This is a genomic window from Intrasporangium flavum (assembly GCF_001956915.1).
Lineage (GTDB): Bacteria > Actinomycetota > Actinomycetes > Actinomycetales > Dermatophilaceae > Monashia > Monashia flava.
On record NZ_MLJO01000004.1, the window covers coordinates 57,672 to 115,342 of the forward strand.

Below are 57,671 nucleotides of genomic sequence, written 5' to 3' on the forward strand. Positions count from 1 at the left end.
GGCGAGTGGCTCGACGAGCGCGAGGCCTCCGGCCGCTGGCGCCCCAACGTCATCAAGTTCAGCAAGAACCTGCTCAAGGACGTCCGCCCGCGCGCCATGACGCGCGACATCGACTGGGGCATCCCGGTGCCGCTGCCCGGGTGGGAGGACAACCCGAACAAGCGCCTCTATGTCTGGTTCGACGCCGTCATCGGCTACCTGTCGGCCTCGATCGAGTGGGCCCGCCGCCTCGGGCCCGGCCACGAGGAGCGCTGGCGCGACTGGTGGAACGACCCCGAGGCCCTGTCGTACTACTTCCAGGGCAAGGACAACATCACCTTCCACAGCCAGATCTGGCCGGCCGAGCTGCTCGGCTACGCCGGCAAGGGCGACAAGGGCGGCACCCCCGGGCCGTACGGCGTGCTCGACCTGCCCACCGAGGTCGTGGCGAGCGAGTACCTCACCCTCGAGGGCAGGCAGTTCTCGACGAGCCGCAAGCACGTCATCTACGTCCAGGACATCGTCGCCCGCTACGGCCCCGACCCGATCCGCTACTTCATCTGCGCGGCCGGCCCCGAGAACCAGGACGCCGACTTCAGCTGGGCCGAGTTCGTCCAGCGAAACAACAGCGAGCTCGTCGCCGGCTGGGGCAACCTCGTCAACCGCACCGCGGCGATGATCGCCAAGAGCTTCGGGCAGGTCCCCGAGCCGGGTCCGCTCGAGCCGGTCGACGAGGAGCTGCTCGCGGCCGTCCGCGGCGGGTTCGCCACGGTCGGGGCCTCGCTCGAGCGGCACCGGCAGAAGGCGGCGCTCGGCGAGGTGATGCGCCTGGTCGGTGAGGCCAACGCGTACGTCTCGCGCACCGAGCCGTTCAAGCTCAAGGGCGAGGACGAGCGCGAGCGGCTCGCCACGGTGCTGCACACGCTCGTGCAGGCGGTCAGCGACCTCAACACGCTGATCTCGCCGTTCCTGCCGCACGCGGCCAACCGCGTCCACGCCGTGCTCGGCGGCGCCGGCGACTTCATGCCGATGCCGCGGCTCGAGGTCGTCGAGGACCTCGACGACGACAGCCGCTCCTACCCGGTCATCACGGGGGAGTACTCGGCGACGCCGCGCTGGGAGTCGCGCCCGGTCGTCGTCGGCACGCCCATCGCCAAGCCGACCGGTGTCTTCGTCAAGCTCGACCCGGAGGCCGTCATCGAGGCCGAGCGCGGACGCCTCGGCGGCGGGACCCCCGACACCGACGCGCCCGATGAGCCCGACGAGAAGCAGGACCCCGACGCCGACGCCGGCGCATGAGCCCGCACTCCTCGGGGCACCGCGGCCTGCCCGAGCAGCCCGACCCGCTGCCGATCGACGTCGTCGACAACCACGTCCACCTCGACATCACGCGCGAGGGTGACGAGCCGTTCGACGTCGCGGAGGCGGTGGCGCGGGCGCGGCAGGTCGGCGTGACGCGGATGGTGCAGGTCGGCTGCGACCTTGAGGGCATCGCCTTCACCATCGAGGCCATCGACCGCTTCACGGAGCTTCTCGGCGGAATCGCCTTGCACCCCAACGAGGTTCCGCGCCTCGCGGCCGCCGGTCGGCTCCAGGAGGCGTACGCGGAGGTCGAGCGCCTGGCCACGCACGAGCGCGTCCGTGTCATCGGCGAGACCGGTCTCGACTACTTCCGCACCGGGCCCGAGGGGGTCGCCGTGCAGCAGGACGGCTTCCGCTGGCACATCGACCTCGCCAAGCGCACCGGCCGAGCCCTGCAGATCCACGACCGCGACGCCCACGACGACGTCCTGCGCATCCTCGAGGAGGAGGGCGCGCCCGAGCGCACGGTGCTGCACTGCTTCTCCGGCGACGCCACGATGGCCCAGCGGTGCGTCGAGCGCGGCTACTTCCTGTCCTTCGCCGGCACCGTGACCTTCAAGAACGCCCGCGGGCTGCGCGACGCCCTCGCCGCGACGCCCCTCGACCGGCTCCTCGTCGAGACCGACGCGCCCTACCTCGCGCCGAGCCCGCACCGGGGTGCGACGAACGCGTCCTACCTCGTGCCGGTGACCCTCCGCGCCATGGCCGGCGTGCTCAACGTCGACGTGCCGACGCTGTGCCGGGCGGTGTCCGGCAACAGCGAGCAGGTGTACGGGTCGTGGGCCCCGGCCGGGGTCGGCGGCGCCGCGACGGAAGCGGGACAAACCGTCTAGCGCACGACGAATCGAACCGCGCGTCGACATGCGGCGTCGTTACCGAAACTTGACCTGACGGTGGGTCGTCGGTCACTGTTGACGACTGTTGGCCGGCTGCAGCCCCGCATCGACCTCGTCCCGACGACGTGAAGAGGGCCGTTCGAGAGCGCGTTGCACCCGGGTCGTTCGACGTTCGGAGTGTTTTGGTTTCGCGCAATCTCAAGGTTCTCGCCGTTGCCGGCGCCGCCGTCGTCCTCACCGGTGGTGCGGTCGGAGCGGCCCAGCTCGACAAGGCCGTGACCCTCTCGGTCGACGGCAAGACCTCTTCAGCCCACGTGTTCGGCAGCACCGTCGGTGACCTCCTCTCCTCGGAGGGCATCACCACCAAGCCCGGCGACGTCGTCGTCCCCGCTGCGGACACCCCCCTGACCGACGGCGAGTCGGTCACCGTCCGCTATAGCCGCCTGCTGACCCTCACCATCGACGGCAAGCAGCGCCAGATCCGCACCACCGAGACCACGGTCGACGGTGCGCTGCTCGCCCTCGGCGTCCGCAGCGAGGGTGCCCGCATCTCGGTGTCGCGCTCGCAGGCCATCGGCCGCCAGGGGCTGTCCCTGACGATCGTCACTCCGAAGGCCGTCACGGTCACCGCCGACGGCCGCACGACGACGAAGACCGTCGCCGCCGCCACGGTCGGCGAGGCCCTCAAGCAGCTCGGCGTCAACGTCGGCAAGGCCGACCGCGTCACGCCGTCGGCCACGTCGCTGCTGACCCCCGGGGCCAAGGTCCGGGTCCAGCGCGTGCAGCAGAAGTCGGCCACCGTCACCGAGGCCATCGCCCACGGCACGACGAAGAAGAAGTCCTCGGACCTCTACACCGACCAGACCAAGGTCGCGCGCGCCGGCAGCGACGGCACCCGTGTCGTCACCGTGCAGCGCACCGTCATCGACGGCAAGGTCGTCGCGACCAAGCGCCTGTCCTCGAAGGTCACCAAGGCCCCCGTCGACCGCGTCCTGCTCGTCGGCACCAAGGCCCGTCCGGCCGTGTCGAGCGGCTCGACCGGCGGCTCCACCGGTGGCGGCGCCGGGATCAACCTGGCCCGCGCCGCGATGTGGGACTCGATCGCCCAGTGCGAGTCGAGCGGCAACTGGCACATCAACACGGGCAACGGCTACTACGGCGGTCTGCAGTTCCTGACCTCCACGTGGCTGGCCTACGGCGGCGGCGACTTCGCCTCGCGCGCCGACCTCGCCTCGCGCGAGCAGCAGATCACGGTCGCCAACCGCGTCTACGCCGACAACGGCACGTCGCAGTGGAGCTGCGGCTGAGCCGCCTCCCGACCGCGTGACCGGACGCCCACCCGCCTGCCCAGGCGGGTGGGCGTCCGCGTCCCCGGGGTCGGTGGCCCTAGGGTGAGGGCCATGGCGAAGAAGGACGCGACGGGGAGCGCGCACGCCGAGCCCACCCAGCCCGCCCGGCCCAGCGAGCCCACCGGGCGCGTCGAGCCCGTTGCGGACGCGGCGCTGCTCGGCCCGGCCCAGGTGCGCGAGCTCGCCGAGCGGCTCGAGGTGCGGCCCACCAAGCAGTGGGGGCAGAACTTCGTCGTCGACCCGAACACGGTGCGCAAGATCGTGCGCGTGGCCGGCGTCGGTCCCGACGACGTCGTCGTCGAGGTCGGGCCCGGGCTCGGCTCCCTGACGCTCGCGCTGCTGCCGGTCGTGCGGCACGTGACGGCGGTCGAGGTCGACCCGCGGCTCGCCGGCGCCCTCGAGGAGACCGTGGCGCGCCTGCAGCCGCAGAACGCCGACCGCCTGCGCCTCGTCGCGGCCGACGCGCTGACGGTGACGACGCTGCCCAAGCCGCAGCCGACGGCCCTCGTCGCCAACCTGCCGTACAACATCTCCGTCCCGGTCGTGCTCTCCTTCCTCCAGCACTTCCCGACGCTCGAGCGGGTCCTCGTCATGGTCCAGCTCGAGGTGGCCGAGCGCCTCGCCGCCAGGCCCGGCGGCAAGATCTACGGCGTGCCCAGCCTCAAGGCCGCCTGGTACGCCGACGTCGAGCTCGCCGGACGCGTCGGGCGCAACGTCTTCTGGCCCGCCCCCAACGTCGACTCCGGGCTCGTGTCGCTGCGCCGCCGCACCCCGCCCGAGACCACGGCGACGCGCGAGGAGGTCTTCCGGTGCATCGACGCCGCGTTCCTCCAGCGCCGCAAGGCCCTCCGTGGCGCGCTCGCGTCGTGGGCCGGCTCGCCGGCCCTCGCCGAGGAGGCGCTGCGCGCCGCCGGCATCGACCCGAGGACGCGCGGCGAGCAGCTCGACATCGCGGCCTTCGCCCGGATCGCGGCCGCCAGGCCGAAGGTTGCGCAGCCGGCGACGACCGGGCCCGCGTGACCCCTAGGGTGGGCGCATGACTGTCGCTCCGACCCTGCCGGGTGCGGTGACCGTGCGGGTCCCGGCCAAGGTCAACCTCGAGCTGCGCGTCGGGCCCCGCCGGCCCGACGGCTACCACTCGCTCGCGACCGTCTACCAGGCCGTGTCACTCCACGACGAGGTCTCGGTGGCCCGGTGGGACGACTGGCAGGTCGTGCCCACGGGCACGTACAAGAGCCTCATCCCGACCGACGGCGACAACCTCGCGGTGCGGGCGGCCCGGCTCGTGGCCGAGCGCTGGTCGGTCGACGAGGCGCTGTCGATCCGCATCGACAAGGACATCCCGGTCGCCGGCGGCATGGCGGGCGGCTCGGCCGACGCCGCGGCCACCCTCGTCGCGTGCGACCAGCTGTGGGGCCTGGGCCTGGACCGCGACGACCTCGCCGAGCTCGCGGGCATGCTCGGCAGCGACGTCCCGTTCCCCCTGGCCGGCGGCAACGCCATGGGCTCCGGCCGCGGCGAGCAGCTGGCCCCGGTCCTGGCCCGCGGCACCTTCCACTGGGTCTTCGCGATCAGCGACACCGGCCTGTCGACGCCCGAGGTGTACGCCGAGTGCGACCGCCTCCGCGAGCGCGACGGCGTCGAGGTGCCCGAGCCGCACGTCAGCCCCGAGCTCATGGCCGCGCTGCGGTCGGGCGACCCGGCCGCCCTCGGCGCGGCGCTGCACAACGACCTGGAGCCGGCGGCCTTCTCGCTGCGACCCCGGCTGCGCGAGCTGCGCGACGCCGGCGTCGAGTTCGGCGCCCTCGGCGGCATCGTCTCGGGGTCGGGCCCCACGGTCGCCTTCCTCACCGAGAGCCACGAGGCCGCCCTCGACCTCTCGGTCTCGCTCGCCGCGTCCGACCTGTGCCGCGACCTGCGCCGGGCCAAGGGCCCGGTCCACGGCGCCCACGTCGTGGCCACCCCCCGCGACTGACGGGATTCGGCCGGGGTGCTCCGGGCGGCATAGGGTCTGCTCCGATGGCCAACCTCGTCTCGCTCGAACGCGTCTCCCTCGTCTTCGGCACCGCCCACGTCCTCGACGACGTCAGCATCGGCGTCCTCACCGGCGACCGCATCGGCATCGTCGGCGTCAACGGCGGCGGCAAGTCGACCCTGCTGCGCGTCATGGCGGGGCTGCAGGAGCCCGACTCGGGCCGCATCAGCAAGCAGGGCGGCGACGACGGCATCCGCATCGGGATGCTGAGCCAGGACGACGCGCTCGACCCGGAGTGGACCGTCCGCGAGGCCGTCCTCGGTGACCGCCCCGAGCACATCTGGGCCGGCGACCCCCGCATCCGCGACGTCCTCACCGGCCTGCTCGGCGGTATCGGCGCCGAGGCGATGGGCGGGCTCGACAGCCGCGTCGGACCCAAGTCCGGTGGCGAGCGCCGCCGCCTCGCCCTCGCGCGCCTCCTCGTCGAGGACCCCGAGCTGCTCCTGCTCGACGAGCCGACCAACCACCTCGACGTCGAGGGCGTGGCCTGGCTCGCCGACCACCTGACCCACCGCCGCCCCCGCCCGGGCAACGCCACGGTCGCCATCACCCACGACCGCTGGTTCCTCGACGCGTACGCGACGATGACGTGGGAGGTCGAGTCCGGGGGCGTCAGCTCCTTCGAGGGCGGCTACGCGGCCTACGTCCTGGCCAAGGCCGAGCGCGACCGGCTGGCCGGCGTGGTCGCCGAGCGCCGCTCCAACCTCATGCGCAAGGAGCTGGCGTGGCTGCGCCGCGGCGCCCCGGCCCGCACGAGCAAGCCGAAGTTCCGCATCGAGGCGGCCAACGCCCTCATCGCCGACGAGCCGGACCCCCGCAACAGCGTCGAGCTCGTCTCGTTCGCGACGCGTCGCCTCGGCAAGGACGTGCTCGACCTCGAGGACGCGACGCTGACAGTCGGTGAGCCGCCGCACGAGCGCACCCTGCTCGACCACGTCACGTGGCGCCTCGCGCCCGGCGAGCGCGTCGGCATCGTCGGCGTCAACGGCGCCGGCAAGTCGACGCTGCTGCGCGCCCTCACCGGCGAGGTGCCGCTCAGCGCCGGGCGGCGCAAGGTCGGCAAGACCGTCGCGATCGCCCACCTGACCCAAGAGGTCCGCGAGCTCGAGCGGTTCGAGCAGTGGCGGGTCATCGAGGCGGTCGAGGACGTGCGCCAGTACACGACGCTCGGCGGCAAGGAGGTCAGTGCGAGCCAGCTCGCGACGCGCCTCGGCTTCCCGGGCGGTCGCCAGCAGACCCGCGTCGGCGACCTCTCCGGCGGTGAGCGGCGTCGGCTCCAGCTGACGCGCCTGCTGCTGACCGAGCCGAACGTCCTCGTCCTCGACGAGCCGACCAACGACCTCGACATCGAGACCCTCACCTCCCTCGAGGACGTCCTCGACGGCTGGGCCGGCACGCTCGTCGTCGTCTCGCACGACCGGTACCTGCTCGAGCGCGTCTGCGACCACCAGCTCGCCCTGCTCGGCGACGGCCGGGTCCGCGACCTGCCCGGGGGCGTCGACCAGTACCTCGAGCTGCGCGCCGCCGCCGCGGCCCGCGCCGCCACTGCACCCGCGCCGTCGGCGTCGGGCGGGGGAGCGGGCGCCCCGGCCGCGTCGGACGGCAGCGCCACTGCGACGGCGAGCCCGGCCGAGGTGCGCGAGGCGCGCAAGACGATGGCGCGCGTCGAGAAGCAGCTCTCGCGCCTGGCGGACCGCGAGGAGCGGATCCACGGTGAGATGGCGCAGAAGGCGACCGACCCGGGCGCCCTGGCCGACCTCAACGCCCGGCTCACCGAGCTCGTCGCCGAGCGCGAGGAGCTCGAGCTGGAGTGGCTCGAGGCGGCCGACGTCGTCGGCTAGGTGGCGGGAACCCTTGAAAGTATCTTGATATCAAGATACTTTCGGGGCCATGGAGATGTCCCTGCACCACGTCCAGGTGTCCGGTCCCGCCGGGTGCGAGGACGCCATGCGCGCCTTCTACGCCGGCGTCCTCGGCCTGACCGAGGTCCCCAAGCCCGAACGGCTGCGCGCCCGCGGCGGCGTGTGGTTCCGCGCCGGCAGCGAGCCCGGCGGCGCCGAGGTGCACGTCGGCGTCGAGGAGCCGTTCGCGCCGGCCCGCAAGGCCCACCCCGGCATCGCGGTCGCCGACGTCGACGCGCTCGCCGCGACCGTCGAGGCGGCCGGGGCGCCCGTCACGTGGGACGACAACATCCCCGGCCTGCGTCGCTTCCACACGAGCGACCCGGTCGGCAACCGGATCGAGTTCCAGCAGCGCGCCGACGCGTGAGCCGGCGGCCGGGATCAGCCCGCTGCGTCGCCCGGGCGCGCCTCGAGCGGTGCGAGCATCCGGCGCAGCAGCGTCGCGAGCTCGCGACGCTCGGTGGCCCCGAGCTCGGACAGCAGCGACTTCTCCTGCTCGATGAGGTCGGCCATGGCCGAGTCGACGACGTCGCGGCCCGCCGGCGTCAGCCGCACGAGCACCCCGCGGCGGTCGCCCGGGTCGGGTCGCCGCTCGACGAACCCGCTGCGCTCGAGCCGGTCGACGCGGTTGGTCATGGTGCCCGAGGTCACGAGCGTCTGCTGCACGAGGGCGCCGGGCGACAGCTCGTACGGCTCGCCCGCGCGGCGCAGCGCCGACAGCACGTCGAAGGCCCAGCCCTCGAGCAGGTGCTCGGAGAAGGCGCGGCCCCGGGCGAGGTCGAGCCGCCGCGCCAGGCGCGACACCCGCGAGAGCACCTCGAGGGGCGAGACGTCGAGGTCGGGTCGCTCACGGCGCCAGGCCGCGACGATGTCGTCGACGTCGTCGCCCTCGGGACGACCCGCACGGCGGTCCGGGCTCATGGGGCCAGCCTAGTCACCATCAAGACTCTTGACATCGAAAGAAAGTGAGGTCGACGTGTCCGCCACGACACCCCCCACCGGGGAGCGCACCACCGACGCCGCCTGGGACCCGGGCCAGTACGCCCTCTTCGCCGACCACCGCGGTCGGCCCTTCGCCGACCTGCTCGCCCGCGTCGAGGCCCGCGACCCGCGGCTCGTCGTCGACCTCGGCTGCGGCCCGGGCGAGCTGACGCTCGGCCTGGCCGAGCGCTGGCCCGGTGCCCGCGTCGTCGGCGTCGACTCCTCGCCGGAGATGCTCGAGAAGGCCCGCGCCCTCGACACCGCCGGGCGCGTCGAGTGGGTCGAGGCCACCGCCGAGGACTGGGACCCCACCGGCCTCGGCGCGACCGTCGACGTCCTCGTCACGAACGCGACGCTCCAGTGGGTGCCGACCCACCTGCGGCTCATCCCCGGCTGGCTCGACGCCCTGACGCCCGGCGGGACCTTCGCCATGCAGGTGCCGGCCAACTTCGACGCGCCCTCGCACCGGCTCATGCGGGAGGTGGCGCAGCGCCACCCGCGGGCCGAGGACCTGCGCCCCGGCCTCGACCGGGCCGCGGCGGTCGCGCTGCCCGGCACCTATGCCGCGCTCCTGCTCGACCGCACGCCCGAGGTCGACGTGTGGCAGACGACGTACGAGCAGGTGCTCGCCGCCCCCGAGGGTGCCCCGCACCCGGTGCTCGAGTGGGTCCGCGGCACCGGCCTGCGTCCGGTCCTCGGCATCCTCGAGGACGCCGCCGAGCGCGAGGCTTTCGAGCAGGAGTACGAGCGCGAGCTCGAGACCGCCTACCCGCGACGGTCCTTCGGCGTGCTCTTCCCGTTCACGCGCACCTTCGCGGTCGCCCGGACCCGCCGCGCCTGACGCACCTGACGCGTCGCGTGCGGTGGGTCAGGGCGGGTCGTCGCCGCGGGCGCGCTCCTGCGCGACGACCTCGGCGAGGTCGGCGAGCCGGTGGCGCTGCTGCAGCGGCCGGGCCATCCGGTGGTTGCCCTCGAGGCGCGCGGCGTTGCGGTCGACGTAGGCCCAGTAGCCCGCGGTGAACGGGCACGCGTCCTCGCCCGTGCGCTTCTTCGGGTCGTAGCGGCAGCCGCCGCAGTAGTCGCTCATCCGGTCGATGTAGGCGCCGCCCGACACGTACGGCTTGGTCGCCATGGCCCCGCCGTCGGCGTGCTGGCTCATCCCGACGACGTTGGCCGGCATGACCCAGTCGTAGCCGTCGACGAAGCGCGTCTGGAACCACTCGGTCAGCGCGTCGGGGTCATAGCCCCGCTGCGCCGCCCACCCGCCGAGCACCATGAGGCGCGGGATGTGGTGCACCCAGCCGCGGTCGCGCACCCCGCCGAGCGCGTCGGACAGGCACGCGGCGTCGACCGCGTCAGCGTCGAGCTCGTCGAACCAGCGGGGGAGCGGGCCGCGCGCGACGCCGAGGGCGTTGCGGCGCCGGTAGGTGCGCCCGAGGTGCCAGTAGACGTGCCAGACGTACTCGCGCCAGCCGACGACCTGGCGCACGAAACCCTCGACCGACTCCAGCGGCGCGTCGCCGTCGTGGAAGGCGCGGACCGCGCGCTCGGCCACCTCGACCGGGTCGAGCAGGCCGAGGTTGAGCGGCACCGACAGGAGGCTGTGCGCCATGGCCCAGTCGCCGCGCAGCATCGCGTCCTCGTGCGGGCCGAAGGCGCCGAGCCGACGCGTCACGAACCGGTCGAGCGCGGCCAGCGCCTCGCGCCGGGTCACGGCGAACAGGCGCGGCCCGTCCTGCCCGACCGGGTCGAGCACGCCGTCGCGGGTCCAGCGGTCGAGGTCCTCGCGGACCTGCGCGTCGATCTCGTCCTCGCGCGGGCGGTAGGGCGGCGGCACGTCGAGCCGCTCGGCCCCCTTCGGCGGCGGCTCGCGGTTGGCCTCGTCGAACGACCATTTCCCGCCGACCGGGTGCTCGCCCTCGACGAGCAGGTCGAGCCGCAGCCGCTGGAACCGGTAGAACTCCTCCATCCGCACGCGTCGTCGCCCGCCCGCCCACGCGGCGAACTCCTCGCGACCGAATGAGTAGCCCGGCGTCGGGTCGATGCCCTCCACCTGCCCCGACGCGTGCAGCCGGCGCACGAACGCGTCGGCGCCCCACGAGGTCGGCTCGTACACCCGCACGGGCTGCCCGACCTGCTCGAGGGCCTCGGCGTAGGTGTCGGTGCGCAGCACGGTGACCGAGCCCGCCGACCCCTCCAGCTCGGCAGCCCGGTGCCGCAGCGCCGACAGCACGAGGTGCAGCTTCTGCCGGTGGAACCGTCGTCGAGCCAGGGCGCGCCGGCTCTCGACGAGCAGGACACCGTCGCGTCCGACGTCGAAGTGCGGGCCGAGCTGGTCGGCGAAGAGCCAGCGCATCGTCACCCGGCAGCCATACCCGCCGCCCGCCCCGACGCGTCGAGGTGCCGGGGCGTCGAGGCGCCGAGGTGCAGAGCTGCCGAGGCGTCGACGTGTGAGGTGCCTCATGGGTCGGTAAGGCGTCGACCAAGAGCAGCCCACGACGGGACCGCTACCCATCGGTTCGGGTCAATTTCGGGCATTTGCCCGCATTTGCGAAAAAAGTGTCATGAAATAGGGACTGGCACGTCTCATGGATGACGGCATCGCTGGAGCGTCCCGCTTGGTCAGGGGAGGGAGCGGCTCCTGAGGTGCGCCACCCGTGGTGCCGCCAGGTTTCGTCCTTCCGCGATGGTTTCGTGGAGGGGATCATCCGGAAGGGCGAAACCTGCCATATGTCCCGCGCTGCGCGTCGAGTCGACGCGCGCGGCGTGGCGCGGCACACTGTCCACCACTGGCAAGTGGCTGGAAGGGCTCGAGGTGGCAGCTGACCTGACCATGTGGTCGAGCGAGGCGTGGTCCTCTGCTGCCGACGTGCAGCTGCTCGCCCGCAGCCGGGAGGGGTCCGCCGAGGCGTTCGGCGAGCTGTGGCGGCGCCACCTGCCCGCGGCGTACGCCGTCGCCCGACGCGTCCGCACGCGCACGAGCCCCGAGGACGTCGTGGCCGAGGCCGCCGCCCGTGTCTTCGCCCTCATCAAGGAGGGCCGCGGCCCGGAGGAGCACTTCCGCGCCTACTTCCTCTCCGCGGTGCGCACCGTCGCCCTCGACGCCAGCGGCCGCGACCTGCGCGTCGTGCCCACCGAGGACGACGACCTCGACGCCCTCGCCGACCCCGTCGACGAGCCCGGGCCCGACCTCGGCGACGACGAGACCGTCGCCCTGGTCCGCGAGGCGTTCCGCTCGCTGCCCGAGAAGGACCAGCGCGTCCTGTGGCACACGACCGTCGAGGGCGCCGCGCCGCGCGTCGTGGCCCCGACGCTCGGGATGAGCGCCAACGCCGTCAGCGTCCGGGCCATGCGGGCCCGCGAGAACCTCCGCGCCCTCTACCTCGACGCGCGGGCCGAGCGGGGCCTCGCCGCGGCCGACACCGACGAGTGCCGCTGGACCATCACCCACCTCGGTGCCCTCGTGCGCGGCCGCCTGCCCAAGCGGCAGACCGAGCGGGCCCAGGCGCACGTGGCCACCTGCTCCCACGCGGCCCGGCTGGCCGACGACCTCCGCGTCATCCACGAGGGCTTCCCGGCCCTCGTCGTGCCGCTCGTGCTCGCGGCCGGGGTGTCGACGCCCGGTTTCGTCACGGCCGGTGGCCTCGGGCTGCTCGGTGGTGCAGCGGGCGCGGCAGGGGCTGCGGGCGCGGCAGGCGCGGCCGGCGGGGTCGCCTCCGCGTCGTCCTCGGGCGGCGTCGCCGCGGGAGCGGGTGCCGGGGCCTCGGGGGCCGGACGCCTGGGCTCGGCCGCCGACGCCATGGGCCAGGTCGCGAGCCGCGTCGCCAGCGTCGTCGCCGGTGTCGCCGTGACCGCCGGGGCCACCGGCCTGCTCGGCGCCCCGGCCTCCACCACGCTGCCCGCCGACGCCGCACCCAGGCCGCCCGCGACCGCGTCGGCGACCCCCGGCGCGAGCAGCTCCGCGGGCGGGTCGGTCCTCCCGGGTGGCTCGGCCGCCTCGCCTCGCACGGGTGCCTCGCCGGTCACCCCCACCCCGACCTTCCCCGGCGCGACCAACGCCGCGGCCGCCGTCCCGTCGGCCGTCTCGACCGCGGCGCCCGTGACCGGCACGCCCGCGCCCCCGACGCCCGGAGGCGCGAGCGGTTCTGGCACGGGCGGGTCCTCCGCCGGTCCCGGCGCCACCGGCGGAGCCGGCGCCACCGGCGGCGGCAGCCCGGCGACACGGCCACCGTCCACGTCGCGACCCCCGGCGCCCCCGCCGACGACGCGCCCGGCTCCACCGCCACCCCCGCCGACGACGCGCCCGACGCCGCCGCCGACCTCGACGCCGCCCGGCCCGCCCCCCACCTCGGAGCCGCCGCCGGAGCCCTCGAGCCCGCCGACCATCTCCGTCAAGGTCATCGCCTCCGGCGACCCGAGCCGCTTCAGCCTGTCGATCCGCTCGACGGCCGCGGGTCGGCTGCGCATCACGGTCTCGAACAGCTCCGGCGCCGGCACGCTCTCGGCGTCGAACAGCGCGTGGTCGTGCTCGAACACCGGCGCCGCACGCGTGGCCTGCACCGGCTCGGCCTCGGGCGGTCGGGTCCAGCTGACCCAGGGCGGCCTCGGGGTGCTGTCGCCGGTCACCGTCGTCGTCACCGACGGCGCGGGCGACACCTACCGACGCGTCTTCTTCGGCTGACCGGAGCTTGCAGCGTCAGCGTCGCGGCACGGTGACGAGTCGCGGGCTCCGGTCGAGGCCCGAGAGGCCGTTCCAGGCGAGGTTGACGAGATGGGCGGCCACCTGGTCCTTCTTGAACTTGCGCTTCTCCAGCCACCACTGCCCGGTCAGGGCGACCATCCCGACGAGCATCTGGGCATGGATCGGGGCCGACTTCGGGTCGAGGCCACGCGTCTTGAACTCGGCCGCGAGCAGGTGCTCGACCTGCGAGGCGACCTCGCCGAGCACGCTGGCGAACGAGCCGGTGGACTGCCCCGGGGGCGAGTCGCGCACGAGGATGCGGAACCCGTCCGGATCGCTCTCGACGTAGTCGAGCAGGGCGAGGGTCGCCCGCTCGAGCAGCATCCGGGCCCCGTCGCCCTCCTCGAGGGCCCGGGTGATGCCACCGAGGAGCGCCTGGATCTCGCGGTCGACGATGACGGCGTAGAGGCCCTCCTTGCCGCCGAAGTGCTCGTAGACGACGGGCTTGGACACGTTCGCCTTGGCCGCGACCTCCTCGACGGTCGTCGCCTCGAAGCCCTTCTCGGCGAAGAGCCGGCGCCCGACGGTGATGAGCTGCTCGCGGCGCTCGGGGCCGGTCATCCGGGCGCGGGTGCGCGGCCGCTGCACCCGCTCGGCGCGGCCCTCCGTGTCGTCCCTGTCGTCCCTGTCGGCGCTCACGTCGTCATGGTGCCACCCGCGGCCGACGCGCGGCGGGGCTCCCACCCACCGGGCGCGTCGGAGGGTCTGGGAGACGGAGGAATCGGGGCGTTCGGCGCGCGGCGACACGCGCATCGTGGTCGCATGTCGCAATCCGCACCCGAGCGGCCCTCTCGTGCCGCACACTTGGGTCTCTCTCCACACCCGAAAGGACCACGGTGTCTGCGAACGCCATCGGTGCGACACCCGACTCCACCCCGCTCGCCGACCTCGCCGACGTCGACCTGCTCGACCGCGTGCGGCACGGCGACGACGATGCGTTCGTCGTCCTGTGGCGGCGCCACCTGCCGGCCGCGCAGGCCGTCGCGACCCGCTTCCGGGGCCGTGTCGCCCCCGAGGACCTCGTCGCCGAGGCATCGGCCCGCATGCTGCGCCTGCTGCGCGAAGGGGCCGGGCCCCGTGACAACTTCCGGGCCTACTTCACCTCGACGGTGCGGACCGTCGGTGTCGACGCGGTGCGTCGCGACATGAGCGCCCTGCCCACCGACGCCGCCGACCTCGACCGCGTCGCCGGCGCCGAGGCGGACGCCGAGCCCGAGGAGGACCTCGGCAGCGGCCTCGTCCGCGAAGCCTTCTCGCGCCTGCCGGAGCGGGAGCGCCAGCTGCTGTGGATGACGATGGTCGACGGGGCCGCCCCTCGAGCCGTCGCCCCGCGCCTCGGGGTGTCGGCCAACCTCGTCAGCGTCCGGGTCATGCGCGCCAAGGAGGCGCTGCGCGGGCACTACCTCGACGTGTGGGTCCAGCAGCGCGGTGGCGACTGCTCGAGCCCCGAGTGCCGCTGGACGCTCGACCACCTCTCGGCCCACGTCCGCGGGCGGTCGACGCCGCGCCGGCACGCGAAGGTCGAGGCCCACCTCGCCTCGTGCCCGCACGACGCCGCGCTCGCCGACAACCTGCGTCGGATCAGCACCGGGTTCGCCGGCCTGGTCCTGCCCTTCCTCGTCGCCGGGGCGAGCCAGGCCTTCGGGTCGGGTCTCGGCCAGGGCGCCGGCGGCCTGCTCGTGTCCGGCGGGGCCGGTCTCGGCGGCGTGTCCGGGCTCGGTTCGGGAGCGGCCGGAGGCGGTGCCTCCGCCGGTGCCGCGAGCGCTGCGGGTGCCGCGAGTGCCGCTGGTGCTGCCGGGGCCACGGGTACGGCGACCGGAGCCGCGACGGGTGCCGTGTCGGGTGCCGTGTCGGGCGCGGTCTCGGGTGGTGTCGGCGCGGCCGCCACGGCCTCGACCGCGGTGGCCGCCACCGCGTCGTCGGCGGGCGCCGCAGCGTCCGGTGTCGTGGCCTCGGGCGTCGCGACGGGAGCCGCGGCGTCGGGTGCCGCGACGGGCGCCGTCGCCTCGGGCGTCGTCACCGGTGTGGCCGCCTCGAGCGCCACCGCCGCGGGTGCCGCGGCCGCCGCCACCGCCGTCGGTGTCACGGCCGCCGGCGCCGCCGCGCTCGTACCGGTGGCCGTCGTCGCGAGCGGCGCGACGATCGGCGGCCTCACGGTCTCCCCGCCCGTCGCCACGGCCGTCGCGGGCCTCGTCCTCGGTCTCGGCGTCGCCGCCCCCGCCGTGGTGCTGACCCACGGCACGAACGAGCACGTCGTCGTCCAGCACCAGTCGTCGTCGCCGGCGGCCCGCGTGCACCAGCCCGTCGGCGTCGGGCCCTCGACCCTGCCCGACCTCGGGTCGATCGTCGGGGGAGCCGTCGGCGGCGCCGTCGTCGCGCCCATGGTCTCGGCCACCGTCCCGGTGGTCACCGTCGCGCCCACCGCTGCGGCCACCCCGACCCCGACGAGCACGGCGGTGCCCACGCCCGCCGACACCGCGACCGCCACGGCCGCTGCCTCGCCCGAGCAGCCGACCGCGTCGCCGACGTCCCCCGCACCCGACCCCGTCTCGACGCCCACCGCGTCCGCCCCGGCCGAGCAGCCGTCGGCGCCCCCGCCGGCCGGTGCCGTCGGGGCGGTCGACACGACGCCGGCTCCTGACTCCGGGTCGGGCGCGCCCGCCGGTGCCCCGGCGCTCGACAGCCCCGCCGGCTCGGGTGCCTCGGCCCCGGCGTCCGGCAGCTGACCTGCCACACCCGTCGTCGGCTTCCGCACACCGTGTCCGGTGCCCGGACCGGCTGCCGTGCTGCACTACCCTGTGCACGTCCTCGTGGACGTTCCCCGGTTGGTCTGCCGGCAGGGCCCGCCTGACTTTGAATCAGGACTAGCGACGTAGGTTCGACTCCTACCCGGGGAGCAGCGGCACGACGAGCGGAGCGAGTGTGGCCGCGCTCGCCGGGCGGAGTCGGGAGGAGCGAGGCACGAGCGACGGTGCCCTACCCGGGGAGCACGCTCGACGCGCTGCGAAGCGAGCGTCGAGCCGGTCCCCGGAAGGAGTCGGGAGGAGCGAGGCACGAGCGACGGTGCCCTACCCGGGGAGCACGCTCGACGCGTCGGGCGGCCGGTCGCTGTGAGCGGCGTCACGCCCCGCCCACGGGCGCGCCGGAGGCGTCCCGGGCCCCGAGTAGAGTGGCGGCGGCGCACCCCCGGTGCCACCGCGTTCGCACGTGCTCCACGGCCGGTCCGGGGCTGCAAGGCACCGCACCCGACGACAAGGAGCTGCGCCCCGTGAGCGATCTGCGGCCGACCGCCGTGATCGTCCTCGCCGCCGGCGAGGGCACACGCATGAAGTCCACGACCCCCAAGGTCCTCCACACGATCGGCGGCCGCAGCCTCGTGGCCCACGCGATCCGGGCGGCCCGCGGGACCAGCCCGGATCACCTCGCCGTCGTCGTGCGGCACGAGCGCGACCGCGTCGCCGAGCACGTGGCGCAGGTCGACCCCGAGGCCGTCATCGCCGACCAGGACGAGGTCAAGGGCACCGGTCGCGCCGTCGAGTGCGCGCTCGAGGCGCTCCCGCAGGGCCTAGGCGGCACCGTCGTCGTCACCTACGGCGACGTCCCGCTGCTCACCGCCGACACGCTGTCCGGGCTCGTAGCGGCGCACACCTCGAGCGGCAGCGCGGTCACCGTCATCACCTCGACGCTGGCCGACCCCACCGGCTACGGCCGCGTCATCCGGGGCGCCGGCGGGCACGTCGAGGCGATCGTCGAGCAGAAGGACGCCACCGACGAGCAGCGCGCGATCCGCGAGGTCAACAGCGGGCTCTATGCCTTCGACGCCGTCGTGCTGCGCGAGGCGCTCGCCGAGGTCGGCACCGACAACGCCCAGGGCGAGAAGTACCTCACCGACGTCGTCGCCATCGCCCGCTCGCGGGGGCTGGCCGTCGACGCGCACCTCGTCGCCGACCTCTGGCAGACCGAGGGCGTCAACGACAAGGTCCAGCTGGCCCGCCTCGGCGCCGAGCTCAACCGCCGCATCGTCGAGCAGGCCATGCGCGAGGGCGCCATCGTCATCGACCCGGCCACGACGTGGATGGACGCCGACGTCACGGTCGGCCCCGACACCGTCGTGCACCCGAACACCCAACTGCTCGGCGCCACGACCATCGGTCGCGACTGCGTCGTCGGCCCCGACACGACGCTGACCGACACCGAGGTCGCCGACGGCGCGAGCGTCGTGCGCACCCAGGCCGAGCTCGCCCAGATCGGGCCCGACGCCACCGTCGGGCCCTTCTCCTACCTACGGCCCGGCACGGTCCTGGGCCGCAAGGGCAAGATCGGCGGCTTCGTCGAGACGAAGAACGCCCGCATCGGCGACGGCGCCAAGGTGCCGCACCTGACCTACTGCGGCGACGCGACGATCGGCGAGGGCGCGAACATCGGCGCCGGCACGATCTTCGCCAACTACGACGGCGTCACCAAGGGCCACACGAACGTCGGCCGGTGGAGCTTCGTCGGCAGCAACTCGGTCGTCGTCGCGCCCCGCACGATCGGCGACGGCGCGTACGTGGCCGCCGGCTCGGCCGTCGTCAGCGACGTCGCCCCCGGCCAGCTGGCCGTGACCCGCGCGCAGCAGCGCAACATCGACGGCTGGGTGGCGCGCCGGCGCGCCGGCACGAAGACCGACGAGGCGGCCCGGACCGCCGTGGAGGCCGAGGCGGCGCTCGCCGGCGAGGCAGGAGCCGTGGTCGAGAACGACCGGCTCGGGATCGACGAGAAGGGCGCGCAGGCATGAGCGGCATCAACAAGACCACCGAGAAGCACCTCATGGTCTTCTCGGGCCGGGCGCACCCGCAGCTGGCCCAGGAGGTCGCCAAGGAGCTCGGCACCGACCTCGTGCCCACGAGCGCGTACGACTTCGCCAACGGCGAGATCTACGTGCGCTACGAGGAGTCGGTGCGCGGCTCGGACGCCTTCGTCATCCAGAGCCACACCTCGCCGATCAACGAGTGGATCATGGAGCAGCTCATCATGATCGACGCGCTCAAGCGCGCCTCGGCCAAGCGGATCACCGTCGTGCTGCCCTTCTACGGCTACGCCCGCCAGGACAAGAAGCACCGCGGCCGCGAGCCGATCTCGGCCCGGCTCATGGCCGACCTGTTCAAGACGGCCGGCGCCGACCGGCTCATGGCCATCGACCTGCACACCGCGCAGATCCAGGGCTTCTTCGACGGCCCGGTCGACCACCTCATGGCGATGCCGATCCTGGCCGACTACGTGGCCGAGAAGTACGGCCACCTCGACCTCGCCGTCGTCTCGCCCGACGCCGGCCGCATCAAGGTCGCCGAGGACTGGTCGACGCGCCTCGGTGGGGCGCCGCTGGCCTTCATCCACAAGACCCGCGACATCAACCGGCCCAACGAGGTCGTGGCCAACCGCGTCGTCGGTGAGATCAAGGGCCGCGTCTGCATCCTCGTCGACGACATGATCGACACCGCCGGCACCATCACCAAGGCCGCCGACGCCCTCATCGAGCAGGGCGCCGAGAAGGTCGTCATCGCCGCGACGCACGCGATCCTGTCGGGCCCGGCCGTCGACCGGCTCAAGGCCTGCAAGGTCGACGAGGTCGTCGTGACGAACACCCTGCCGATCCCCGAGGACCGGCGCTTCGACAAGCTCTCGGTGCTGTCCATCGCGCCGCTCGTGTCGATGGCCATCAGGGAGGTCTTCGAGGACGGCTCGGTCACGAGCCTCTTCGACGGCAAGGCCTGACCCCGCGACTGCGCCGGCCCACGAGGGTGAGCGGGACGCGTCAGGCGCGGGCCCGGCGCGCCCGATAGGCGGCGGTGTGCGCGCGCGCCGCGCACCCGCCGTCGCAGTAGATCCGCGACCGGTTGCGGGACAGGTCGACGACGACGTCGTCGCAGTCCTGCGCCGCGCAGACCCGCAGCCGGTCGAGCTCGCCCGCCCGCACGACGTCGACGACGGCGAGGGCGGCCTCGACGGCCATCCGCTGCGCCAGGGGAGCGTCGGCCGGGGTCGCGTGCACGTGCCAGCCCGAGTCGTCGTGCTCGACGAGCTGGGGGAGGGCCGCACCCTCGACGAGCAGCTCGTTGACGAGCCGCACGACGCCGGCCTCGTCGCGCTCCCACAGCCCGCGCAGCCGTGGGCGCAGGGCGCGCACGGCCTCGAGCTCGGCGGCGTCGCGGTCGAACCGGCCGGTCCAGCGCTGCTCGGCGTAGAGCGTCGCGAGGTCCTCGACGGTGACGAGGACGTCCTCGTCGGAGTCGCCGGGCACGCTGCCGGGCATCGTGTTGACGAGGGCCGCCGCGGCGCCGAGGGCCGCCTCGGTGTCATGGGTGAACACGGTCTTGACTCCTGACATTGCGGATCGCTACCGTCAGGAGTCTAATCGCTGACGGTCCTGACAGGGTGTGTTGCCGCAGAGGCTACCGGCGTCCCACGAACCGCACCACCTGGAGGTCACCGTGCACACGGAGCCGACCGTCCCGACCCCCGCCCTCGCGTCGCCGTCGAGCGCACCAGCCCCCGTCGACCCGCCGGTGCTCGAGTGGGGCCCCGAGGCCGACGCTGGGAGCACCGCCGGCGGCACCGCCTCGAGCCCGGCCTCGGGCGCCGCACGCCACCCGCTCCTGGGCCTGGGCGTCGCCCTCGCCTCGGCCGCGGCGTTCGCGACGTCGGGCGCCTTCGCCAAGCCGCTGCTGCTCGCCGGCTGGGCACCGGGAGCCGTCGTCACGATGCGCATCACCCTGGCCGCGGTCGTGCTGCTCGTGCCGACGGTGATCTCGCTGCGCGGACGGTGGGGTGTGCTGCGGCGCAACGGCCGGGCCGTCGTCGGCTACGGGCTCACCGGTGTCGCCGGCTGCCAGCTGGCCTACTTCAACGCCGTGACGCACCTGTCGGTCGGCGTCGCGCTGCTGCTCGAGTACCTCGCCCCCGTCCTCATCGTGGGCTGGCTCTGGGTGCGGCACCGCCGCGCGCCACGACGCCTCACCCTGGCCGGCATCGGCCTGGCGGTCCTCGGGCTGCTCCTTGTCCTCGACGTCGCCGGGGGCGCCCGGCTCGACGTCGCGGGCGTCCTCTGGGGCCTCGGCGCGGCCGTCTGCCTCGTCCTCTACTTCCTGCTCGCCGACCACGTCGACGCCGACCTGCCGCCGATGGCGCTCGCCGGCGCCGGGCTCGTCGTCGGGGCCGTCGTGCTCTGGGCCGCCGGGCTCACCGGCGTCATGGACATGACCCGGGGCTCCGAGGCCGTGACCCTCGGCGACGCGGTCGTGCCCTGGTGGGTGCCGGTGCTCGTCATCGCGCTCGTGGCCGCGGCGTTCGCCTACGTCACCGGGATCGCGGCCGTGCGGATGCTCGGGGCCAAGGTCGCCTCCTTCGTCGCGCTGACCGAGGTGCTCTTCGCCGTCCTCTTCGCGTGGGTCGTCCTCGGCGAGCTGCCCACGGCACTGCAGCTGGCCGGCGGCGTCCTCATCGTCGGCGGCGTCGTCGCCGTGCGCGCCGACGAGGCCCGCCCCGTCCTGCCGGCAGCGGACGGGGCGCCGGAGCGCACGGACGCCTGAGCGTCCCGGCCGGTCTGCGGGCGCGGACGGAACGCCCGACATGTCTCGACGCGTCCCGACGCGTCCCGACGCGCCGTCCGGAGTTCGGAGACCTACGCTGGGCGGGTGCTGCGGCGACGCGTCCCCCTCGCCGTGACGGCCCTGGCGCTCGTCGCGGCCCTGGCCGCCTGCGCCCGCACCAGCGCTCCCGCGCAGCAGGCCGGCACGACCCGGCCGGCCGGCGTCGGCGCCCGCCCCGCCGCGACCGCCACGGCGTCCCCCGAGGCGGGCGAGGTCACGCGTCCGGCCCGGCAGCGTCCGGCGACGCTGCACGTCACCGCGGTCGGCGACTACGGCTCGACGAGCGCGAGCTCGGGGGTGCTGCGCGGCATCGCCGCCGCGCGCCCCGACCTGCACCTGGCCCTCGGCGACCTCTCGTACGGCTCGAACGGCGGGGAGGCGGCCTGGTGCCGCTTCGTCACCGACCACGTCGGCACCCGCCTGCCGTTCGAGCTGCTCTCGGGCAACCACGAGAGCAACGGTGAGAACGGGCGCATCGACGCGTTCACGGCCTGCCTGCCCAACCGCCTCGCCGGCCTCACCGGCCGGTACGGGCGCGAGTGGTACGTCGACGAGCCCGCCGGACACCCGCTCGTGCGCTTCGTCATGATCTCGCCGGCGCTCCCGTTCGCCGACGGCACGTGGGACTACGCCAAGGGGACGAGCCACTACGCGTGGACGGCCGCCGCGATCCGCGGTGCGCGGGCGGCCGGCATCCCGTGGGTCGTCGTCGGCATGCACGAGCCGTGCATCAGCGTCGGCCGGTACGGGTGCACCGTCGGCACCGACGTCGTCGACCTGCTCCTCGCCGAGCGCGTCGACGTCGTCCTGACCGGTCACGAGCACCTCTACCAGCGCAGCAAGGCGCTGCGGCTCGGCCCGGGCTGCCCGGGCATCACCCCCGGCCGGTACGTGCCGGCCTGCGTGGGCGCGAGCGGGAACGCCCTCGAGGCCGGTGTCGGCACCGTGTTCGTCACGGTCGGCACCGGCCGCATCCCGCTGCGCGAGGTGTCGGCCACCGACCCCGAGGCCGGCTACTTCGCGGCGACGTCGGGGTCCAACCGCGTCCCGACGTACGGCTTCGCCGACCTCGAGGTCACGCCCGCGACCCTCCGCCTCGGCTTCACCGGCACGTCCGGGTCGGGCTTCGCCGACCGCGTCGTGCTCACCCGCACCCCGTCACCGTGACGGCGGCGTGGCCGGGCGGCGTGGCGCGCAGCGGGGGAGTCCGGGGTGCGGTCCGCGGATTTCGCCCGCACGGCGATGTCCCCTAAGATCGGAGGGTTGCCTCGGCGAGGGACGACGCACGGCTGCTCCGGCAGTCGCGGCAGGTCCGTGATCGACGCGGAAGACCGGCCACCCGGATCACGGGTCAGGTCCGCCTCTGCGTGCGGACCCGGCTGACAGGTCGTCCCACCCGCGCGCCGTCCCGCGTCGAGGCCGACCACATCACCGCTCGTCCCACGACCCCCAGGAGTCCCCGTGTCCTCCGACATCACCAAGCTCGTCGCCGTCAAGCGTACGGAGTTCGGCAAGGGCGCTGCCCGCAAGATCCGCCGCTCCGGCAACATCCCCGCCGTCATCTACGGCCACGGCACCGAGCCGGTCCACATCTCGCTGCCGGGCCACGACACCATGCTCGCGCTCAAGCACGTCAACGCGCTGCTGACGATCGTCGTCGAGGGCGACGAGCAGCTCGCGCTCGCCAAGGACGTCCAGCGCGACCCGATCAAGCCGGTCATCGAGCACGTCGACCTCGTCGTCGTGCGTCGCGGCGAGAAGGTCACGGTCGACGTCCCGGTCCACCTCGAGGGTGAGGCCGCCGCCGAGACCGTCGTCACGCTCGACCACGCCACGCTGCAGCTGCTCGTGGCCGCCACCGACATCCCCGAGAACGTCGTCGTCTCGGTCGAGGGCCTCGAGGCCGGCACGCAGGTGCTCGCCGGCGCCGTCGAGCTGCCCTCGGGCGCCGAGCTCGTCACCGACGCCGAGGCGCTCGTCGTCAACGTCACGCAGGCCGTGTCCGCCGAGGCCCTCGAGGCCGAGCTCGCCGAGGCCGAGGCCGAGGCCGGTATCGAGCGCGAGGAGCACGAGGAGCCCGCCGAGGGCGAGGCCGCCGAGGCTGCCGAGGGCGAGTCCGAGGACAAGCCCGCCGAGGGCGACGAGGCCTGAGTCTCGTCCCCGCCGCGCCGGCCCGGCCCCGGGCCGGCGCACCCCCCACCATCGAGGAAGGTCATGGACACCTGGCTCGTCGTCGGACTGGGAAACCCCGGTCCGGAGTACGCCGGTAACCGCCACAACGTCGGCGCCATGGCCATCGAGGAGCTGGTCGCCCGCGACGCCGCGGGCGGCCGCGCCTCGTTCAAGGCCCACAAGGCCCGGGCCCGCGTCGCCGAGGTGCGGTTGCGCGTCGGTGGCCCGAAGCTCGTCCTCGCGGTGCCCTCGACGTACATGAACACCTCGGGCGGTCCCGTCGCCGGGCTGCTCAAGTACTACGACGTGCCCGTCGAGCGGCTCGTCGTGCTCCACGACGAGCTCGACATCGACGCCGGCCTGGTCCGGCTCAAGCGCGGCGGCGGCGAGGGCGGCCACAACGGCCTGCGCTCGATCAGCCAGTCGGTCGGGTCCAAGGACTACTACCGGGTCCGCCTCGGCATCGGCCGCCCGCCGGGCCGCCAGGACCCCGCCGACTTCGTCCTGCGCGACTTCGGCAAGGCCGAGCGCGAGGAGCTGCCGTTCCTGCTCGGCGACGCCGCCGACGCCGTCGAGGCGATCGTCGAGGTCGGCCTGACCGACGCGCAGCAGCGGTTCCACGCCCCGCGCTGAGGCGGCCCCGCCCGCACCGGACGCGGCGGCGTCACCGCCCCGACCTAGACTGGGAGGCCTGATGCCGCACCCACTGCTGTCCGCCTTCACGGCGCTCCCCGACGTCCGTCACGTGACCGAGCAGGTGGGCCGGGCCCGCCTCGTCGACGTGTCCGCGAGCGACGGCACCCGCCCGTTCCTCGTCTCCGCCCTCGCCGCGCGCGCCGACGCCGTCCACGGCGGCCCCGGCGCCGCCCCCGTCGTCGTCGTCACGGCCACGACGCGCGAGGCCGAGGACCTCGCCTCGGCGCTCGGCTCGTTCCTGCCGGCCGACCGCGTGGCCGTCTTCCCCTCGTGGGAGACCCTCCCGCACGAGCGGCTCTCCCCGCGCAGCGACACCGTCGGGCGACGCCTCGCCGTACTGCGCCGGATCACCCACCTCGACCCCGACGACGCCGTCTACGGCCCGCTGTCGGTCGTCGTCGCGCCGGTCCGGGCCGTCCTGCAGCCGATCACCCGCGGCCTCGGCGAGCTCGAGCCGGTCGCCCTGCGGGGCGGCGACGAGCGCCCGCTCGAGGACGTCGTCGACGCCCTCGCCGCCGCGGCCTACACCCGCACCGACCTCGTCGAGCGGCGCGGCGAGTTCGCCGTGCGCGGCGGCATCCTCGACGTCTTCCCGCCCACCGAGGAGCACCCGGTCCGCGTCGAGTTCTGGGGCGACACCGTCGAGGAGGTGCGCTGGTTCAAGGTCGCCGACCAGCGCTCGCTCGAGGTCGCCGAGCACGGCCTCTGGGCCCCGCCCTGCCGCGAGCTGCTGCTGACCGACGCCGTCCGCGGGCGCGCCCGGGCCCTGGCCGACCAGCTGCCCGGCGTCGCCGACATGCTCGCCAAGCTCGCCGAGGGCATCGCCGTCGAGGGCATGGAGTCCCTCGCCCCGGCCCTCGTCGACGGCATGGAGTCGGTGCTCGACGTCCTGCCGCAGGCCTCGACCGTCCTGCTCGCCGACCCCGAGCGCATCCGCCGCCGCGCCCACGACCTCGTCGCCACGAGCGAGGAGTTCCTCGAGGCCAGCTGGGCCAACGCCGCCGCCGGCAACGACGTACCGGTCGACCTCCAGTCGCTGCTCGGCAGCGCGTCGTACTGGACGCTCGCGCAGGTGCGGGCGCACGCCATCGCCCACGACCGCCCGTGGTGGACCCTCACCCCGTTCGCCGCCGACGACGAGCTCGTCATCGAGGACGACGACGTCGACGAGCGCCTCGCCGTGCGCACCACCGACGCCGAGGCCTTCCGCGGCGACACCGAGCGCGCCGTCGCGCACCTGCGCGAGCGGGCCCGCGAGGGCTGGGTCGTCGCCGTCGTCACCGAGGGCCCGGGCCTGGCCAAGCGCGTCGGGGAGGTGCTGCGCGAGCACGAGGTGCCGGTGCGCTCCCTCGACGCCGGGGCCCAGGACCCGCTCGAGGCCGGCTTCGTCACCGTCACGTGCATGCCGCTCGGGCGCGGGTTCGTCCACGAGGGCGCCCGCCTCGAGGTGGTCACCGAGACCGACCTCACCGGGCAGGCCGGGTCGACCTCGACCAAGGACATGCGCCGGATGCCGTCGCGCCGCCGCAACCAGGTCGACCCGCTCCAGCTGCGACCCGGCGACCACGTCGTCCACGAGCAGCACGGCGTCGGGCGCTTCGTCGAGATGATGCAGCGAACCGTCGCCGGGGCCACGCGCGAGTACCTCGTCATCGAGTACGCCGCGAGCAAGCGCGGCCAGCCCGGCGACCGCCTCTACGTGCCCACCGACCAGCTCGACCAGGTGACCAAGTACGTCGGCGGAGAGCAGCCCACCCTCAACAAGATGGGCGGCTCGGACTGGACCAAGACCAAGTCGCGGGCCAAGCGGTACGTCAAGCAGATCGCCGCCGACCTCATCCGCCTCTACAGCGCGCGCCAGGCCACCAAGGGCCACGCGTTCGGGCCCGACACCCCGTGGCAGCGCGAGCTCGAGGAGGCCTTCGCCTACGTCGAGACGCCCGACCAGCTCAGCAGCATCGACGAGGTCAAGGCCGACATGGAGAAGCAGGTCCCGATGGACCGGCTCATCTGCGGCGACGTCGGCTACGGCAAGACCGAGATCGCGGTCCGTGCGGCGTTCAAGGCGATCCAGGACGGCAAGCAGGCTGCCGTCCTCGTGCCGACGACCCTGCTGGTCAGCCAGCACTTCCAGACCTTCTCCGAGCGCTACTCCCAGTTCCCCGTCGTCGTGAAGGCCCTCTCGCGCTTCCAGACCGACAAGGAGGCGCGCGAGGTCCTCGACGGCCTCGCCGACGGCAGCATCGACCTCGTCATCGGCACGCACCGGCTGCTGTCCAAGGAGGTCCGGTTCAAGGACCTCGGGCTCGTCATCGTCGACGAGGAGCAGCGCTTCGGCGTCGAGCACAAGGAGCTGCTCAAGACGATGCGCACCGCCGTCGACGTCCTGTCGATGTCGGCCACCCCGATCCCGCGCACCCTCGAGATGGCCGTCACCGGCATCCGCGAGATGTCCACTCTCGCAACGCCGCCCGAGGAGCGCCACCCGGTGCTGACGTTCGTCGGTGCCTACGACGAGAAGCAGATCACCGCGGCCCTGCGCCGCGAGCTGCTCCGCGAGGGCCAGGTCTTCTTCGTCCACAACAAGGTCAGCACCATCGAGAAGGCTGCGAGCCGGCTGCGCGAGCTCGTTCCCGAGGCGCGGATCGCCACGGCGCACGGCCAGATGGGCGAGCACCGCCTCGAGCAGGTCGTCGAGGACTTCTGGCAGAAGCGCTTCGACGTCCTCGTCTGCACGACCATCGTCGAGACCGGCCTCGACATCAGCAACGCCAACACCCTCATCGTCGAGCGCGCCGACGTCTTCGGCCTGAGCCAGCTGCACCAGCTGCGCGGACGCGTCGGGCGTGGTCGCGAGCGGGCGTACGCCTACTTCCTCTACCCGCCCGAGAAGCCGCTCACCGAGACCGCCCACGACCGGCTGCGCACCATCGCCAGCCACACCGACCTCGGCGCCGGCATGCAGGTCGCGATGAAGGACCTCGAGATCCGCGGCGCCGGCAACCTCCTCGGCGGCGAGCAGTCCGGCCACATCGAGGGCGTCGGCTTCGACCTCTACGTGCGGCTCATCGGCGAGGCCGTCGCCGACTTCAAGGGCGAGACCACCGACGTCCCTGCCGAGATCAAGATCGAGCTGCCGGTCGACGCCCACCTGCCGCACGACTACGTGCCGGGGGAGCGGCTGCGCCTCGAGGCCTACCGCAAGCTCGCCACCGTCGAGACCTTCGAGGCCGTCGACGAGATCGAGGCCGAGCTGCGCGACCGCTACGGCGCCCCGCCCAAGCCGGTCGAGAACCTCCTCGAGGTGGCCCGGTTGCGTGTCGTGGCTCGCCAGGCCCGCATCGGCGACATCGGCGTCCAGGGCCGCACAGTGCGGTTCGGCCCGGTCACCGACCTGCGCGAGAGCCAGCAGCTGCGGCTCATGCGCCTCTACCCCGGCACCATCGTCAAGGAGGCTCTCGGCACGATCCTCGTGCCGGCCCCGATGACGGCCCGCGTCGGCGGCAAGCCGCTGCGTGACGTCGAGGTCCTGACGTGGGCGCGCCAGCTCGTCACGGCCGTGCTGCTCGACGACATCGCCGCCGGTCACGCGGTGGCGACCGCCGGTGCCGGTACGCGTGCGGGTGCCCCGTAAGATGTCTGACGCATCCGCCTGAGGAGGAACCAGTGAAGTCTCTGTCAGCACGGCCCACCACCACGGGTCGGCGTGTCGCCGCGGCACTCGTCGCAGGCGCGAGCGCCGTCTCGCTCCTCGGTGGGTGCGGCTTCGCGACGCGCCAGCAGGCCGCCGCCGTCGTCAACGGCCACGTCATCACCGAGGCCGACGTGCAGGCGTCGTACGAGCAGCTGCAGGCGGCCAAGCTCGACTTCAGCCAGGACGCCATCGTCATGGGCCTCGTCGCCGGCCCGCTGCTCGACGAGGCCATGCAGGCCTCGGGCGGCTGGAAGCCCGACGAGACCTACGCCGCGGTCCTCGCGACGATCCCGGACCCGACGCAGACGACGAAGGACTTCGTCGCCGCGGCCGCGCTGGTCAACTCCCAGACGATGACGCCCGCCGAGGTCACCGCCTACCGCAAGGCCCTCCAGAACGCCGACATCTCCCTCAACCCGAAGTTCGGGACGGTCAAGAAGGTCGACCAGGGACCGGTGTACTTCACCTTCGGCACCGCCGCCCCCGACTGGATCAAGCCGCAGTCCAACGCGGCCGCCTCGGGCACCACCCCGGCCCCGGCCGAGACGACCGCGCCCTGACCGGCCGCCTGGTCCTGCTCGTCTCGACGCCGCGCATCGCGCCGGGGCTGCTGACGCGTGAGGCCTGGGCCACGCTCGGGTCCGCCACGACCGTGTGGGGCATGCCCGACGAGCCGCAGGTCTCCGCGATCGTCGACGCCGGCATCGAGGTGGGCCTGCCCGCGCTCGACGCGGCGGGCGAGGCCGACGTCATCTCGGCTCCCGACCTCGCCCGTGCCCTCGTCGCGGCGGCCGGGGAGGGCGACGTCGTGTGGGTCGGGTCCGCCGACGGCGACCCGGGCCTGAGCGATGCCGTCGCCGTCGAGGTGAGCCGGCTGCCCGAGCCGCCCGACGTCGAGCTGCTCATCGCCTCCTTCGACGTGCCGGGCTCGCGCCTCCTCGACGTCGTGGCCGTCATGGACCGGCTCCGCTCGCCCGGGGGCTGCCCCTGGGACGCCGAGCAGACCCCGCAGACGCTCGTGCCGTACCTGCTCGAGGAGGCTCACGAGGCCATCGAGGCCATCGAGTCGGGCGACCCCGCCCACGTGCGCGAGGAGCTCGGCGACCTGCTGCTCCAGGTGGCCTTCCAGGCGCGCGTCGCCGAGGAGCACCCGAGCGAGCCGTTCGGCATCGACGACGTCGCCGGCGAGCTCGTCGACAAGTTGGTGCGCCGCCACCCGCACGTCTTCGCCGACGTCGAGGCCGACACCGCCGACGCCGTCGCGGCCAACTGGGACCAGATCAAGGCGGGGGAGAAGCAGCACCGCACGCACCCCGTCGAGGGCGTGCCGACCTCGCTGCCGGCGCTGGCCCGCGCCGAGAAGTACGTCGGCCGGCTCGAGAAGGCCGGCCGTGGCGACCTCGTCGACGCCGCCGTCGCGGGCGAGGACGTCGGCGCCCGCCTGCTCGCGCTCGTGCGCGAGGCCCGGGCCACCGGCACCGATGCCGAGGGCGCGCTGCGCGAGACGCTGCGGCGCCTCGCCGACGCGAGCGCCGACGGCGCCGACGCGTCCTGACCGACGCGTCCTGACCCGCAGGTGAGGACCGCGCGTCCGGGCTCGCCCGCCGGACGCGTCCCGACGCGCCCGACGGACGTCACGGGGCCACGCCACCGGATGTGATGGCGTGGCCCCGCCCCACCCCCCGGCGGCGGTCAGGGATGCGCCGCTGGAGAGTCCCGTCGGGCGCGGTCAGGACACGACCGGCGGGAGTCCTTCGTCGTCAGTAGGCGCCTCGCGAGCGGAGCACGGCCTGCACGGTCTTGGTCAGGATCGACAGGTCCTGGACGACGGACCAGTTGTCGACGTAGTAGAGGTCGAGACGCACGGTGTCGTCCCACGAGAGGTCGCTGCGGCCGGAGACCTGCCAGAGACCGGTGACGCCGGGGCGCACGTGGAGGCGGCGCTGGACGTCGGGGGCGTACCGGCGCACCTCGGCCGGCAGCGCTGGACGCGGACCGACGAGGCTCATGTCGCCGTTGACGACGTTGATGAGCTGGGGCAGCTCGTCGATCGAGTAGCGCCGCATGAACGCCCCGACCCGGGTGATCCGCGGGTCGTGCTGGGCCTTGAAGAGGACGCCGTCGGCGTTCTGGTTCAGGTGCGTGATGCCGGCGAGGCGGGCCTCGGCGTCGACGACCATGCTGCGGAACTTCAGGCACTCGAAGAGCTCGCCGTCGCGGCCGACGCGGGTCTGGCGGAAGAGCACCGGGCCGCCGTCCTGCAGCTTGGTGGCGATGGCGAAGACGAGCATGACCGGCGAGGCGAGCAACAGCAGCAGCGTCGCGCCGAGGAAGTCGAAGGCCCGCTTGGACCACCGCGCCGCCCCGAGGCTCTGCGGCGGTTCGACGTGCACGAGCGGCAGGCCGCCGACGGGTCGCATCGTCATGCGGCCCGAGGAGATGTCGCTGAGGCTCGGCACGACCGCCATCCCCACGTGGTGGCCCTCGAGGTCCCAGGCGATGCGACGGAAGTCGACGGCCGAGGGGAACGCCCCCTCGGTGAACACGATGAGGTCGGCCTTGGTCGCGAGCGCCGACTCGGCGGCGCGGGCCGTGTTGCCGACGACGGGCACCCCGCCCGGGGTCGACACGGTCGGGTGCGACGACGGCACGAGCGCGCCGACGATCTCGTAGCCCAGCCACGCCTCGCGCTCCAGGACGCGGGCGACGTCGTCGACGTGCGAGGCGGTGCCCGAGATGACGACGCGGGTCAGCAGGTGCCCGTGGGCGTGCGCCCGGTGCACCAGCCGGCGGGCGCTCCACCGCCAGACGAGCAGCATCGGCACGCCGATGACGAAGATGAGCACGAAGAACCCGCGCGAGAGGTTGAACTTCGTCAGGTAGCTCGCGATGCCGATCGCGCCGGCCGTCAGGCCGGCCGCGGAGCACACGCGGGCGTACTCGAGCGTGCCGACGCCGAGGGTGCTCGACGTGTAGGCCCCGACGAGCAGGTTCGCGACCATCCAGGCCGCGACGATCCACAGCCCCACCGACTGGGCGACGACGTTGACGTCGTTCGCCGCGTTGAACACGTCGAGACTCGTGCGACCGATGGCCGCCAGCGCCGTCGCGACGGTGATGAGGACGAGGTCACCTCCAGCGATCCCCAGCTGGAGGAGACGCTGTCCCCTCGACCGCTCGGTGAGAGGCTGCGTCGTCGGACGCGCACTCACATCGAGCAGGAAAACCCCCGTTTCACGCATGGGTTGACCCATGACTCCCCACCCCACCCCTGGCACCCGTGGGCGCCGTATTCAGCTGTCCTTCCACCCCCCCGGATGGCCTGCTGCGAGTATGCCGTGGATTGGTCAGGGATTGGTAAGGAAAAGGTAAAAAACTTTGTCCCGGTCCGAACCTGTTCGTCCCGTGGGCGGTTACGCACCGAAATGTCCGGTTCTTCTCGGATCTCCTTGTGCCACGGGCAAATCGGCGCCTATCGGTGGCGGCGCAACCGCGGCGCAAGGCAGCCGCAAGGACCCCGCAAGACCGGCGCAACGGCGGGGGGTGACCGCATGCCGGGTCGCTGCGACGGTCCGCCGGACGCACGGGCTACGCTCGGAGGCGACACGCGGCCGCCACCGGCCGCACCACCGTCCCGAGCACCACAGCACAGGAGAGTCAGTGGCCACCATTGAGGAGATCGGAGCCCGGGAGATCCTGGACTCGCGCGGCAACCCGACCGTGGAGGTCGAGATCCGTCTCGACGACGGCACGTTCGCCCGCGCAGCCGTCCCGTCGGGCGCCTCCACCGGCGCCTTCGAGGCGTCCGAGCGTCGTGACGGCGACAAGGGCCGCTACCTCGGCAAGGGTGTCGAGCAGGCCGTCGACGCCGTCATCGAGGAGATCAACCCGCGCCTCGTCGGCTTCGACGCGAGCGAGCAGCGCCTCATCGACGCCGAGATGCTCGCCCTCGACGGCTCCGCCAACAAGGAGACCCTCGGCGCCAACGCCATCCTCGGCGTCTCGCTCGCCGTCGCCCACGCCGCCGCCGAGTCGGCCGGCCTGCCGCTGTTCCGCTACGTCGGCGGCCCCAACGCGCACGTCCTGCCCGTGCCGATGATGAACATCCTCAACGGTGGGTCGCACGCCGACTCCAACGTCGACATCCAGGAGTTCATGATCGCCCCGATCGGCGCGCCGACCTTCCGTGAGGCCCTGCGCTGGGGCGCCGAGGTCTACCACGCGCTCAAGAAGGTCCTGCACGACCGTGGCCTGGCCACCGGCCTCGGCGACGAGGGCGGCTTCGCCCCGAACCTCGAGTCCAACCGGGCCGCGCTCGACCTCATCCTCGACGCCATCCGCGCGGCGGGCTACGAGCCGGGCCGCGACATCGCCCTCGCGCTCGACGTCGCGGCGTCCGAGTTCTTCCAGGACGGCAGCTACGCCTTCGAGGGTGCGAGCAAGTCGGCCGACGAGATGGTCGCCTACTACGCCGAGCTCGTCGAGGCCTACCCGCTCGTGTCCATCGAGGACCCGCTCAACGAGGACGACTGGGACGGCTGGAAGTCCATGACCGACCTGCTGGGCTCCAAGGTGCAGATCGTGGGCGACGACCTCTTCGTCACCAACCCCGAGCGCCTCGCCCGCGGCATCGGCTCGGGCACGGCCAACGCGCTGCTCGTCAAGGTCAACCAGATCGGCACCCTGACCGAGACGCTCGACGCCGTGACCCTCGCGCAGACCAACGGCTACCGCTGCATGATGAGCCACCGCTCCGGCGAGACCGAGGACGTCACGATCGCCGACCTCGCGGTCGCGACGAACTGCGGCCAGATCAAGACCGGCGCCCCGGCCCGCTCCGAGCGCGTCGCGAAGTACAACCAGCTGCTGCGCATCGAGGAGGAGCTCGACGACGCCGCGGTCTACGCCGGCGCGGGCGCGTTCCCGCGCTTCGACGCGGCCCGCTTCGGCAGCGAGGGCTGAGTCCCGTGGCCGACCGCACGCCGCCCCGTCCGGGTCGCTCGTCGTCGTCCTCGGCGTCGGGCCGCCCCGGTGGTGGCGGCGGGCGGCCGGCCTCCTCGCGGGCCTCGACCCCGCGCCCGTCCGGCTCGGCCTCCCGGCCGACGGGCGCCGGGGCACGGTCCGCAGGGGCCAGGGCCGGCTCGGCGGGCACCCGCCCCGGCACCTCGCGCGGCTCCGCCCGACCCAGCCGTCCCGGCCAGGGCAAGGAGCGCCCGGCGCTCGCGGCACGGGCCCGCACCACGGCTCCCGCCCCGCCGTCCGCGTCGACGGCCTGGGTGCGCGGCGCGATCCTGCTCGGCATCCTCGTCATGCTCGCCGTGACGATCGTGCCCACCCTGCGCTCGCTCATCCAGCAGCGCGGCGACACCGCGGCGATGCAGGAGCAGGTGCAGCAGCAGCGCCAGGACGTCCAGGACCTCCAGCGCCAGGTCGCGCTCTGGAAGGACCCCGCCTACATCGAGCTGCAGGCCCGCGAGCGGCTCAAGTTCGTGCGGGTCGGCGACCGCGCCTACACGGTCATCGACCCGGGCGGCACCGACACCGGTGCCGCCACCGCCGCCAAGCCGGTCGTCGCCGCGCCGATGGCCAACGACGCCTCGCCCTGGTACGGCAAGGTCTGGCAGTCGGTCCAGATCGCCGACCGACCCACCGCCGGGCTCGCTCGCGGCCGGTGAGGCCGGTGTGGGATCCTCGTGCGGCCAGCCGCACCCGACCGGAGCACCCGCACCCGTGAGCCAGACCCCGAGCCAGCCCGCCGACCCGGCCGACGCCGCCGCCCCCAGCGCCTCTGCCCCTGCCGGCGCACCCGACCCCGCCGACCTCGACGCCGTCGAGCGCCAGCTCGGCCGCCGGCCCCGTGGCGTCGCCGCCGTGGCGCACCGCTGTCCGTGCGGTGAGCCCGACGTCCTGCGCACCGAGCCGCGGCTGCGCGACGGCACGCCGTTCCCGACGACGTACTACGCCACCTGCCCGCGCCTCACCGGCGCGATCAGCACGCTCGAGAGCGGTGGCCTCATGAGGGACATGACGGCCCGCCTCGAGCAGGACGCCGACCTCTCTGCCGCCTACACCGCGGCCCACGAGCACTACCTGGCCCGGCGCGGCGAGCTCGGCCGGGTGCCCGAGATCGAGGGCATCTCCGCCGGCGGCATGCCGACGCGCGTCAAGTGCCTCCATGTCCTCATCGCCCACTCGCTCGCGGCCGGGCCCGGGGTCAACCCGCTCGGCGACGAGGCGCTCGAGGCGCTCGAGCCCTGGTGGACGCCGACCTCGTGCGCGGCCCAGCACGCCGCCGAGGACGCCGCCGCCGCCGAGGACGCCGCCGGCGCGGGCTCCGATGGCTGAGGGACGCGTCCGCGTCGGTGCCGTCGACTGCGGCACCAACTCGATCCGACTCCTCGTGGCCGACGTCGACCCGGCCACCGGCGCCCTCGAGGACGTCCTGCGCCGGATGGAGATCGTGCGCCTCGGCCACGGCGTCGACCGCACGGGCCTCATCGCCCCCGAGTCGATGGAGCGCACCCTGCGGGTCACCCGCGAGTACGCGGCGCAGTGCCACGAGCTCGGGGCCGAGCGCATCCGGTTCGTGGCCACGTCCGCCTCGCGCGACGCCCGCAACGCGGGTGAGTTCATCGAGGGCGTCCGCGACGCCTTCCGCGAGCACGTCGGCGTGGCCGTGTCGCCCGAGGTCGTCTCGGGCGACGCGGAGGCCGCGCTGTCCTTCGCCGGCGCCACGGGCGGCCTCGCGGCGCGCGGCATCGCCGGCCCCTACCTCGTCGTCGACCTCGGCGGCGGTTCCACCGAGCTCGTCCGCGGCACCGACCACGTCGAGGCCGCCCGGTCGGTCGACGTCGGCTGCGTGCGCATGACCGAGCGCCACCTCGCCGGCGACCCGCCGACCGCCGAGGAGGTCGCCGCCGCGACCCGTGACATCGACGCCGCGCTCGACCTCGCCGAGTCGACGGTGCCGCTCGAGGGCATCGGGGCCCTCGTCGGGCTGGCCGGCAGCGTCACGACGATCACGGCGCACCTGCTGCGCCTGCCGGCCTACGACGCGAGCCGGATCCACCTGTCCCGCAACCCGGTCCAGGACGTCCTCGCGGCCTGCGACGACCTCCTCGCCATGACCCGCGCCGCCCGGGCGGACCTGCCGTACCTGCACCCGGGCCGGGTCGACGTCATCGGCGCCGGGGCCCTGGTGTGGCGGCGCGTCGTCGAGCGGCTCGTCGACCGGTCGGGGGTCACCGACGTCGTCACCTCCGAGCACGACATCCTCGACGGCATCGCCCTCAGCGCGGCACGTCGGGACTGACCCCGGGGCGGACGCGTCAGGGCGCCACGGCGACGGCGACCGGCTCCTGCTCGAGCGCGCGCCGGCGGTGGGTGCGCAGGCGCGCGATCATCCACAGCGCGGCCGAGACGCCGAGCGCCCACGTGCCGTTGGACACCGTGGCGTCGACGACCCCGTAGGTGACGAAGAACAGCGTGACGACGACGATGCCGCGGACCCATCGCTCGGACAGGCGGGTCGCCGCGAGCACGACCCCGCCCCACAGCAGGTACCACGGGTGCAGGACCGGGCCGGAGATGCAGAGGATGAGCAGCACGCCGGCCGTCGCGAGCACGGGGTTGCGCACGACGAGGCGCCAGCCGACCCACGCCATCGCCACCAGGCCGACACCGAGCCCGATCGTCTGGGCGACCGGCACGGGCACCTCGACCCAGCCGGACGGCATGCCGCCGAGGCGCATGAACCACTCGACCGCGCTGCCGACGAACGTCGAGGGGGCGAGCAGCGAGCGGAGGGTCACCGGCACCGACAGGTTGGGCACCCAGCCGAAACCGAGGCCGCTGAAGGCCGTGATGGCCCAGAAGGTCGCGACGAAGACCGCGCCGAGCGAGAGGCCATGGCGCAGCAGCGCGAGCACCTTGTGCCGGACCCCCGGGGCGAGGTCGCCGGCCTGGACGGCCATCCCGACCACGCCGACGAGCGCGAGGACCGCGGTCTGCTTGTAGGCCGACGCGGCGGCGACGGTGGCGGCCGCGACGAGGAACTGGCCACGGCTGGCCAGCAGCAGCGCGAGCACGACGAGGGCGACCATGACGGCGTCGCCGTGGGCGCCGCCGACGAAGTGCATGATGACGAGCGGGTTGAGCACACCGAGCCACAGCGCGTGCCGGCCGCTCGAGCCGTACCGCTCGGCCAGCCGGGGCAGGGCGTAGGCGAGCAGCGCCACCGCGGCGAGCGTCGGGACGCGCATGAGCACGGCCGAGGCGTAGGCGTTCTCCGGCGCGACGGCCACGACGAGGTGCTGCACCTGGAGCGCGAGCGGCCCGTACGGCGCCGGCGTCTGGCTCCACATCGGGTCGACCTGGTCGGAGAACGGCCCGGGGATCGAGAACGGCGTCAGGACGTAGGGGTCCAGGCCCCGGGAGACGATCTCGCCCTGCGCGGCGTAGCTGTACGCGTCGCGGCTGAAGAGCGGCGGCGCGAGCAGGATCGGCAGGCTCCAGAGCAGCCACGCGAGCGAAGGGGGGCGGCGGCCGTGCACCGGTCGCATCCGCAGCCACGCGTCGACGAGCAGCGCCATGCCGACGGCCATGAGCACCGTGGTGATGACGCGTCCGACACCGCTGTCGAGCCACTGCAGGTGCAGCGTCGTGATGACGGGCGAGGCCCCGGCGGCGAAGGCGCCGCTCGGCAGGAAGGCCGGCGAGACCGAGCCGGCCGCGACGAACGCCATGCCGAGCATGCCGCGTCGGACCATCGGGTCGAGCCAGCTGCGCAGGAGGGCGTCGCGCAGGCGGTCGGCGAACTCGAGCAGCTGGGTGGCCCCGGGCCGTGCGACGGCCGCGCGGGCACCGTCGGTCCGGTGGGCACGGGAGGACGGGGCCTCCGAGCCCGCGACGCGCTGATCCAGCACTCGTCCTCCTGTGGAAGGTACGCCGCAGCCCCCGTGGCGCGGTGTGTGGGTCGCGCGGGGACATGGCGGACCGTTCCCCTGGGACCCGATGCCACCAGTGTAGGAGGACACCACCCCCGGGCGTCAGGAAGGACCGCCCCGGTGGACACAAAGCGTGACCGAACCGTGGCCGAGGCCCGGTAGGGGCTCGACGCGTGTCGGGACATGTGGCCCCGCGTCGGCCCGCCCTGACGCGGCCGGGTACCCCCGGAGGGACTCGAACCCTCACCGTTGGCGATTTTAAGTCGCCTGCCTCTGCCGATTGGGCCACGGGGGCGCACCGGCTGCGCCGGCGGCCCTCAGTATGCCGCCGCGTCACGAATGCGTTGCAGGGCACGCCGCCACCATCCGGGGAACCCGTGGGGTGGTCCCGGACGCTTAGTCTGGTGACAGTCGCCACCGACCGGTGGCACCAGTGCCCAAGGAGCACACTCACATGGCAGGTGGAAACCCGGTCTTCGACCGGCTCAACAAGCAGATCGAGAAGGAGCGATACGCCGGCTTCGGCACGCCGCAGGGGCAGCCCGCGCAGGGCCAGCAGGCCACGCAGGCGGCGACCACCGGCTACGCGTCCCAGGACGCCATGACCGCCCAGCAGCTCGACGAGCTCTACGCACGCCAGAGCGCCGGGTCCGTCGACACCGGTCGCGTCACCGTCGACGACGTCGTCATCAAGAGCCTGACGCTCTTCGTCATCACGGTCGGTGTCGCCGCCGTCTCGTGGTTCTGGACCGGCGCCAACACCGACATGACGCTGCCGTTCTGGCTCGGCGGCATGTTCGGCACGCTGATCCTCGGCTTCGCCATCGCCTTCATGAAGAAGGTGTCGGTGCCGCTGCTCATGGTCTACGCGGTGCTGCAGGGTGCCTTCCTCGGCGCCTTCAGCCAGTACATCGCCTCGATCCCGAAGTACGACGGCGTCGTGCAGATGGCCGTGCTGGCCACACTCTGCGTCTTCGTCGCGATGTACATCGGCTACGCCACGGGCTTCGTCAAGGTCAACGCCAAGACGCGTCGGATGTTCTTCTTCGCGATCGTCGGCTACGGCATCTTCTCGCTGCTGCAGGTCGTGCTGCTCATGACCGGCGTCATCGACGGCTGGGGCTTCGGCGGCAGCGGCGGCCTCGGCCTGGTGCTGTCGGTCGTCGGGGTCGGCCTCGCGTCCTACTCGCTGGCCATCGACTTCGACTCGATCGACCACGCCGTCCAGGCCGGCGCCCCGAAGAAGTACTCGTGGCTGCTGGCCCACGGCCTCATCGTGACCCTCGTCTGGCTCTACATCGAGTTCGTCCGCCTCTTCGCGCGCCTGCGCGACTGACGCGGGTGGCACCTTCGCGCGTGGGTTCGCCGACCCCGCAGGAGGTGTCGGACGAGCTCCGGCGCGTGGCCGAGCGGTGGCAGCAGCTACCGCTCGGCCACGCGCTTTCGCGTCTGGGGCTGGTCCGTGACCTCGTCCAGGACCTCGCCGACCGCGTCGCGTCCTCGCGGGGGCGTCCGCCGGTGCCGGTGCCCGACCTCGGGCCGGCGGTCGTGCTGGACCAGCTGGCCGTCATGGTGTGGGACGCCTCGGCCGCCGGCGTCGGCGCCGACCTGCAGGAGCGTCTGGCCACCCTGCGCCGCGCCCTCTGAGCCCCGGCGCGCCGCCGGCCAGAGCACGTGGTCGTGACACGACGACGCGGGTGGGCCCCACAAGGGACGCACCCGCGTCGGTCGTGCTCGGCAGCGTCAGCTGAGGCGCTCGAAGATGACGGCCATGCCCTGGCCGCCGCCGACGCACATCGTCTCGAGGCCGAACTGCTCGTCGCGCTCGCGGAGGGCGTTGATGAGCGTGCCGGTGATGCGCGCGCCCGTGGCGCCGAACGGGTGGCCGATGGCGATGGCGCCACCGTTGACGTTGAGCTTGTCGTAGTCCATGCCGATCTGGTCGGCCGAGCCGATGACCTGGGCGGCGAAGGCCTCGTTGATCTCGTAGAGGTCGATGTCGCCGATCGACAGGCCTGCCCGCTTGAGGGCGAGGTTGGTGGCCTCGACCGGGCCCAGGCCCATGATCTCGGGGGACAGACCCGTGGCGGCCGTCGAGACGACGCGGGCCAGCGGCGTGAGGCCGAGCTCCTTGGCCTTGGTGTCGCTCATGATGACGAGCGCCGCGGCGCCGTCGTTGAGCGGGCAGCAGTTGCCGGCCGTGACGGTGCCCTCCTGGCGGAAGACCGGGTTGAGGCCCTGGACGGCCTCGAGGGTGACGCCGGCGCGGGGGCCGTCGTCCTTGGTGACGACCGTGCCGTCGGGCGCCGTGACGGGCGTGATCTCCCAGTCGAAGAAGCCGCGGCCGATGGCGGCCTCGGCGCGGTTCTGGCTCGTGACGCCCCACTCGTCCTGGCGCTCGCGGGAGATGCCGTAGGCCGTGGCGACGTTCTCGGCGGTCTGGCCCATCGAGATGTAGATGTCGGGCAGGTTGCCGTCGGCGCGCGGGTCGGTCCACGTCTCGTTGGTCTCGGCGATGCGCTTGGTGCGCTCCTGCGCCTCGGCGAAGAGGGGGTTCTGCGCGTCGGCCTTGGCGCCGCCCGCGCCGGCCCAGTCGGTGTACTGCGAGACGCACTCGACGCCGGCCGAGACGAAGATGTCGCCCTCGCCGGCCTTGATGGCGTGGAAGGCCATCCGGGTGGTCTGCGCGGAGGACGCGCAGAACCGGTTGATCGTCGCGGCCGGGGTGGCGTCGAGGCCGAGGAGGGTGGCCACGACCTTGGCCATGTTGGAGCCGTGCTTGCCGGACGGCTCGGCGCAGCCGAGGTAGAGGTCCTCGACGAGCGTTGTGTCGAGCCCGGGCACCTTGTCGAGCGCCGCCTGGATGACGGTGGCAGCGAGGTCGTCCGGACGCACCTCCCGGAGCGAGCCCTTGAAGGCCCGGCCGAACGGCGAACGGGCGGTCGAGACGATGACGGCTTCGGTCACGGGGGAACTCCTGGACTTCGTCGGCGGCCCCGGGCGACGGCGCACGGGTGGACTAAGCGCTTGCTCAGCCCCTCGATGGTAGGACGTCCGCGCGAGCGTGGACACCCTCGGCGCCATGACCTGCGTCTCCTCGGCGGCGTCCGTCCCGCGCCGCGTCCGGGTACGTCGGGGACGACGGAGGCGGCTAGGGTGTGCGGGTTCGCGGCCACAGCAGCCGCCGTGCGCCCGGCCACTGTCGGGCGACACCCGACCAGCCAGGGGGCCTCCCACCCATGAAGACCATGACGACCCGCGCCGTCGCGCTCGCCGGCGCCCTCGCGATCAGCCTCGGCGTCGCCGCGTGCTCGAAGTCGGACACGCCGACGACGGCGTCCACGGGCTCGACCGGCTCCACGACCTCCGCCCCGGCGACGTCCGACTCGGCGGCGCCCAAGCCGTCCGAGGTCCTCGAGAAGGCCAAGGCCAACGCGCTCGCCGCGACCTCGGCCGCCTTCGTCGGTGACGTCGAGCAGACCGGCAAGAAGATCTCCATCGACTTCAAGGGCACGAGCGACGGCAAGACGTCCGACATCACGATCGCGATGGAGGGCAGCGGCAAGGCGCGCCTCATCACGCTGCCCTCGGCGGTCTACATCCAGGCCGACGCGACGTTCTGGAAGAAGCAGGGCGCCCCGGCGTCGGTGCAGAAGGCCGGTGACAAGTTCATCAAGGCTCCGGCCTCGGCCTCGTCGATGACCGAGACGCTCAGCCTCAAGAGCTTCCTCGAGAAGGCCTTCGGCGCCGTGACGCCGAGCCAGCTGTCCTCCACGGTCGCCGAGGAGAACGTCAACGGCACGGACTGCTGGGTCCTCACCGACAAGAAGGGCAAGTCCGAGGGCGCGCTCTACGTCTCCAAGGACAAGCTCCAGGTCGTCCGCTTCACCGGCTCCACCAAGAGCCCGGGCCAGCTCGACTTCTCCAAGTGGGGCGAGGACCTCGGCATCAAGGCGCCCGCCGCCAACCAGATCATGAGCATCGGCTGACGCCGACACGACTGACGCTGCCGCCCGGCACCCCCGGTGCCGGCATCACGACCGAGGGGTCGCCTGCACCGCGGGTGGCCCCTCGTCGCGTTCCCGATCACGGTGGTCGTCGCGCTCGACGCGGCTGTAGTCGAGCAGGCCGGGCCCCGGGCCGTGCTCGCCCGCGCCCTCAGACGCGTCGGGGCCTCGGGACGCGTCGATCCCGGGGAACGAGCCGACCGGCGCGGCGGGACGGATCCGGTGCAGCAGCACCGCCCAGCGGCCCTGCCGGCCGCGAGCCTGGCCGGCCACCTCGGCCGGGGCGACCTCGGTGCCGGGCTGCGCGACGGCCCGGGTGGCGGCGACCGCGACCGGTCCGACGCCCTCGCCGCGGCGCACGTTGGGCTCGGGCGGGGCGCTGCGCTCACCGAACAGGTCGAGGGCCGCGCTCACGGTGGGCAGCAGGGCGGCCGCGACGCGGGCGTAGCCGGCCGGGCTGGGGTGGAAGCGGTCTTCGCTGAACATGATCTTGGGGTCGGCGCTGAAGGCCTCGCTCAGCATGTCGCCGACCGACACGGCCCGGCCGCCGGCCTCGACCACCGCGACGGTCTGCGCCGCGGCGAGGTCGCGCGACCAACGGCGCGCCAGCAGGCGCAGCGGTTGCGGGACCGGCTCGATGGCACCGAGGTCGGGGCACGTGCCGACGACGACCTCCGAGCCGGCCTCGCGCAGGCTGCGGACCGCCATCTCGAGGTGGCGCACCGCGACGGACGTGTCGATGCGGTGGGTGACGTCGTTGGCCCCGATGAGCACGAGGGCGACGTCGGGGGTCGGGACCTCCTCGAGCGCGCGTTCGACCTGCGCGTCGAGGTCGGGCGACTCCGCCCCGACGACGGCGACGTTCGTCAGGCGCACGGGCCGGCCGCTGAACGCGGCGACGCCGGTGGCGATGATCGCCCCGATGGTCTGGTGCGGGTGCGCGGCGCCCATCCCGGCGCCGGTGGAGTCGCCGAGGACGACGAGCCGGATCGGCTCGCCGGGGCCGAAGCCGTAGCGTCCGTCGTCCTCCGGCGCACCCTCGAAGGGCTGCCCGACGAGGCGCCGGGCCATGGCCGCCTCGGCCTTGATGACGCCGTAGCCGAGGAGGCTGAGCAGCCCGAGCCCGGCGACGCCGACACCGCCGCCGTAGGCGGCCTGCTGGGCGATCCGTCGCGCGCGTCGTGCACGTCCCATCGGCCACCCCCTCCGTCGGTCCTGCGTCTCACCGGTGCTCGTTCGTCCCCTGACGTGCTCGCCGGGTTCTTCACGGTAACGCGCAGCGCCGACGCGTCGTGCCCGGTTCGCGGGAGCCCGGCGGGCCGTCGCGGCGGCCCTCACCCTGTCCGTACCCGAGGGATCGGCGGGGTCCACCGCGCGGGCGTCCGTCTCGCGGGCTGGGACGGCGCACCTAGGATGGGCGCGTGAAGTACGCAGAGAACGTGGCCGACCTCGTCGGCAACACCCCCCTGGTCAAGCTGGGCTCCGTCACCGCCGACGCGGGGGTGAGGTGCACGGTCCTGGCGAAGGTCGAGTACTTCAACCCGGGTGGGTCGGTCAAGGACCGCATCGCGCTGCGCATGGTCGAGGCCGCCGAGCGCGACGGCCTCCTGAAGCCGGGCGGCACCATCGTCGAGCCGACGAGCGGCAACACCGGCGTCGGCCTCGCGCTCGTGGCGCAGCGCCGCGGCTACAAGTGCGTCTTCGTCTGCCCCGACAAGGTGAGCCAGGACAAGCGCGACGTGCTCAAGGCCTACGGCGCCGAGGTCGTCGTCTGCCCCACCGCCGTCGAGCCGGAGCACCCCGACTCCTACTACTCGGTGAGCGACCGCCTCGTCCGCGAGATCGACGGCGCGTGGAAGCCGAACCAGTACTACAACCCCGAGGGCCCCAACAGCCACTACCTGACCACCGGTCCGGAGATCTGGCGCGACACCGACGGCCGCGTCACGCACTTCGTCGCGGGCGCCGGCACGGGCGGCACGATCAGCGGCACCGGCAAGTACCTCAAGGAGGTCAGCGACGGCGCGGTCCGCATCATCGCGGCCGACCCCGAGGGCTCGGTCTACTCCGGCGGCACCGGCCGGCCCTACCTCGTCGAAGGCGTCGGCGAGGACTTCTGGCCGGGGGCCTACGACCCGTCGGTCGTCGACGAGGTCATCGCCGTCACCGACGCCGAGTCGTTCGAGATGACGCGTCGCCTCGCCCGCGAGGAGGGCCTGCTCGTCGGCGGGTCGTGCGGCATGGCGGTCGTCGCCGCGCTGCGGGCCGCCAAGGACCTGCCCGAGGACGCCGTGGTCGTCGTGCTGCTGCCCGACTCCGGCCGCGGCTACATGAGCAAGATCTTCAACGACGAGTGGATGCACTCCTACGGGTTCCTCACCGAGGACCACACCGAGCAGACCGTCGGCGACGTCCTGCACACGAAGTCGGGTGACATGCCGGCACTCGTGCACACGCACCCGAACGAGACGATCCGCGACGCCGTCGCGATCCTGCAGGAGTACGGCGTCTCGCAGATGCCGGTCGTCAAGGCCGAGCCGCCCGTCATGTCGGGCGAGGTCGCCGGCTCGGTCAGCGAGCGGGCCCTGCTCGACGCGCTCTTCACCGGTCGCGCGCACCTGGCCGACGCCGTCGAGAAGCACATCGAGCCCGGGCTGCCGCTCATCGGCGCCGGCTCGCCCGTGTCGGCGGCCCGCAAGGAGCTCGAGACCGCGGACGCGGTGCTCGTCGTCGACGACGGCAAGCCGGTCGGCGTCCTCACTCGCGCGGACCTGCTGGCGTTCCTCGCCGACTGACCCCCCTCGCGCCGAGCCGATCCCACGGCAAACGCGTCGGGCCCCCTTCTGCTGGAAGGGGGCCCGACGCGTCTGGGTCGAATGGTGCTGTGGCTCAGGCCTGCTGCTTGGCCTCTGCCTTCTTGGCCTTCTTGAACTCACGCACCTTGACGCGCGACGCGTCGTCGACGACGTCGGCGATGGACCGGTGGCCCGGCTGCCCGTAGTCGCCGGTGGCCTCCTGCCACCCCTCGGGCGTCACCCCGAACTGCTTGGCGAGCAGTGCCGCGAAGATCCGCGCCTTCTGGTCGCCGAAGCCGGGCAGGCTGCCGATGCGGCGCACCAGCTCGCGGCCCGAGTCGACACCGGCCCACACGTTCGCTGCGTCGCCGCCCCAGTCGTCGACGAGGGCCTGGCACAGCTGCTGGGTGCGCGTGGCCATCGAGCCCGGGAAGCGATGCAGCGCCGGCGGCGTCCGGAAGTGCTCGAGGAGCGTCTCGGGCGGCAGCGCCGCGATCGCGGCGGCGTCGAGGCGGCCACCGGCCGGCACGCCCATCCGCTCGGCGAGCACGCTCGGGGAGGTGAACGCCTTCTCCATCGGGATCTGCTGGTCCAGCTGCATGCCGAGCAGCAGGGCGAGGGGGTCGTGGGCGAGCAGCGCGTTGGCCGCGTCGGTGGAGCCGAGGTGCAGTGCCTGGGGTGCCTGGGGTGCCATGCGCCCCATCGTGCCGCACGCCGCACGCTCCCAGCCTCATGGTGCAGGATGAGCGGCCATGAGGCTGTTCCGGCGCTCGCGCGACGAGGAGGCCCCCGCCGACCCGGTCGCGGCGTTCTGGTCCTGGTGGCAGGAGTCGGGCGCCGACCTCACCGCGTCCGCGCTCGCCGACCGTGAGCCGGTCCGCGTCGCCGACGAGCTGAGTCGGCGCGTCGCCGCGATCGCCGACGGCCTGACGTGGGAGCTGGCGGCCGGGCGGCGTAGCGCCCACCTGCTCGTCGTGTCGCCGGAGGGCGACCCCGACCTGCGCGCCACCGCGCGCCGCTGGCTGCGGTCCGCCCCGACGGCGACGGCGACGTGGGGCTACGCCGACACGCGCCAGCCGGTCCAGGACGTCGACGCCGTCGAGCTCGAGACCGAGGGGGCGACCGTCGCCTTCCGCGACATCGTCGTCAGCGCCCGCCGCGAGGGTCTGCGGCTGTCCGTGGCCGTGCACCACCCCTCGTTCGCGCACCTCGACGACGCCGCACGCGCGACCATCGCCTACCTCGCCCTCGACTCGGCCATCGGCGAGTCCGACGTCGAGTGCTGGATCGGCGAGGTGGCCCGGCCGCAGGTCGCGCCGATGGACGCGTTCCCCCTGCGGTGGGTGCGCAACCTCGTGGCCGACCTCAAGGCCGAGCACACCTCGGCGGACGGCGAGCCGCAGCAGGTGGTGTTCCAGGGCCAGGGCGCCGACGGACCGATCCTCGCCGTGGCCCAGGTGCCGCTCGCCGCGGCCACCGCGCCCGAGCTCGACACGCACGTCGGCGTCTTCCTGGAGTACCTCGCCACCGAGGACGGGCTGCCGACGCCGGGCGCGCTCGAGGAGCTGCGCCACTTCGAGGACGCGCTCGCCCTCGACCTCGCCGGGCGTGGCCGGGTCGTCGCCCACCAGTCGAGCGCCGGCACCCGGGTGCTGCACGTGTTCGTCGACGGCACGAGCGACGCTGCGGACCGGGTGCGCGCGGCCTCCCGGCGCTGGACGCAGGGCAGCGCCGGCGTCACCGAGACGCACGACCCGTCCTGGTCGATGGTCGCCCACCTGCGCGGCTGAGCGGCCTCAGGCGTCCGGGTCGGCGGGCACCCACAGGTCCGCGCCGGGCGTGACGCGTCCGGCCCCCGAGGTCAGCGCAGCGACGGTGCCGCCGAACGCGTCGAGAGACTCGGGGTCGACGGCGACGTGCAGCCGGACGCCCTCGGCGAGGTAGTCGACGCCCGTCACGGTGGCGTCGGGGAGGGCCCGGAGGGCGTTGTCGACGCGTGGGCCGTCGGCGTGGCCGACCTCGACAGTCGTCGCGGTGCGCCGCGACATCGTCACGACGCGTGCCTCCGAGACGGCGGCACCGACCGCGTCCCCGTAGGCGCGGATCAGGCCACCGGTGCCGAGGAGGGTGCCGCCGAACCAGCGGGTCACCACCGCCACGACGTCGGTGAGCCCGGCCCCGCGCAGGACCTCGAGCATCGGGGCGCCCGCCGTGCCGGAGGGCTCGCCGTCGTCGTTGCTGCGGACGGTCGACGCGTCGGGGCCGAGCAAGAAGGCGGTGCAGTGGTGCCCGGCGTCGCGGCTCGCGGCCCGGACGCGCTCGACGACGGCCCGCGCGTCCTCCTCGCTCGGCACCGGCTCGACGTCGCAGACGAACCGTGAGCGGCGCACCTCGATCTCGGCGCGGGCGGCACCGGCGAGGGTGCGGTAGGAGCGGGGCTGCATGGGCCTTCGGGAGGTCGGGGAGCGGACGGTGCAGGACGTGCCGAGTATGCCGTGGTGAGTGGGGAGTGCTCCCCGTTGCCTCGCGGGGTGCCGTCCTGTGAGGATGGCCTCGCGTTCGTCAGGGGTGAAGGGGAGAACTGTGTACAGCAAGGGTGCGGACGTCGATGCCCTGCGCGACTCGGCCGGCCGGATGGCCGCTTACGGGCGCGACGTCGACCAGGTGCTGGCCCGGAGCCGGCACGCCGTCGCGGTGGTGCGCCGCGCGTGGGCCGGGCCCGACCTCGGGCACGTGCTCGAGCGGTGGCGCCGGGTCGAGGCCGACCTGACGCGGATCAGCGGCCGTTTCGGCGACCTGTCGCGGCGCCTCGAGCACAACGCAGACGCCCAGCAGCGGTCGAGCGCCGGGCACGGCGGCCCGTCCTTCGGCGGCCACGGACCGGGCGGGTCGGGCGGGTCGGGCGGGCACCACGGAACGGATGCCGGTGGGCACGGGGGCGGCTCCGGCAGCTCAGGTGACTCCGGCGGCTCCGGCGGCCGCGGCGGTGGCGCGTCGGGGGAGGCGACCTTCGTCGCGGGACCCGTCCACGGCTCGAACCACCCCGGCGGGCACGGTGGCGGGCACGGCTCGTTCGTCGCCGAGGCAGGCTGGCACGACGTCCTCGGCCCGTGGCTGCCGCACGTCTGGGGCCCGGACGACGGGCGGCCGCTCGTCGGTGCGGCGCAGTGGCAGGCACCCCACCCGGGACCCGGGATGGGCTGGGGCCAGCTCGTCGGGTCCGGGTGGCACGAGGCGGGCACGGGGCACGGCCCCGGCTGGCAGTCGTTCGCCCCGGCCGGGTGGGCACCGCTCACGCCGGCGTCCGTGCCGGCGCTCGCCGCGCACCAGCTCGGGCTGCCGATCCGCTGACCGACGCGGTCGGCCGGCTCAGTCGGTGGCGGCCTCGTAGCGCTCGAGGACCATGTCGACGAGGTCGCCGGCAGGAGGTTCGTCGTCCAGCAGCAGCGGTGGTGTGACGACGTCGGCGCCCGAGCGCGCGGCCAGGTCGGCGAAGAAGCCCGGCGCGAGCAGGTACGTCGCCACGACGACGCGTCGGCCCGGGACCCGTTGTGCCGCAACGGCGTCCGTGAGTCGCGGCTCGGCCGCGGACAGGTAGCCCACGGTCACGTCGTGGCCGATGGTCGCGGCGAGCTGCGCCGCGACCGTCTCGCAGTCGCGGACCGCGGAGGGCTCCGACGAGCCGGCTGCTCCGAGCACCACCACGTCGTCGTCGCGGAGGCCGGCCGCGTCGAGGCGTCGGGCGAGCAGCGCGGCGAGGCGCAGGTCGGGGCCAAGGGCAGGGGCCACCCGGGCACCCGGCACGGCCGCCGCGGCCTCGGTGAGGTCGACGAAGACGTGGTAGCCGGCCGACAGCAGCAGCGGCACGAGGTGCGCGCGCCGTCCGGCGGGCAGCGTCCCGAGGACGGCCGGCGGGTCGGGCTGCTGGACGTCGACGAACGCCGCGCGGACCTCGAGGTCGGGGCGCCGCGCGGCCACGGCGTCGACGAGGGCGGCCACCGCCGCCTGCCCGACCGGCGAGGCGGTCCCGTGCGACGCGGCGACGAGGACCGGCGACTGGGCGGCGGGCGTCGTCATGCCGCCACCCTGCCACGGCCGAGCGGCCCCGAGGCGCGCACGTCGGCGGGCGAGACGGGTGAGGCGTGTCTTACCGCGGCGTCGCACGGGTGAAACGCCGACGAAACACGCCGTTCCTACGGTGGTACCGAGCAGACCGACGGCGACGGGAGACCGCGTGCTCATCGACACCGACCTCACCGCGGCACGGGTGGTGGTCGCCGGACCGGACGGCCTGACGGCCGCGAGCGTGCGGCGGTTCACGCGGGCCGGCGCCGACGTCGTCGTGCTCGGCGACGCCGCCGCCGTGACGCCCGCCGCCTGCCGTGGTGCGCGGCTCGGGGTCCTCGTCGGCCCGGCGACGGCGTGGGAGGGCGCCCGCACGGTGCTGCGTGCCACGTGCCTGGTCGTCGACGAGCCCGCCCCGACGCGCGGGCGGGGGCGGGCCGTGCTCGTCGGCGCAGGCCCCGGTGGCGCCGACGTGCTCACCCTCGCCGCGGTCCGGGCGCTCGCGGACGCCGACGTCGTCCTTGCCGACCGCCTCGCCGAGATCGGCGACCTCGCCGCGCTCGCGCCCGGTGCCGAGGTCGTCGACGTCGGCAAGCGCCCCGGCCACCACGCGGTGCCGCAGGAGCAGATCGAGCGACTGCTCGTCGACCGCGCCCTCGCCGGGCTCACGGTCGTGCGCCTCAAGGGCGGCGACCCCTACGTCTTCGGCCGGGGCGGCGAGGAGGTCGCGGCCTGCGTCGCCGCCGGGGTGCCGGTCTCGGTGCTGCCCGGAGTCACCTCGGCCATCGCCGTGCCCGGGGCGGCCGGCATCCCGGTCACCCATCGCGGCGTCAGCCACGTCGTCACCGTGCTGTCGGGCCACGTCCCGCTCGACGACGACCGGGCCCGCGGGCTCGTCGCCGTCGGCGGGTCGCTCGTCGTGCTCATGGGCGTGCACAACCTCGTGCCGATCACCGCCGCGCTGGTCCGTGCCGGGCTCGACGCCGACACCCCGGCGGCCGTCATCGAGCGTGGCCTCACCCCGCACCAGCGCAGCGTCGTCGGCACCTTGGCCACCCTGCCCGGCCGTGCTGCGCGTGCCGGGATCGCCTCTCCCGCAGTGGTCGTCATCGGCGAGGTCGTCGCGCAGGCCGAGGTCTGGGCCCGACGCGTCGACGAGGGCGTCGCGGACGCGGACGCCCACGCCGACGCTGCGCGTCCCCTCGCCGGGGTGACGTCGTGACCGGGCCCCGACGCGTCCACCCGGCGACGCCGTGGTCGGAGCAGCACGCCGGACCCGACTGCGACGCGGTGCGCCCCGAGGCCACCGGTCCGGTCCTCGAGGGGTTCCGGATCGCGGTGACCTCCGACCGCAGGTCCGAGGACCTCGTCGACGCCTTCCGGCGGCGCGGTGCCGACGTGCTGCACGCGCCGGCCGTGCGCATCGCACCCATCGACGAGGACGAGGTCCTCGTGGCCGACACCCGCGCCGTCATCGAGGCCCGGCCCGACGTCGTCGTCGTCACGACGGCCTACGGGTTCCGTCGCTGGATCGAGGGAGCCGACGCCGCCGGGCTGGGCGAGCAGCTCGCGGGCGTGCTCGACGCCGCGCGCATCATCGTGCGCGGCCCCAAGGCGCGCGGCGCGGTGCGGGCGGCGGGGCACGACGACGAGGGCATCGCAGAGGACGAGCGGACGGCCTCGACCGTGACCCTGGCGCTCGAGGCCGGGGTCGAGGGCCGACGGGTGGCGGTGCAGCTGCACGGCCACGAGGACGTCGAGCAGCTCGAGCGGCTGCGGGCCGCCGGGGCCACCGTGCTCACGGTCGCGCCGTACCGGTGGGTGCGGCCCACCGACGAGAGCCGGCTCGGCCGGCTCATCCAGGCGGTCGCCGCGCGCGAGGTCGACGTCGTGACGTTCACGTCGGCGCCGGCCGTCGACGGGCTCGTCTCTGCCGCAGCGCAGCTCGGCATGGACGGGGTGCTCGTCGACGCGATGCGCACCGGCGTCACGGCGGCGGCGGTGGGTCCGGTGACGGCGGCGCCGCTGCACGACCTCGGCGTCATGCCGATCGTGCCGGAGCGGTTCCGGATGGGCGCCCTCATCCGCACCGTCGTCGAGCACCTGACGCTCACCGGGGTCGAGCAGGTGCAGACCGCCCTCGGGCCGCTCGTCGTGCACGGGCGCACCGTGACGTTCAACGGCGAGACGGTGACGCTGCCGCGCGGGCCGCGGGCGATGCTGGCCGCGCTGATGGCCGACCCGGGCGCGGTGTGTACGCGCGAGCGGCTCCTCGACGAGCTGCCCGACGCCGAGAACGAGCACGCGCTCGACATGGCGGTGAGTCGGCTGCGGGCCGCGCTGCCGGACCGGGACCTCGTGCAGACGGTCGTCCGGCGCGGCTACCGCCTCAACGTCTGACGCGTCACGGGGCCCGACACGACTGGTCCAACTGCCCACTCGACGGTCGAGTGGGCAGTTGGACCAGGGGCTCCGCGGCGGGGTGGGGCGCCGGTCAGGCGGACGCGTCGGCGGGTGCGGTGCGGGCCACGATGTCGCCCGCGTGGTCGGCGATCCAGTCCATGAGCGGCACGAGCCGTGCGGCGAGGTCGACGCCCTCGGCGGTGAGCGAGTACTCGACGTGCGGCGGCACCACGGGGCGCGCGTCGCGGTGGACGAGCCCGTCGGCCTCGAGCATCCGGAGGGTCTGGGCGAGCATCTTCTCGCTGACCCCCTCGGCCCGGCGGCGCAGCTCGCTCCAGCGCAGCGGTTCGCCCTCGGCCAGGGCGAGGAGCACGAGGGTGCCCCACTTGCTCGTCACGTGGTCGAGGACGACGCGGGAGGGGCAGTCCGCGGCGAAGACGCCGTCGGGGAAGTGGCGACGCAGCGTCTGACTCACTCTCATGTCAGTACCTTACTTCAAAGTGGGTACTAACTTCTGGGAAGTATGCCGAGGGAGGGCTCGTTGACCCCGGAGTCCGGCGCCGTGCGGCGCCGCCCTGGACCCGCGAAAGGACCTCCCATGACCATCCTCGTCACCGCCGCGAGCGGACACCTCGGCCGCCTCGTCGTCGACGCGCTCCTGCGCCGCGGCCTCGACCCCTCCGACGTCGTCGCCACCGCCCGGAAGCTCGAGGCCGTCGCCGACCTCGCCGACCGTGGCGTCGAGGTGCGCCGCGCGGACTACGACGACCCGGCCTCGCTCGACGCCGCGTTCGCGGGGATCGACCGGCTCCTGTTCGTCTCGGGCAGCGAGGTCGGCGCCCGGATCCCGCAGCACCGCAACGTCGTCGACGCCGCGGTGCGTGCCGGGGTGGGTCTCGTGGCCTACACGAGCATCACCCGGGCCGACACCTCCGGGCTGGCGCTGGCCACCGAGCACCGCGCCACCGAGGAGATGATCGAGGCGTCCGGCCTCCCGCACGTCTTCCTGCGCAACTCCTGGTACGTCGAGAACTACACCGGCCAGCTGCCCAGCTACCTCGAGCACGGCGCCGTCCTCGGGTCCGCCGGGGACGGACGCGTCAGCGCCGCCACCCGGGCCGACTACGCCGAGGCCGCCGCGGCGGTGCTCGCCGAGGACGGCCACGCGGGCCACGCGTACGAGCTCGGCGGCACGGCCTTCACGCTGGCCGAGCTGGCCGCGACCGTCACCACCCTCAGCGGCACCGAGGTGGTCTACCGTGACCTGCCGGTCGAGGACTACGCGGCCGCCCTCGTCGCGGCCGGCCTGCCCGACGGGTACGCGCACGTCCTCGCCGACAGCGACCGCGGCATCGCGGCCGGCGCGCTCTTCACCGACTCGGGCGACCTCGAGCGGCTCATCGGACGCCCGGCCACCTCGCTCGAGGACGCCGTCCGCGCCGCGCTGCCGGCGGGGGTCCGCTGACCCGCACCCTTGGAGCAGGCGTCACCTCGGCACCCCCTCCGATCGAGTGAGCACTGCGCCTCACGGGCCCCAGGCGTCACGCGTCGGGTGTGACGCCTGAGGCTGGGTGCTCACTCGATGGAGGGGAGGGGCCGGGTGTGGACGCCGAGGAGGACGACGCCGTGGGCGACGCGGACCGCGTAGGTCGGCAGCCGCGTGGCCGGGTCGTCGAGGGCCTCGCCCGTGCGGAGGCTGAAGACCTGCTTGAGCAGCGGTGAGGCCACCGTCGGCTCGCCGGCGCGGTCACCGGTCAGGCCCCGCGACATGACCGCTGCCCCCGCGTACGGGTCGAGGTTGCCGACGGCGTAGACCATCCCGGTGGCCAGGAGGAACAACGCCCCCTGCTCGCCGCCGGGCAGCAGGACGGCCACGCCGCGGCCCGGCACGAGCGCGTCGACGCGGCAGGCGCGCACCCACACCCGAACGCCGGGCCGGGCCAGGACACCCGGGCGGACGACGAGACGCGTCGGGCGTGGCGACGCGTCCGGCGCATCCGACCCATCCGGCGCGCTGACGTCATCGAGGAGGCCGTGCGTCGGGTCGGTCTGGGGGACAGCGGTGGCGAGACTGCTCATCGTGGGTTCCTCTCCGGAGGTGGCGGATTCGGTTGCCGGACTGGTCAGTCGGCTCGTCGCACGGCCGGCAGGCCGAGCGCGACCGGCACCTTGCGGGCACCGCTGTCATCGAAGGCGATCGTCGCGTCGGCCTCCTCGGGCGCGTTGACGAAGGAGACGAAGCGCGACAGCTTGTCGGGGTCCTCCAGTACCGCTGCCCACTCGTCGCGGTAGCCCTCGACGTGCCGCGCCATGGCCGCCTCGAGGTCGCCGGCGATGCCGAGCGAGTCGTCGCACACCACGGCGCGGAGGTGGTCGAGGCCGCCCTCGAGCGCCTCGAGCCACGGGGCGGTCCGCTGGAGCCGGTCGGCGGTGCGGACGTAGAACATGAGGAACCGGTCGATGTAGCGCACGAGCATCTCGCTGTCGAGGTCGCTCGCGAGCAGCTGGGCGTGCTTCGGTGTCTGGCCGCCGTTGCCGCAGACGTAGAGGTTCCAGCCCTTGTCGGTGGCGATGACGCCGACGTCCTTGCCGCGCGCCTCGGCGCACTCGCGGGCGCAGCCCGAGACGCCGAGCTTGAGCTTGTGGGGCGAGCGCAGGCCGCGGTAGCGCAGCTCGAGGTCGACGGCCATCCCCACGGAGTCCTGGACGCCGTAGCGGCACCACGTCGAGCCGACGCACGACTTCACGGTGCGCAGTGACTTGCCGTAGGCGTGGCCCGACTCCATCCCGGCGTCGACGAGCCGGCGCCAGATGAGCGGCAGCTGCTCGACGCGGGCGCCGAACAGGTCGATGCGCTGGCCGCCGGTCATCTTGACGTAGAGGTCGAAGTCCCTGGCGATGGAGCCGATCTCGATGAGCTGCTCGGCGGTGACCTCGCCGCCCGGCATCCGCGGCACGACCGAGTACGTGCCGTTCTTCTGGATGTTGGCCAGGAAGTGGTCGTTGCTGTCCTGCAGGGCGGCCTGCTCGCCGTCGAGCACGTGATCGCTGCTCGTCGAGGCGAGGATCGAGGCGACGGTCGGCTTGCAGATCTCGCAGCCCGTGCCGCGCCCGTACCGGGCCAGGAGCGCCGAGAAGGTGCGGATGCCGGTGGCGGAGACGATCTCGAACAGCTCGGCGCGGCTCTGGTCGAAGTGCTCGCACAGCGCCGTCGACAGCTCGACGCCGGAGTCGACGAGCAGCTTCTTGACGGTGGGCAGGCAGCCGCCACAGGTGGTTCCGGCGTTCGTGCAGCCCTTGACCGTCGCGAGGTCGCACGCTCCGTCGGCGATCGCGCCGCAGATCGAGCCCTTGGTGACGTTGTTGCACGAGCAGATGACGGCGTCGTCCGGGAGTGCGTCCGCGCCGAGCTCGGCCCCCGCGGGGGAGATGAGGGCGGCCGGGTCACCGGGCACCTCGCGGCCGACGTAGGCCTTGAGCGTCGTGTACGCCGTGGCGTCGCCGACGAGGATGCCGCCGAGCAGCGTGCGGGCGTCGTCGGACACGACGACCTTGGCGTAGGTGCCCTTCGTCGCGTCGGTGTGCACGATCTCGAGGGCCCCGGGGGTCGTGCCCATGGCGTCGCCGAAGGAGGCGACGTCGACGCCGAGCAGCTTGAGCTTGGTCGACAGGTCGGCGCCGGGGAAGGTGGCCTCGCCGCCGAGGAGGCGGTCGGCGACGACCTCGGCCATCGTGTAGCCCGGTGCGACGAGGCCGTAGCAGCGGCCCTCGACGGCGGCCACCTCGCCCACGGCCCAGACGTTCTCGTCGCTCGTGCGGCACGACGCGTCGGTCACGACCCCGCCGCGCTCGCCGACCTCGAGCCCGGACGCGCGGGCGAGGGAGTCGGCCGGACGCACCCCGGCCGAGAAGACGACGAGGTCGGTGAGCAGCGCGGTGCCGTCGGACAGCTCGACGGCGAGGCGGCCGTCGTCCTGGGCCTCGAGCGCGTTCGTGCCCACGCCGGTGTGGACGTGCACCCCGAGCCGGCCGACCAGTCCCGCGAGCACGGCCCCGCCGCCGTCGTCGACCTGCAGCGGCATGAGGCGCGGCGCGAACTCCACGACGTGCGGGGTGAGCCCGAGCAGGCGCAGGGCGTTGGCGGCCTCGAGGCCGAGCAGGCCGCCGCCGACGACGAGCCCGGCCGCCTCGCGCCCCTCGGCACGGGCTCGCTCGATCGCGGCCTCGGCCCGGGCCCGGACGGCGTCGAGGTCGTCCAGCGTGCGGTAGACGAAGCACCCGTCGGCGTCGTGGCCCGGCACCGGCGGCACGAAGGGGTAGGAGCCGGTGGCCACGACGAGCGCGTCGTAGGCGATGGTGTCGCCGGCGCTCGTCGTGACCGTCCTGGCCTCGCGGTCGACGTGCTCGGCGCGGGTGCCGAGGCGCAGGTCGACGAGCGTGTCGCCGTCGTAGGTGTTGCCGGCGAGGGCGAGGGCGCTGCGGTCCCAGGCGCCGACGTAGGCCGACAGGCCGACGCGGTCGTAGGCGGCCTCGGCCTCCTCGGACAGGACGACGACGCGCCACGTGCCGTCGGCGTCACGCGAGCGGAGCGCCTCGACGAACCGGTGGCCGACCATGCCGTGACCGACGACGACGGCGGTGCGCTGCGTGCCGGGGGTGCGGGGGACAGTGGTGTTCTCGGACATCAGGCGGCTCCTTCTTCGAGGGGCTCGGGCACGGTCTCGGGCGGGGTCCCGGGTCGGGTGTCGGGTTCGGGTCTGGCTGCGGGGGAGGATGGGTCGGCCGAGCGCAGCCACGAGCACAGGCCGTCGACGGCGCTCGAGCACGACCCGCAGCCGGTGGTGGCGCGGGTGGCCTCCGCGACGGCGGTGGCCGTGTCGGCCCCGGCCCGGAACGCCTCGACGATCGCGCCCTTGGTCACCGTGTTGCACCGGCAGATCACGGCAGCCCCGGGCATCTCCGCGAGGCTGACCGCCTCGGCGCCGCCGGACCGCGTCACGGCCCGGCCGAGCATCAGCGCGAGGCGGTCGCGGGGTGCCGCGGCGCCGGTGTCGTAGAGCTGGGTCAGCGGGCCGGCCGCGTCGCCGACGCCGAGGAGGATCGCGCCGACGAGCCGGTCGGCGCGCAGGACGAGCTTGGCGTAGCGGCCGCGGACCGGGTCGGTGAAGGCGAGGACCTCGTGGCCGGCGTCGTGCACGCCGACGTCGACGCGCCCCATGCTCGTGAGGTCGACCTCGGGCGCCTTGAGCCGGGTCACGACGCTCGTGCCCGTGTACGTGGCGTCGGGGTCGGTGCCGCTCAGGACCTCGGCGAGGACGCGCGCCTGGTCCCAGCCGGGCTGGACGAGCCCGGGCACCTCGCCGCGGTGCTCGGCGCACTCGCCGATGGCGTGGACGTGCGGGTGCGACGCGTGGAGCCGGTCGTCGACGACGACGCCGCGGCCGACGTCGAGGCCCGCGGCACGGGCGAGGTCGACGCGGGGGCGCACGCCGGCGGCGACGACGACGAGGTCGGCGGGCAGCTTGGTGCCGTCGTCGAGCACCACGGCACCCGGAGCGTCGGTCGACGCGGGCCGGCGCTCGGCCACCTGGCGCCCGAGCGCGAGCCGGGCCCCGAGCGACTGGACGACGCGGGAGAGGACCGCCCCGCCGTCGACGTCGAGCTGCCGGTCCATCGGGTGCCCGGCCGGGTGCACGACCGTGACGTGGACGCCCCGGCCGAGCAGCCCGCGCGCGGCCTCCAGCCCGAGCAGGCCACCACCGACGACGACGGCGTGATGCGCCGATCCCGCTGCGGCGACGAGTCGCTCGGCGTCGTCGAGGGTCCGGAAGGCGATGACCGACAGGTCGTCGGTGGCGCCCGAGATCGGCGGCACGAACGCGTCGCTGCCGGTGGCGAGCACGAGCTCGTCCCACCGGACGACCTCCGGATCGGGGTCGGCCGTCGCCGTCAGCGTGGCGGTGCGACCGGTGACGTCCAGGGCGGTGACCCGCACGCCCGTGCGGACGGTGACGTCGTGGGCCGCCCACCACCCGTTCGGCTTGAGCCGCGTCTCGCGCGGGCCGATCGTCCCGGCGACGACGGTCGAGAGCAGCACGCGGTTGTAGGCCTCGTGCGGCTCCTCGCCGACGACGGTGACGGCGACCTCGGCGTCGCGGCGGCGCAGCTCCTCGGCGAACCTGGCGCCGGCCATGCCGTTGCCGACGACGAGCACGTGGCGACGCGGTGGGCAGGGGGTCGCGCTCACGGTCTCGCTCACGGGGTGGCCTCCAGTCGGACGGCGCACGCCTTGAACTCGGGCATGCGGCTCGTGGGGTCGAGGGCGGGGTTGGTCAGGACGTTGGCGCGGGCGTCGCCTCCGCGCGCGGTGCCGCCCCAGTGGAAGGGCAGGAACACGACGTCGGGGCGCATGTCCTCGTCGACGCGGACGACGGCGCGGGTGCGGCCCCGTCGGCTCACGACGTCGGCGACGTCGCCGTCCGAGAGTCCCTGGGCCGCAGCGGTGTCGGGGTGGACCTGGACGAACATCTCCCCGGCGGCCGCGTCGAGCTCGGGCACGAGCCGGGTCTGGGCCCCGGACTGGTAGTGCTGCAGCAGGCGGCCCGTCGTCGCGACGAGCGGGAACTCGGCGTCGTCCGCCTCGCTCGGGGCACCGGCCTCCAGGGCGACGAGCCGGGCCCGACCGTCCGGCGTGGCGAACCGGTCGAGGAAGAGGCGGGGTGTGCCCTGCGGGCGGTCGGTGGGGCACGGCCAGTGCAGCGACTCGCCGGCGTCGAGGCGCTCCCACGTGACGGCCGAGTAGTCGGCGACGCCGCCGGCCGACGCGCGTCGCAGCTCCTCGAAGACCTCGTGCGGGTCGGTCGAGAACGGCACGGGCGCGCCGAGACGACGGGCCAGCTCGGACCACACCCACAGCTCGCTGCGGCACCCGGTCGGCGGCTCGATCGCCTTGCGGCGCCGCAGGACCCGCCCCTCGAGGTTGGTCAGGGTGCCCTCCTCCTCGGCCCACTGGAGCACGGGCAGGACGACGTCGGCGAGGGCCGCGGTCTCGGACAGGACGAAGTCGCACACGACGAGCAGGTCGAGCGACCGCAGCCGCTCGGTGACCCGCGACGCGTCGGGCGCCGACACGACGGGATTGGACCCGTGCACGAGCAGCGCCCGCGGACCACCGTCGGTGCCGAGCGCGTCGAGGAGCTCGAAGGCGCTCCGGCCGGGCCCGGGCAACGAGGCGGGGTCGACGCCCCAGACGGCGGCCACGTGGGCCCGCGCCGCCGGGTCGTCGATCTTGCGGTACCCCGGCAGCTGGTCGGCCTTCTGGCCGTGCTCGCGGCCGCCCTGCCCGTTGCCCTGGCCGGTGATGGTGCCGAACCCGGTGCCGGGGTTGCCGGGCAGGCCGAGGACGAGGGCGAGGGCGATGAAGGCGGTGACCGTGTCGGTGCCGGTGGCGTGCTGCTCGCCGCCGCGGGCGCTGAGGACGTACGCGCCGCGCTCGGTGTCGCGGGCCCGGGCGAGGGCTCGCACGGCGGCCCGCATCGACGCGGCCGCGACGCCGGTGACGCGCTCGGCCCGCTCGGGCAGCCACTGCGACGCGACGGCCCAGAGGTCCTCGAAACCCGTGGTGCGAGAAGCGATGTAGTCGCGGTCGGCGTAGCCCTCGGTGACGGCCAGGTGGACCATCCCGAGGGCCAGCGCGGCGTCGGTGCCGGGGCGCAGCTGCAGGTGCAGGCCACCGCCGTCGAGGGCCTTGGCGGCCGTCGGCGTCAGGCGCGGGTCGGCCACCATGAGGCCGCCGTGGTCGGCGGCGCGCACGAGGTGGGTGAGGAAGGGCGGCATCGTCTCGGCCGGGTTGGCGCCGAGGAGCAGCACCGCGTGGGCCGAGCCGATGTCGGTGACCGGGAACGGCAGCCCCCGGTCGAGCCCGAAGCAGCGGATGCCGGCGGCGGCCGCCGAGCTCATGCACCAGCGTCCGTTGTAGTCGACCTGCGAGGTGCGCAGGCCGACGCGGGCGAACCGCCCCAGCTGGTAGGCCTTCTCGTTCGTCAGACCGCCGCCGCCGAAGAGCGCGACGGCGTCGAGGCC

48 protein-coding genes and 2 tRNA genes (2 of these 50 cut by a window edge) are annotated in these 57,671 nt (G+C 74.2%); 33 read left to right on the plus strand and 17 right to left on the minus strand.

Features of this window, described 5'->3' with window-relative positions; genetic code table 11:
* From metG to BIV28_RS04195, 7 genes are all read left to right on the plus strand, one after another.
* Positions 1-1,278: the 3' portion of a methionine--tRNA ligase gene (metG, locus tag BIV28_RS04165; RefSeq protein WP_076259575.1), read on the plus strand. Its footprint begins 597 nt before the window's first position; the window shows 1,278 of its 1,875 coding nt (coding positions 598-1,875); its start codon lies beyond the left edge, outside the window; it ends in the stop codon at positions 1,276-1,278.
* A complete protein-coding gene (locus BIV28_RS04170) occupies positions 1,275-2,174 on the plus strand; it encodes a TatD family hydrolase (RefSeq protein WP_076259577.1) in 900 nt (299 codons plus the stop codon). The genes metG and BIV28_RS04170 overlap by 4 nt, the downstream gene beginning before the upstream one ends.
* 185 nt (positions 2,175-2,359) lie before the next feature.
* Positions 2,360-3,484 carry a resuscitation-promoting factor gene (locus tag BIV28_RS20400; protein WP_076259579.1) on the plus strand — a complete coding sequence of 375 codons (1,125 nt, stop codon included), beginning with the start codon at positions 2,360-2,362 and terminating at the stop codon, positions 3,482-3,484.
* A gap of 93 nt (positions 3,485-3,577) precedes the next feature.
* Positions 3,578-4,546: a 16S rRNA (adenine(1518)-N(6)/adenine(1519)-N(6))-dimethyltransferase RsmA gene (gene rsmA, locus BIV28_RS04180; RefSeq protein WP_083707024.1), complete on the plus strand. Its 969-nt coding sequence runs from the start codon at positions 3,578-3,580 to the stop codon at positions 4,544-4,546.
* Positions 4,547-4,562: 16 nt separating this feature from the next.
* Positions 4,563-5,501, plus strand: a complete 939-nt coding sequence (locus BIV28_RS04185) for a 4-(cytidine 5'-diphospho)-2-C-methyl-D-erythritol kinase (RefSeq protein WP_076259581.1) — start codon at positions 4,563-4,565, stop codon at positions 5,499-5,501.
* A gap of 44 nt (positions 5,502-5,545) precedes the next feature.
* Positions 5,546-7,402, plus strand: coding sequence for an ABC-F family ATP-binding cassette domain-containing protein (locus tag BIV28_RS04190; RefSeq protein WP_076259583.1), 1,857 nt, complete (start codon positions 5,546-5,548; stop codon positions 7,400-7,402).
* A gap of 49 nt (positions 7,403-7,451) precedes the next feature.
* Positions 7,452-7,829, plus strand: a complete 378-nt coding sequence (locus BIV28_RS04195; RefSeq protein WP_076259585.1) for a VOC family protein — start codon at positions 7,452-7,454, stop codon at positions 7,827-7,829.
* 14 nt (positions 7,830-7,843) lie between these two features.
* Here BIV28_RS04195 and BIV28_RS04200 read toward each other — a convergent pair whose 3' ends face one another.
* Entirely contained in the window at positions 7,844-8,383 is a 540-nt protein-coding gene (locus tag BIV28_RS04200) for a MarR family winged helix-turn-helix transcriptional regulator (protein ID WP_076259587.1), read from the minus strand.
* Between the two features lie 55 nt (positions 8,384-8,438).
* Here BIV28_RS04200 and BIV28_RS04205 point away from each other — a divergent pair, with 55 nt between their 5' ends.
* Positions 8,439-9,284 carry a methyltransferase domain-containing protein gene (locus BIV28_RS04205; RefSeq protein WP_076259589.1) on the plus strand — a complete coding sequence of 282 codons (846 nt, stop codon included), beginning with the start codon at positions 8,439-8,441 and terminating at the stop codon, positions 9,282-9,284.
* A gap of 27 nt (positions 9,285-9,311) precedes the next feature.
* On the opposite strand, the gene BIV28_RS04210 is transcribed toward BIV28_RS04205, so the two are convergent.
* Positions 9,312-10,799, minus strand: coding sequence for a cryptochrome/photolyase family protein (locus BIV28_RS04210; protein WP_076259739.1), 1,488 nt, complete (start codon positions 10,797-10,799; stop codon positions 9,312-9,314).
* A gap of 459 nt (positions 10,800-11,258) precedes the next feature.
* On the opposite strand from BIV28_RS04210, the gene BIV28_RS04215 reads away from it, so the two are divergent.
* Positions 11,259-13,124, plus strand: a complete 1,866-nt coding sequence (locus BIV28_RS04215) for a sigma-70 family RNA polymerase sigma factor (RefSeq protein WP_207555764.1) — start codon at positions 11,259-11,261, stop codon at positions 13,122-13,124.
* A 15-nt stretch (positions 13,125-13,139) separates the two neighbouring features.
* Here the strand turns inward: BIV28_RS04215 and BIV28_RS04220 are convergent, their stop codons facing one another.
* Positions 13,140-13,745 carry a TetR/AcrR family transcriptional regulator gene (locus tag BIV28_RS04220; RefSeq protein WP_076259740.1) on the minus strand — a complete coding sequence of 202 codons (606 nt, stop codon included), beginning with the start codon at positions 13,743-13,745 and terminating at the stop codon, positions 13,140-13,142.
* A gap of 275 nt (positions 13,746-14,020) precedes the next feature.
* Between BIV28_RS04220 and BIV28_RS04225 the strand changes: the two genes are divergently transcribed.
* From BIV28_RS04225 to BIV28_RS04240, 4 genes are all read left to right on the plus strand, one after another.
* A complete protein-coding gene (locus BIV28_RS04225; RefSeq protein ID WP_076259593.1) occupies positions 14,021-15,910 on the plus strand; it encodes a sigma-70 family RNA polymerase sigma factor in 1,890 nt (629 codons plus the stop codon).
* A gap of 92 nt (positions 15,911-16,002) precedes the next feature.
* Positions 16,003-16,081 (plus strand) — tRNA-Gln (locus BIV28_RS04230).
* A 371-nt stretch (positions 16,082-16,452) separates the two neighbouring features.
* Positions 16,453-17,961: a bifunctional UDP-N-acetylglucosamine diphosphorylase/glucosamine-1-phosphate N-acetyltransferase GlmU gene (glmU, locus tag BIV28_RS04235; protein ID WP_076259595.1), complete on the plus strand. Its 1,509-nt coding sequence runs from the start codon at positions 16,453-16,455 to the stop codon at positions 17,959-17,961.
* Complete coding sequence (locus BIV28_RS04240; RefSeq protein ID WP_076259597.1) at positions 17,958-18,938, plus strand: ribose-phosphate diphosphokinase; 981 nt, start codon at positions 17,958-17,960, stop codon at positions 18,936-18,938. Before glmU ends, BIV28_RS04240 begins: the two co-directional genes overlap by 4 nt.
* Before the next feature lie 40 nt (positions 18,939-18,978).
* Here the strand turns inward: BIV28_RS04240 and BIV28_RS04245 are convergent, their stop codons facing one another.
* The gene (locus tag BIV28_RS04245) at positions 18,979-19,551 is read right to left on the minus strand and encodes a CGNR zinc finger domain-containing protein (RefSeq protein WP_076259599.1); all 573 of its coding nucleotides are present in this window, start codon (positions 19,549-19,551) and stop codon (positions 18,979-18,981) included.
* Between the two features lie 103 nt (positions 19,552-19,654).
* Here BIV28_RS04245 and BIV28_RS04250 point away from each other — a divergent pair, with 103 nt between their 5' ends.
* From BIV28_RS04250 to BIV28_RS04280, 7 genes are all read left to right on the plus strand, one after another.
* Positions 19,655-20,752 (plus strand): EamA family transporter, encoded by a 1,098-nt coding sequence (locus BIV28_RS04250; protein ID WP_242652759.1) that lies wholly within the window; start codon positions 19,655-19,657, stop codon positions 20,750-20,752.
* A gap of 105 nt (positions 20,753-20,857) precedes the next feature.
* Complete coding sequence (locus tag BIV28_RS04255) at positions 20,858-21,979, plus strand: metallophosphoesterase (protein ID WP_076259601.1); 1,122 nt, start codon at positions 20,858-20,860, stop codon at positions 21,977-21,979.
* Between the two features lie 294 nt (positions 21,980-22,273).
* Positions 22,274-22,963 carry a 50S ribosomal protein L25/general stress protein Ctc gene (locus tag BIV28_RS04260; RefSeq protein WP_076259603.1) on the plus strand — a complete coding sequence of 230 codons (690 nt, stop codon included), beginning with the start codon at positions 22,274-22,276 and terminating at the stop codon, positions 22,961-22,963.
* A 63-nt stretch (positions 22,964-23,026) separates the two neighbouring features.
* Positions 23,027-23,617 (plus strand): aminoacyl-tRNA hydrolase, encoded by a 591-nt coding sequence (gene pth / locus BIV28_RS04265; protein ID WP_076259605.1) that lies wholly within the window; start codon positions 23,027-23,029, stop codon positions 23,615-23,617.
* A gap of 61 nt (positions 23,618-23,678) precedes the next feature.
* Positions 23,679-27,314 carry a transcription-repair coupling factor gene (gene mfd / locus BIV28_RS04270; protein ID WP_076259607.1) on the plus strand — a complete coding sequence of 1,212 codons (3,636 nt, stop codon included), beginning with the start codon at positions 23,679-23,681 and terminating at the stop codon, positions 27,312-27,314.
* A gap of 32 nt (positions 27,315-27,346) precedes the next feature.
* Positions 27,347-27,934, plus strand: a complete 588-nt coding sequence (locus BIV28_RS04275) for a hypothetical protein (RefSeq protein WP_207555776.1) — start codon at positions 27,347-27,349, stop codon at positions 27,932-27,934.
* Positions 27,935-28,035: 101 nt separating this feature from the next.
* On the plus strand, positions 28,036-28,929 hold the full coding sequence (locus BIV28_RS04280; RefSeq protein WP_242652760.1) for a nucleoside triphosphate pyrophosphohydrolase: 894 nt from the start codon (positions 28,036-28,038) through the stop codon (positions 28,927-28,929).
* A gap of 205 nt (positions 28,930-29,134) precedes the next feature.
* Here the strand turns inward: BIV28_RS04280 and BIV28_RS04285 are convergent, their stop codons facing one another.
* Positions 29,135-30,586, minus strand: a complete 1,452-nt coding sequence (locus BIV28_RS04285) for a sugar transferase (RefSeq protein ID WP_242652761.1) — start codon at positions 30,584-30,586, stop codon at positions 29,135-29,137.
* 448 nt (positions 30,587-31,034) lie between these two features.
* Between BIV28_RS04285 and eno the strand changes: the two genes are divergently transcribed.
* Genes eno through BIV28_RS04305 form a run of 4 tightly spaced genes read left to right on the plus strand, consistent with a single transcriptional unit; the run spans position 31,035 to position 34,686 of the window.
* Entirely contained in the window at positions 31,035-32,336 is a 1,302-nt protein-coding gene (gene eno / locus BIV28_RS04290; protein ID WP_076259609.1) for a phosphopyruvate hydratase, read from the plus strand.
* 5 nt (positions 32,337-32,341) lie between these two features.
* Complete coding sequence (locus BIV28_RS04295; protein WP_076259611.1) at positions 32,342-33,049, plus strand: FtsB family cell division protein; 708 nt, start codon at positions 32,342-32,344, stop codon at positions 33,047-33,049.
* A 55-nt stretch (positions 33,050-33,104) separates the two neighbouring features.
* Positions 33,105-33,719, plus strand: a complete 615-nt coding sequence (locus BIV28_RS04300) for a DUF501 domain-containing protein (protein ID WP_076259613.1) — start codon at positions 33,105-33,107, stop codon at positions 33,717-33,719.
* The gene (locus tag BIV28_RS04305; RefSeq protein WP_076259615.1) at positions 33,712-34,686 is read left to right on the plus strand and encodes a Ppx/GppA phosphatase family protein; all 975 of its coding nucleotides are present in this window, start codon (positions 33,712-33,714) and stop codon (positions 34,684-34,686) included. The genes BIV28_RS04300 and BIV28_RS04305 overlap by 8 nt, the downstream gene beginning before the upstream one ends.
* Before the next feature lie 16 nt (positions 34,687-34,702).
* On the opposite strand, the gene mptB is transcribed toward BIV28_RS04305, so the two are convergent.
* Together mptB and BIV28_RS04315 are read right to left on the minus strand one after the other, a co-directional pair.
* Complete coding sequence (gene mptB / locus BIV28_RS04310) at positions 34,703-36,298, minus strand: polyprenol phosphomannose-dependent alpha 1,6 mannosyltransferase MptB (RefSeq protein ID WP_242652762.1); 1,596 nt, start codon at positions 36,296-36,298, stop codon at positions 34,703-34,705.
* Between the two features lie 241 nt (positions 36,299-36,539).
* Positions 36,540-36,614: transfer RNA gene (locus BIV28_RS04315), tRNA-Leu, on the minus strand.
* Positions 36,615-36,773: 159 nt separating this feature from the next.
* Here BIV28_RS04315 and BIV28_RS04320 point away from each other — a divergent pair.
* Entirely contained in the window at positions 36,774-37,655 is an 882-nt protein-coding gene (locus BIV28_RS04320) for a Bax inhibitor-1/YccA family protein (protein ID WP_076259617.1), read from the plus strand.
* A 20-nt stretch (positions 37,656-37,675) separates the two neighbouring features.
* On the plus strand, positions 37,676-37,966 hold the full coding sequence (locus BIV28_RS04325) for a hypothetical protein (RefSeq protein ID WP_076259619.1): 291 nt from the start codon (positions 37,676-37,678) through the stop codon (positions 37,964-37,966).
* Between the two features lie 96 nt (positions 37,967-38,062).
* Here the strand turns inward: BIV28_RS04325 and BIV28_RS04330 are convergent, their stop codons facing one another.
* Positions 38,063-39,286, minus strand: coding sequence for an acetyl-CoA C-acetyltransferase (locus BIV28_RS04330; RefSeq protein WP_076259621.1), 1,224 nt, complete (start codon positions 39,284-39,286; stop codon positions 38,063-38,065).
* A gap of 272 nt (positions 39,287-39,558) precedes the next feature.
* Here BIV28_RS04330 and BIV28_RS04335 point away from each other — a divergent pair, with 272 nt between their 5' ends.
* Positions 39,559-40,308 carry a hypothetical protein gene (locus tag BIV28_RS04335; protein WP_076259623.1) on the plus strand — a complete coding sequence of 250 codons (750 nt, stop codon included), beginning with the start codon at positions 39,559-39,561 and terminating at the stop codon, positions 40,306-40,308.
* A 45-nt stretch (positions 40,309-40,353) separates the two neighbouring features.
* Here the strand turns inward: BIV28_RS04335 and BIV28_RS04340 are convergent, their stop codons facing one another.
* Positions 40,354-41,520, minus strand: a complete 1,167-nt coding sequence (locus BIV28_RS04340; RefSeq protein ID WP_083707028.1) for an SGNH/GDSL hydrolase family protein — start codon at positions 41,518-41,520, stop codon at positions 40,354-40,356.
* Between the two features lie 227 nt (positions 41,521-41,747).
* Here BIV28_RS04340 and BIV28_RS04345 point away from each other — a divergent pair, with 227 nt between their 5' ends.
* The gene (locus tag BIV28_RS04345) at positions 41,748-43,121 is read left to right on the plus strand and encodes a cystathionine beta-synthase (protein WP_076259625.1); all 1,374 of its coding nucleotides are present in this window, start codon (positions 41,748-41,750) and stop codon (positions 43,119-43,121) included.
* 94 nt (positions 43,122-43,215) lie between these two features.
* Here BIV28_RS04345 and BIV28_RS04350 read toward each other — a convergent pair whose 3' ends face one another.
* On the minus strand, positions 43,216-43,815 hold the full coding sequence (locus BIV28_RS04350) for an HhH-GPD-type base excision DNA repair protein (RefSeq protein ID WP_076259627.1): 600 nt from the start codon (positions 43,813-43,815) through the stop codon (positions 43,216-43,218).
* A gap of 58 nt (positions 43,816-43,873) precedes the next feature.
* Between BIV28_RS04350 and BIV28_RS04355 the strand changes: the two genes are divergently transcribed.
* The gene (locus BIV28_RS04355; protein ID WP_076259629.1) at positions 43,874-44,911 is read left to right on the plus strand and encodes a DUF695 domain-containing protein; all 1,038 of its coding nucleotides are present in this window, start codon (positions 43,874-43,876) and stop codon (positions 44,909-44,911) included.
* Between the two features lie 6 nt (positions 44,912-44,917).
* Here the strand turns inward: BIV28_RS04355 and BIV28_RS04360 are convergent, their stop codons facing one another.
* On the minus strand, positions 44,918-45,565 hold the full coding sequence (locus BIV28_RS04360) for an IMPACT family protein (protein WP_076259631.1): 648 nt from the start codon (positions 45,563-45,565) through the stop codon (positions 44,918-44,920).
* 139 nt (positions 45,566-45,704) lie between these two features.
* On the opposite strand from BIV28_RS04360, the gene BIV28_RS04365 reads away from it, so the two are divergent.
* The gene (locus tag BIV28_RS04365) at positions 45,705-46,472 is read left to right on the plus strand and encodes a WXG100 family type VII secretion target (protein WP_076259632.1); all 768 of its coding nucleotides are present in this window, start codon (positions 45,705-45,707) and stop codon (positions 46,470-46,472) included.
* 18 nt (positions 46,473-46,490) lie between these two features.
* Here BIV28_RS04365 and BIV28_RS04370 read toward each other — a convergent pair whose 3' ends face one another.
* On the minus strand, positions 46,491-47,198 hold the full coding sequence (locus BIV28_RS04370; RefSeq protein ID WP_076259634.1) for a sirohydrochlorin chelatase: 708 nt from the start codon (positions 47,196-47,198) through the stop codon (positions 46,491-46,493).
* Between the two features lie 157 nt (positions 47,199-47,355).
* On the opposite strand from BIV28_RS04370, the gene cobA reads away from it, so the two are divergent.
* On the plus strand, positions 47,356-48,408 hold the full coding sequence (gene cobA / locus BIV28_RS04375) for a uroporphyrinogen-III C-methyltransferase (protein WP_076259635.1): 1,053 nt from the start codon (positions 47,356-47,358) through the stop codon (positions 48,406-48,408).
* Complete coding sequence (locus tag BIV28_RS04380) at positions 48,405-49,586, plus strand: uroporphyrinogen-III synthase (RefSeq protein WP_242652763.1); 1,182 nt, start codon at positions 48,405-48,407, stop codon at positions 49,584-49,586. Before cobA ends, BIV28_RS04380 begins: the two co-directional genes overlap by 4 nt.
* 94 nt (positions 49,587-49,680) lie before the next feature.
* On the opposite strand, the gene BIV28_RS04385 is transcribed toward BIV28_RS04380, so the two are convergent.
* Entirely contained in the window at positions 49,681-50,070 is a 390-nt protein-coding gene (locus tag BIV28_RS04385; protein ID WP_076259637.1) for a winged helix-turn-helix transcriptional regulator, read from the minus strand.
* Positions 50,071-50,187: 117 nt separating this feature from the next.
* Here BIV28_RS04385 and BIV28_RS04390 point away from each other — a divergent pair, with 117 nt between their 5' ends.
* Positions 50,188-51,054 (plus strand): SDR family oxidoreductase, encoded by an 867-nt coding sequence (locus BIV28_RS04390; RefSeq protein ID WP_076259639.1) that lies wholly within the window; start codon positions 50,188-50,190, stop codon positions 51,052-51,054.
* Between the two features lie 110 nt (positions 51,055-51,164).
* On the opposite strand, the gene nirD is transcribed toward BIV28_RS04390, so the two are convergent.
* The 4 genes in view from nirD to BIV28_RS04410 are tightly spaced (at most 44 nt apart) and all read right to left on the minus strand, a layout consistent with a single transcriptional unit that may run on beyond the window.
* Positions 51,165-51,668: a nitrite reductase small subunit NirD gene (gene nirD / locus BIV28_RS04395; protein WP_083707029.1), complete on the minus strand. Its 504-nt coding sequence runs from the start codon at positions 51,666-51,668 to the stop codon at positions 51,165-51,167.
* A 44-nt stretch (positions 51,669-51,712) separates the two neighbouring features.
* Entirely contained in the window at positions 51,713-54,274 is a 2,562-nt protein-coding gene (nirB, locus tag BIV28_RS04400) for a nitrite reductase large subunit NirB (RefSeq protein ID WP_076259641.1), read from the minus strand.
* On the minus strand, positions 54,274-55,848 hold the full coding sequence (locus tag BIV28_RS04405; protein WP_242652764.1) for an FAD-dependent oxidoreductase: 1,575 nt from the start codon (positions 55,846-55,848) through the stop codon (positions 54,274-54,276). Before BIV28_RS04405 ends, nirB begins: the two co-directional genes overlap by 1 nt.
* Positions 55,845-57,671, minus strand: partial view of a molybdopterin oxidoreductase family protein gene (locus tag BIV28_RS04410; RefSeq protein ID WP_083707030.1) — the 3' portion only. 360 nt of this gene lie beyond the right edge of the window; the window shows 1,827 of its 2,187 coding nt (coding positions 361-2,187); the start codon falls outside the window, past its right edge; it ends in the stop codon at positions 55,845-55,847. Before BIV28_RS04410 ends, BIV28_RS04405 begins: the two co-directional genes overlap by 4 nt.

Excerpts from the sequence above, each read along its gene's own strand:
- BIV28_RS04170 (WP_076259577.1), top strand. The coding sequence starts at position 1,275 with ATGAGCCCGCACTCCTCGGGGCACCGCGGCCTGCCCGAGCAGCCCGAC.
- rsmA (WP_083707024.1), top strand. The coding sequence starts at position 3,578 with ATGGCGAAGAAGGACGCGACGGGGAGCGCGCACGCCGAGCCCACCCAG.
- BIV28_RS04185 (WP_076259581.1), top strand. The coding sequence starts at position 4,563 with ATGACTGTCGCTCCGACCCTGCCGGGTGCGGTGACCGTGCGGGTCCCG.
- BIV28_RS04190 (WP_076259583.1), top strand. The coding sequence starts at position 5,546 with ATGGCCAACCTCGTCTCGCTCGAACGCGTCTCCCTCGTCTTCGGCACC.
- BIV28_RS04195 (WP_076259585.1), top strand. The coding sequence starts at position 7,452 with ATGGAGATGTCCCTGCACCACGTCCAGGTGTCCGGTCCCGCCGGGTGC.
- BIV28_RS04200 (WP_076259587.1), bottom strand. The coding sequence starts at position 8,383 with ATGAGCCCGGACCGCCGTGCGGGTCGTCCCGAGGGCGACGACGTCGAC.
- BIV28_RS04210 (WP_076259739.1), bottom strand. The coding sequence starts at position 10,799 with ATGCGCTGGCTCTTCGCCGACCAGCTCGGCCCGCACTTCGACGTCGGA.
- BIV28_RS04220 (WP_076259740.1), bottom strand. The coding sequence starts at position 13,745 with ATGACCGGCCCCGAGCGCCGCGAGCAGCTCATCACCGTCGGGCGCCGG.
- BIV28_RS04240 (WP_076259597.1), top strand. The coding sequence starts at position 17,958 with ATGAGCGGCATCAACAAGACCACCGAGAAGCACCTCATGGTCTTCTCG.
- BIV28_RS04245 (WP_076259599.1), bottom strand. The coding sequence starts at position 19,551 with ATGTCAGGAGTCAAGACCGTGTTCACCCATGACACCGAGGCGGCCCTC.
- pth (WP_076259605.1), top strand. The coding sequence starts at position 23,027 with ATGGACACCTGGCTCGTCGTCGGACTGGGAAACCCCGGTCCGGAGTAC.
- mfd (WP_076259607.1), top strand. The coding sequence starts at position 23,679 with ATGCCGCACCCACTGCTGTCCGCCTTCACGGCGCTCCCCGACGTCCGT.
- BIV28_RS04280 (WP_242652760.1), top strand. The coding sequence starts at position 28,036 with ATGCCCGACGAGCCGCAGGTCTCCGCGATCGTCGACGCCGGCATCGAG.
- BIV28_RS04305 (WP_076259615.1), top strand. The coding sequence starts at position 33,712 with ATGGCTGAGGGACGCGTCCGCGTCGGTGCCGTCGACTGCGGCACCAAC.
- BIV28_RS04320 (WP_076259617.1), top strand. The coding sequence starts at position 36,774 with ATGGCAGGTGGAAACCCGGTCTTCGACCGGCTCAACAAGCAGATCGAG.
- BIV28_RS04335 (WP_076259623.1), top strand. The coding sequence starts at position 39,559 with ATGAAGACCATGACGACCCGCGCCGTCGCGCTCGCCGGCGCCCTCGCG.
- BIV28_RS04340 (WP_083707028.1), bottom strand. The coding sequence starts at position 41,520 with ATGGGACGTGCACGACGCGCGCGACGGATCGCCCAGCAGGCCGCCTAC.
- BIV28_RS04350 (WP_076259627.1), bottom strand. The coding sequence starts at position 43,815 with ATGGCACCCCAGGCACCCCAGGCACTGCACCTCGGCTCCACCGACGCG.
- BIV28_RS04355 (WP_076259629.1), top strand. The coding sequence starts at position 43,874 with ATGAGGCTGTTCCGGCGCTCGCGCGACGAGGAGGCCCCCGCCGACCCG.
- BIV28_RS04360 (WP_076259631.1), bottom strand. The coding sequence starts at position 45,565 with ATGCAGCCCCGCTCCTACCGCACCCTCGCCGGTGCCGCCCGCGCCGAG.
- BIV28_RS04370 (WP_076259634.1), bottom strand. The coding sequence starts at position 47,198 with ATGACGACGCCCGCCGCCCAGTCGCCGGTCCTCGTCGCCGCGTCGCAC.
- BIV28_RS04385 (WP_076259637.1), bottom strand. The coding sequence starts at position 50,070 with ATGAGAGTGAGTCAGACGCTGCGTCGCCACTTCCCCGACGGCGTCTTC.
- BIV28_RS04390 (WP_076259639.1), top strand. The coding sequence starts at position 50,188 with ATGACCATCCTCGTCACCGCCGCGAGCGGACACCTCGGCCGCCTCGTC.
- nirD (WP_083707029.1), bottom strand. The coding sequence starts at position 51,668 with ATGAGCAGTCTCGCCACCGCTGTCCCCCAGACCGACCCGACGCACGGC.
- nirB (WP_076259641.1), bottom strand. The coding sequence starts at position 54,274 with ATGTCCGAGAACACCACTGTCCCCCGCACCCCCGGCACGCAGCGCACC.